The organism is Streptomyces sp. NPDC057099 (assembly GCF_042671245.1).
GTDB lineage: Bacteria > Actinomycetota > Actinomycetes > Streptomycetales > Streptomycetaceae > Streptomyces > Streptomyces purpurascens.
This window is the reverse complement of the sequence record NZ_JBHUTX010000013.1, coordinates 42631-98747: the sequence shown is the minus strand read 5'-3', so window position 1 is coordinate 98747 and position 56117 is coordinate 42631. Positions and strand designations below refer to the sequence as shown.

At 70.0% G+C, this 56117-nt stretch carries 53 protein-coding genes; 31 read left to right on the top strand and 22 right to left on the bottom strand.

The genetic code is table 11. The features are described from left to right. The first annotated feature begins 17 nt into the window (after positions 1–17). From ACFT4A_RS19180 to ACFT4A_RS19165, 4 genes are all read left to right on the top strand, one after another. Entirely contained in the window at positions 18–929 is a 912-nt protein-coding gene (locus ACFT4A_RS19180; protein WP_382831652.1) for an anti-sigma factor RsbA family regulatory protein, read from the top strand. A gap of 73 nt (positions 930–1002) precedes the next feature. Beyond that, positions 1003–1485, top strand: coding sequence for an ATP-binding protein (locus ACFT4A_RS19175; RefSeq protein WP_382831649.1), 483 nt, complete (start codon positions 1003–1005; stop codon positions 1483–1485). Between the two features lie 161 nt (positions 1486–1646). Beyond that, the gene (locus tag ACFT4A_RS19170; protein ID WP_382831647.1) at positions 1647–2963 is read left to right on the top strand and encodes an Nramp family divalent metal transporter; all 1317 of its coding nucleotides are present in this window, start codon (positions 1647–1649) and stop codon (positions 2961–2963) included. Positions 2964–2980: 17 nt separating this feature from the next. After that, positions 2981–3415, top strand: coding sequence for a hypothetical protein (locus ACFT4A_RS19165; RefSeq protein ID WP_382831644.1), 435 nt, complete (start codon positions 2981–2983; stop codon positions 3413–3415). A gap of 6 nt (positions 3416–3421) precedes the next feature. On the opposite strand, the gene ACFT4A_RS19160 is transcribed toward ACFT4A_RS19165, so the two are convergent. Genes ACFT4A_RS19160 through ACFT4A_RS19140 form a run of 5 tightly spaced genes read right to left on the bottom strand, consistent with a single transcriptional unit; the run spans position 3422 to position 8066 of the window. After that, positions 3422–5110 carry a chitinase gene (locus tag ACFT4A_RS19160; RefSeq protein WP_382831641.1) on the bottom strand — a complete coding sequence of 563 codons (1689 nt, stop codon included), beginning with the start codon at positions 5108–5110 and terminating at the stop codon, positions 3422–3424. 31 nt (positions 5111–5141) lie between these two features. Further along, a complete protein-coding gene (locus tag ACFT4A_RS19155; RefSeq protein ID WP_382831638.1) occupies positions 5142–5531 on the bottom strand; it encodes a hypothetical protein in 390 nt (129 codons plus the stop codon). Beyond that, positions 5531–5962, bottom strand: a complete 432-nt coding sequence (locus ACFT4A_RS19150) for a DUF3592 domain-containing protein (protein ID WP_382831636.1) — start codon at positions 5960–5962, stop codon at positions 5531–5533. The genes ACFT4A_RS19155 and ACFT4A_RS19150 overlap by 1 nt, the downstream gene beginning before the upstream one ends. A gap of 2 nt (positions 5963–5964) precedes the next feature. Beyond that, positions 5965–6525 (bottom strand): hypothetical protein, encoded by a 561-nt coding sequence (locus tag ACFT4A_RS19145; RefSeq protein ID WP_382831634.1) that lies wholly within the window; start codon positions 6523–6525, stop codon positions 5965–5967. Between the two features lie 20 nt (positions 6526–6545). Continuing rightward, positions 6546–8066, bottom strand: a complete 1521-nt coding sequence (locus ACFT4A_RS19140; protein WP_382831632.1) for a hypothetical protein — start codon at positions 8064–8066, stop codon at positions 6546–6548. A gap of 377 nt (positions 8067–8443) precedes the next feature. Here ACFT4A_RS19140 and ACFT4A_RS19135 point away from each other — a divergent pair, with 377 nt between their 5' ends. The 14 genes from ACFT4A_RS19135 (at position 8444) to ACFT4A_RS19070 (ending at position 20165) form a co-directional block, all read left to right on the top strand. After that, positions 8444–9310: a hypothetical protein gene (locus ACFT4A_RS19135; protein ID WP_382831629.1), complete on the top strand. Its 867-nt coding sequence runs from the start codon at positions 8444–8446 to the stop codon at positions 9308–9310. Positions 9311–9380: 70 nt separating this feature from the next. Then, positions 9381–10088 carry a Flp pilus assembly protein CpaB gene (gene cpaB, locus ACFT4A_RS19130; protein ID WP_382831626.1) on the top strand — a complete coding sequence of 236 codons (708 nt, stop codon included), beginning with the start codon at positions 9381–9383 and terminating at the stop codon, positions 10086–10088. A 9-nt stretch (positions 10089–10097) separates the two neighbouring features. Further along, positions 10098–11351 carry a CpaE family protein gene (locus ACFT4A_RS19125; RefSeq protein ID WP_382831625.1) on the top strand — a complete coding sequence of 418 codons (1254 nt, stop codon included), beginning with the start codon at positions 10098–10100 and terminating at the stop codon, positions 11349–11351. After that, positions 11348–11734, top strand: a complete 387-nt coding sequence (locus ACFT4A_RS19120; protein WP_382831622.1) for a TadE/TadG family type IV pilus assembly protein — start codon at positions 11348–11350, stop codon at positions 11732–11734. The genes ACFT4A_RS19125 and ACFT4A_RS19120 overlap by 4 nt, the downstream gene beginning before the upstream one ends. A 1-nt stretch (position 11735) precedes the next feature. Continuing rightward, positions 11736–12089: a TadE/TadG family type IV pilus assembly protein gene (locus ACFT4A_RS19115; RefSeq protein WP_382831620.1), complete on the top strand. Its 354-nt coding sequence runs from the start codon at positions 11736–11738 to the stop codon at positions 12087–12089. 16 nt (positions 12090–12105) lie between these two features. Next, positions 12106–13443 carry a CpaF family protein gene (locus ACFT4A_RS19110; RefSeq protein WP_382831617.1) on the top strand — a complete coding sequence of 446 codons (1338 nt, stop codon included), beginning with the start codon at positions 12106–12108 and terminating at the stop codon, positions 13441–13443. 9 nt (positions 13444–13452) lie between these two features. Continuing rightward, the gene (locus ACFT4A_RS19105; RefSeq protein WP_382831615.1) at positions 13453–14397 is read left to right on the top strand and encodes a type II secretion system F family protein; all 945 of its coding nucleotides are present in this window, start codon (positions 13453–13455) and stop codon (positions 14395–14397) included. 23 nt (positions 14398–14420) lie between these two features. Continuing rightward, the gene (locus tag ACFT4A_RS19100; protein WP_382831612.1) at positions 14421–15308 is read left to right on the top strand and encodes a DUF5936 domain-containing protein; all 888 of its coding nucleotides are present in this window, start codon (positions 14421–14423) and stop codon (positions 15306–15308) included. Positions 15309–15727: 419 nt separating this feature from the next. Then, the gene (locus tag ACFT4A_RS19095) at positions 15728–16921 is read left to right on the top strand and encodes a sensor histidine kinase (protein ID WP_382831812.1); all 1194 of its coding nucleotides are present in this window, start codon (positions 15728–15730) and stop codon (positions 16919–16921) included. 25 nt (positions 16922–16946) lie between these two features. Next, positions 16947–17915: a response regulator gene (locus tag ACFT4A_RS19090; protein ID WP_382831610.1), complete on the top strand. Its 969-nt coding sequence runs from the start codon at positions 16947–16949 to the stop codon at positions 17913–17915. 145 nt (positions 17916–18060) lie between these two features. Next, the gene (locus tag ACFT4A_RS19085; protein WP_382831607.1) at positions 18061–18294 is read left to right on the top strand and encodes a hypothetical protein; all 234 of its coding nucleotides are present in this window, start codon (positions 18061–18063) and stop codon (positions 18292–18294) included. Beyond that, complete coding sequence (locus tag ACFT4A_RS19080; protein WP_382831604.1) at positions 18294–18908, top strand: pilus assembly protein TadG-related protein; 615 nt, start codon at positions 18294–18296, stop codon at positions 18906–18908. Before ACFT4A_RS19085 ends, ACFT4A_RS19080 begins: the two co-directional genes overlap by 1 nt. A gap of 16 nt (positions 18909–18924) precedes the next feature. Further along, on the top strand, positions 18925–19509 hold the full coding sequence (locus ACFT4A_RS19075; protein WP_382831601.1) for a hypothetical protein: 585 nt from the start codon (positions 18925–18927) through the stop codon (positions 19507–19509). Positions 19510–19517: 8 nt separating this feature from the next. Then, positions 19518–20165: an OmpA family protein gene (locus tag ACFT4A_RS19070; protein WP_382831599.1), complete on the top strand. Its 648-nt coding sequence runs from the start codon at positions 19518–19520 to the stop codon at positions 20163–20165. Positions 20166–20207: 42 nt separating this feature from the next. On the opposite strand, the gene ACFT4A_RS19065 is transcribed toward ACFT4A_RS19070, so the two are convergent. The 3 genes from ACFT4A_RS19065 to ACFT4A_RS19055 form a co-directional block, all read right to left on the bottom strand. Further along, complete coding sequence (locus tag ACFT4A_RS19065; protein WP_382831597.1) at positions 20208–20936, bottom strand: acyl-CoA thioester hydrolase/BAAT C-terminal domain-containing protein; 729 nt, start codon at positions 20934–20936, stop codon at positions 20208–20210. 423 nt (positions 20937–21359) lie between these two features. Continuing rightward, positions 21360–21551, bottom strand: coding sequence for a hypothetical protein (locus tag ACFT4A_RS19060; protein ID WP_382831594.1), 192 nt, complete (start codon positions 21549–21551; stop codon positions 21360–21362). A gap of 16 nt (positions 21552–21567) precedes the next feature. After that, on the bottom strand, positions 21568–22419 hold the full coding sequence (locus ACFT4A_RS19055) for a helix-turn-helix domain-containing protein (protein WP_382831591.1): 852 nt from the start codon (positions 22417–22419) through the stop codon (positions 21568–21570). A 226-nt stretch (positions 22420–22645) separates the two neighbouring features. Here ACFT4A_RS19055 and ACFT4A_RS19050 point away from each other — a divergent pair, with 226 nt between their 5' ends. The 4 genes from ACFT4A_RS19050 to ACFT4A_RS19035 all read left to right on the top strand — a co-directional run bounded on the left by ACFT4A_RS19050 (position 22646) and on the right by ACFT4A_RS19035 (position 27415). After that, on the top strand, positions 22646–23140 hold the full coding sequence (locus ACFT4A_RS19050) for an ATP-binding protein (protein WP_382831588.1): 495 nt from the start codon (positions 22646–22648) through the stop codon (positions 23138–23140). A 168-nt stretch (positions 23141–23308) separates the two neighbouring features. Next, positions 23309–25675: a hypothetical protein gene (locus tag ACFT4A_RS19045; protein ID WP_382831586.1), complete on the top strand. Its 2367-nt coding sequence runs from the start codon at positions 23309–23311 to the stop codon at positions 25673–25675. Positions 25676–26027: 352 nt separating this feature from the next. Continuing rightward, entirely contained in the window at positions 26028–26435 is a 408-nt protein-coding gene (locus tag ACFT4A_RS19040) for a hypothetical protein (RefSeq protein ID WP_382831583.1), read from the top strand. Positions 26436–26575: 140 nt separating this feature from the next. Then, positions 26576–27415, top strand: coding sequence for a hypothetical protein (locus ACFT4A_RS19035; RefSeq protein ID WP_382831581.1), 840 nt, complete (start codon positions 26576–26578; stop codon positions 27413–27415). Positions 27416–27455: 40 nt separating this feature from the next. Here ACFT4A_RS19035 and ACFT4A_RS19030 read toward each other — a convergent pair whose 3' ends face one another. Next, positions 27456–27833, bottom strand: coding sequence for a DUF192 domain-containing protein (locus ACFT4A_RS19030; protein WP_382831579.1), 378 nt, complete (start codon positions 27831–27833; stop codon positions 27456–27458). 664 nt (positions 27834–28497) lie between these two features. On the opposite strand from ACFT4A_RS19030, the gene ACFT4A_RS19025 reads away from it, so the two are divergent. From ACFT4A_RS19025 to ACFT4A_RS19015, 3 genes are read left to right on the top strand one after another with little or no spacing between them, the layout of a single operon-like run. Then, positions 28498–29376: an LLM class flavin-dependent oxidoreductase gene (locus ACFT4A_RS19025; RefSeq protein WP_382831576.1), complete on the top strand. Its 879-nt coding sequence runs from the start codon at positions 28498–28500 to the stop codon at positions 29374–29376. Between the two features lie 54 nt (positions 29377–29430). Further along, a complete protein-coding gene (locus ACFT4A_RS19020; RefSeq protein ID WP_382831573.1) occupies positions 29431–29892 on the top strand; it encodes a GNAT family N-acetyltransferase in 462 nt (153 codons plus the stop codon). Further along, on the top strand, positions 29889–30692 hold the full coding sequence (locus ACFT4A_RS19015; RefSeq protein WP_382831570.1) for a class I SAM-dependent methyltransferase: 804 nt from the start codon (positions 29889–29891) through the stop codon (positions 30690–30692). The genes ACFT4A_RS19020 and ACFT4A_RS19015 overlap by 4 nt, the downstream gene beginning before the upstream one ends. A 45-nt stretch (positions 30693–30737) precedes the next feature. Here the strand turns inward: ACFT4A_RS19015 and ACFT4A_RS19010 are convergent, their stop codons facing one another. After that, positions 30738–31889 (bottom strand): winged helix DNA-binding domain-containing protein, encoded by a 1152-nt coding sequence (locus tag ACFT4A_RS19010; RefSeq protein ID WP_382831567.1) that lies wholly within the window; start codon positions 31887–31889, stop codon positions 30738–30740. Positions 31890–32646: 757 nt separating this feature from the next. Here ACFT4A_RS19010 and ACFT4A_RS19005 point away from each other — a divergent pair. The 4 genes from ACFT4A_RS19005 to ACFT4A_RS18990 all read left to right on the top strand — a co-directional run bounded on the left by ACFT4A_RS19005 (position 32647) and on the right by ACFT4A_RS18990 (position 37658). After that, on the top strand, positions 32647–33420 hold the full coding sequence (locus tag ACFT4A_RS19005; protein WP_382831566.1) for an isoprenyl transferase: 774 nt from the start codon (positions 32647–32649) through the stop codon (positions 33418–33420). A 388-nt stretch (positions 33421–33808) separates the two neighbouring features. Next, positions 33809–35134 carry a PhoH family protein gene (locus tag ACFT4A_RS19000; RefSeq protein ID WP_189722994.1) on the top strand — a complete coding sequence of 442 codons (1326 nt, stop codon included), beginning with the start codon at positions 33809–33811 and terminating at the stop codon, positions 35132–35134. 400 nt (positions 35135–35534) lie between these two features. Further along, positions 35535–36242 (top strand): transglycosylase SLT domain-containing protein, encoded by a 708-nt coding sequence (locus ACFT4A_RS18995; protein WP_382831563.1) that lies wholly within the window; start codon positions 35535–35537, stop codon positions 36240–36242. An 87-nt stretch (positions 36243–36329) separates the two neighbouring features. Then, positions 36330–37658, top strand: coding sequence for an AI-2E family transporter (locus ACFT4A_RS18990; protein WP_382831560.1), 1329 nt, complete (start codon positions 36330–36332; stop codon positions 37656–37658). Positions 37659–37764: 106 nt separating this feature from the next. On the opposite strand, the gene ACFT4A_RS18985 is transcribed toward ACFT4A_RS18990, so the two are convergent. Next, entirely contained in the window at positions 37765–38298 is a 534-nt protein-coding gene (locus ACFT4A_RS18985) for an alkyl hydroperoxide reductase (RefSeq protein ID WP_215118847.1), read from the bottom strand. A gap of 6 nt (positions 38299–38304) precedes the next feature. After that, positions 38305–38859, bottom strand: a complete 555-nt coding sequence (locus ACFT4A_RS18980; protein ID WP_189722998.1) for a peroxiredoxin — start codon at positions 38857–38859, stop codon at positions 38305–38307. A gap of 133 nt (positions 38860–38992) precedes the next feature. Between ACFT4A_RS18980 and ACFT4A_RS18975 the strand changes: the two genes are divergently transcribed. Continuing rightward, the gene (locus ACFT4A_RS18975) at positions 38993–39943 is read left to right on the top strand and encodes a LysR substrate-binding domain-containing protein (protein WP_382831557.1); all 951 of its coding nucleotides are present in this window, start codon (positions 38993–38995) and stop codon (positions 39941–39943) included. Between the two features lie 144 nt (positions 39944–40087). On the opposite strand, the gene ACFT4A_RS18970 is transcribed toward ACFT4A_RS18975, so the two are convergent. From ACFT4A_RS18970 to ACFT4A_RS18950, 5 genes are all read right to left on the bottom strand, one after another. After that, on the bottom strand, positions 40088–42427 hold the full coding sequence (locus tag ACFT4A_RS18970; protein ID WP_382831554.1) for an ABC transporter permease: 2340 nt from the start codon (positions 42425–42427) through the stop codon (positions 40088–40090). Next, a complete protein-coding gene (locus ACFT4A_RS18965) occupies positions 42424–43113 on the bottom strand; it encodes an ABC transporter ATP-binding protein (RefSeq protein WP_382831552.1) in 690 nt (229 codons plus the stop codon). The genes ACFT4A_RS18970 and ACFT4A_RS18965 overlap by 4 nt, the downstream gene beginning before the upstream one ends. Beyond that, positions 43110–43634 (bottom strand): PadR family transcriptional regulator, encoded by a 525-nt coding sequence (locus ACFT4A_RS18960; RefSeq protein WP_382831549.1) that lies wholly within the window; start codon positions 43632–43634, stop codon positions 43110–43112. The genes ACFT4A_RS18965 and ACFT4A_RS18960 overlap by 4 nt, the downstream gene beginning before the upstream one ends. A 139-nt stretch (positions 43635–43773) precedes the next feature. Next, positions 43774–44034, bottom strand: a complete 261-nt coding sequence (locus tag ACFT4A_RS18955) for a hypothetical protein (RefSeq protein ID WP_382831547.1) — start codon at positions 44032–44034, stop codon at positions 43774–43776. Then, entirely contained in the window at positions 44031–44966 is a 936-nt protein-coding gene (locus ACFT4A_RS18950) for an SPFH domain-containing protein (protein ID WP_382831545.1), read from the bottom strand. Before ACFT4A_RS18950 ends, ACFT4A_RS18955 begins: the two co-directional genes overlap by 4 nt. Positions 44967–45227: 261 nt before the next feature. Between ACFT4A_RS18950 and ACFT4A_RS18945 the strand changes: the two genes are divergently transcribed. Next, positions 45228–47513 (top strand): transglycosylase domain-containing protein, encoded by a 2286-nt coding sequence (locus tag ACFT4A_RS18945; protein ID WP_382831542.1) that lies wholly within the window; start codon positions 45228–45230, stop codon positions 47511–47513. Between the two features lie 79 nt (positions 47514–47592). Here ACFT4A_RS18945 and ACFT4A_RS18940 read toward each other — a convergent pair whose 3' ends face one another. The 5 genes from ACFT4A_RS18940 to ACFT4A_RS18920 form a co-directional block, all read right to left on the bottom strand. Next, positions 47593–49737 carry a SpoIIE family protein phosphatase gene (locus ACFT4A_RS18940; protein WP_382831540.1) on the bottom strand — a complete coding sequence of 715 codons (2145 nt, stop codon included), beginning with the start codon at positions 49735–49737 and terminating at the stop codon, positions 47593–47595. Positions 49738–50059: 322 nt separating this feature from the next. Next, positions 50060–50752 carry a DUF402 domain-containing protein gene (locus ACFT4A_RS18935; RefSeq protein WP_382831537.1) on the bottom strand — a complete coding sequence of 231 codons (693 nt, stop codon included), beginning with the start codon at positions 50750–50752 and terminating at the stop codon, positions 50060–50062. Positions 50753–50835: 83 nt separating this feature from the next. After that, positions 50836–52233, bottom strand: a complete 1398-nt coding sequence (locus tag ACFT4A_RS18930) for a class II fumarate hydratase (RefSeq protein WP_382831534.1) — start codon at positions 52231–52233, stop codon at positions 50836–50838. Between the two features lie 69 nt (positions 52234–52302). After that, positions 52303–55299, bottom strand: a complete 2997-nt coding sequence (locus ACFT4A_RS18925; protein ID WP_382831531.1) for an NACHT domain-containing protein — start codon at positions 55297–55299, stop codon at positions 52303–52305. 151 nt (positions 55300–55450) lie between these two features. Beyond that, positions 55451–55828, bottom strand: coding sequence for a hypothetical protein (locus ACFT4A_RS18920; RefSeq protein ID WP_382831528.1), 378 nt, complete (start codon positions 55826–55828; stop codon positions 55451–55453). Between the last annotated feature and the right edge of the window lie 289 nt (positions 55829–56117).

The following is a 56117-nucleotide window of genomic DNA, read 5'->3' as shown; positions in this document are numbered from 1 at the left end:
TCTCCCTAGGGGAACACATGACCGTCCAACAGCCCTCCACGCCCGCCCCGTTCGACCACCGCATGGCCGTCTTCGACTCCGACGAGGACTTCGTGTCCGCCGCCCTGCCCTTCCTCGGCGAGGGCCTCGCCGCCCCCGGCGAACCACCGCCCGTGGCCATCGCCGACCCCCGCAACCTTGACCTGCTGCGGGACGCCCTCGGCGGCGACGCCAAGGACATCACCTGCATCCCGCACACCGAGTGGTACACCGGCTCCGCCGCCAACGCCGTCGCCCGCGCCGCCTCCTACCTCGCCGCCCACGCCGGCCCGGGCGGCCGGATCCACCTCCTCATGGAGCCCGTGTGGAGCGGCCGCGCCGGCCGTTCGACCCGCGAGACCACCGAGTGGATCCGCTACGAGGCCCTCGCCAACCCCCTCTTCGCCCCCATGGCGACCACCGCCCTGTGCGCGTACGACACCCGCACCGCCGGCCCCGCCGTCGTCGCCGCGGCCCGCCGCACCCACCCCGACACGGAGGTCTACGAGGACCCGGTACGGCTCGCCGCCGAACTCGACGCCGTGCCGCTGCCGCTGCCCCCGGTCGGCGCGCGGCGCCTCGCACAGCCGCACGCCGGGGCCGTCCAGTCCTGGGCGCAGGACCGCGGACTGCCCGCCGCGGACGCCGAGCTGTTCGCCACGGCCGTCGCGGAGACGGCGGAGGCCCTGGCCCCCCTCGACGGCACCGCCCTGCTGTGGGGCGAGGCACCCGCCTGCGTCTGCGAACTCCGCTCCGCCCGCCGTATCGACGACCCGCTCGCCGGCTTCGTCCCGCCACCGGCCTCCGGCCCGGAACCCGGACCGGGCCTGTGGTACGCGCGCCAGGTGTGCGCGTACGTCGACATCCGCGACGACAGCGGGGGAGCCACCGTGCGGCTCCAGTACGCGTGACCTGCACAAGCAGGTAGGGGATCGGGTAGTCCTCCCCCTGCGCCGGACCACCCCCGTGGATCACCCTGGACCCATGCTGCAACTCTCCGGGCGCCACCTCCCGGACCCCGAGGCACGGTACGGTCCGTTCCCCCAGCCACCCCTGGGAGCGGGCCACCTGAGCGTCGAGTACGCGCCCCGGCCCTCCGCCGTCCGCGAGGCACGCGCGGAGGTTCGCAGGCAGTTGGAGGGCTGGGGGCTCGCGGAGCACGGTGAGGTGGCGGACGTGGCCGAACTGCTCGTCGGTGAACTGGCCACCAACGCCCTGGTGCACGCCGAGAGCCGCTTCCGGCTGACCCTCTTCGCCGCACACGGCGTCCTGCGCTGCGAGGTCGCCGATGAGGCGCGCCGGGTGCCGCGGGTGCTGGACGCGGACACCGGGGAGAGCGGCCGTGGGATATTCCTGGTGGACGCGCTCGCCCAGCGCTGGGGCTGCCACCGGGACGGGCCGGGCAAGACCGTGTGGTTCGAGCTCGGTACGTGTGGGGCGGACGGCTGTGGTCGGCGACAGCCGTGACGCTCCGCTGGGTGGGCCATGGCGGTTTGTCATTGCCGCCTTGGCCTGTTCCCGGGCCGCGGGTTCGTTGTGGTTGTTCGCGCAGTTCCCCGCGCCCCTTGAGGGGCGACTGCCTTCACGCCCTCTTGTCGGCCTGGCCTCTTTGATGTTTCTTGACCTGCATGGCGGATAGCACGGGAAACACCACGGAGAACGAAGCCCAGCAGCCTCCTCGGCCCCGTAAGGCGAGTTGGAAGTACATCGGTCCGGGCATCGTCGTCGCGGCGACCGGTGTCGGCGCCGGTGACCTGGTCGCCACGCTGATCGCGGGCAGCAACTTCGGCTACACCCTCCTGTGGGCCGCGATCATCGGCTGCCTCGTGAAGATCTCCCTCGCCGAGGCGGCGGGCCGCTGGCATCTGTCCACGGGGCGCACCCTGTTCGACGGCTGGGCGAGCCTCGGCCGCTGGACCACGTGGTTCTTCGCCGTGTACGTCGTCGTCTGGGGCTTCGTCTACGGCGCGGCGGCGATGTCGTCGAGCGCGCTGCCGCTGCAGGCGCTGTTCCCGGACGTGATGGACCTGAAGTGGTGGGCCATCGCCTGCGGTCTGGTCGGTCTGGTCTTCGTCTGGTTCAACAAGTACGCGGTGTTCGAGAAGGTCATGACGGTCCTGGTGGGCGTCATGTTCGTGGTGACGGTGTATCTGGCGATCCGGGTCACGCCGAACCTCCTCGACGCCTTCGCCGGTCTCCTCCCGGTGCTGCCCGACGAGAAGGACTCGATCCTCAACACCCTGGGCCTGATCGGCGGCGTCGGCGGCACGATCACGCTCGCGGCATACGGCTACTGGGTCAACGCCAAGGGCTGGACCGACACCGGCTGGATGAAGGTCATGCGCCTGGACAACCGCGTCGCCTACGCCACGACCGGCATCTTCGTGATCGCCATGCTCTTCGTCGGCGCGGAGATGCTCCACTCGGCGAACGTCGCGATCGCGAGCGGCGACAAGGGCCTGATCCAGCTCGGCGACATCCTGGAGGCGGAGTACGGCGCGGCGACGGCGAAGTTCTTCCTGATCGGCTTCTTCGCCACGTCGTTCACCTCGCTGATCGGCGTCTGGCACGGCGTGAGCCTGATGTTCGCCGACTTCGTGGCACGGCTCGCGGGCAAGGAGGCCGTCAAGGGCGAGGAGATCGCCTCCGGCAAGCGCGAACGCTCCTGGCCCTTCCGCGCCTATTTGCTCTGGCTCACCTTCCCGCCGATGGTGCTCCTCTTCGAGGACGAGCCCTTCCGCCTGGTCATCATCTACGGCGTCCTCGGCGCGGCCTTCCTGCCCTTCCTCGCCGGCACCCTGCTCTGGCTGCTGAACTCCAGCCGTACGCCCAGGGAGTGGCGCAACGGCCCGGTGAGCAACGCGATGCTCGTCATCGCGGGGCTGCTGTTCCTGGTCCTGTGCGTGAAGCAGATCTGGGACCAGCCGTGGGGGGAGTTCTTCTAGACAGGGAGAATCGACGGATGAGCGAGCAGCCACCTCCACCGCCCGGCCCCGGCTTCGGCCCGCCCCCGCCGCAGTACGCGCCCGCGCAGCCCGCCTACGCGCCGCCGCCCTCCCCGTACCCGCCCGCGCCACCCCCGTACGCCCAGACGCCGCCCCAGCAACCGGCCCCGGCCGGTCCGGATTTTCTCGCCGTCGACAAGCGCAACGCGGTCGTCGTCGACGCGAGCGGCGTGGCCTTCGAGTCGTCCGGCCAGACGATCGAGTTCCGCTGGCCGGAGATCCGCGGTGTCCACTACCGGGCGAGCCCCGACGGCAAGGCCCTGATGGTCTCCGTGGTCCACATGGACGGCCGGTTCTACGAGTGCGTGGTGGAGGCCAAGCCCAGGACACGGCTCCAGGAGTGGTTCCCGCAGCTGGCCTGGGTCCTTGGCCACTACCGTCCGATGGGCTAGGGGCGGCTACGGCAGCCCGTGCACATGCGGACCCACCGCGTCGGACCACGCGTTGCCCGCCGTCGCGTCCCAGTTGGTCGACCAGGTCATCGCGCCCCGCAGGTCGGGATACGTCCGCGAGGGCTTGAAGGACCCGCACCCCGTGCCCTTGGCCAGGCAGTCCAGGGCGTTGTTCACGACGGACGGCGACACATAGCCGCTCCCCGCGCCCCGGGTCGAGGCGGGCAGGCCGAGCCCGACCTGGGACGGGGCCAGGCCGCCCTCCAGCTGGATGCAGGCCAGGGCCGTCAGGAAGTCCACCGAGCCCTGGCTGTAGACCTTGCCGTCGCAGCCCAGCATCGAACCGCTGTTGTAGTACTGCATGTTGACGACGGTGAGGATGTCCTTGATGTTCAGTGCGGTCTGGAAGTAGGAGTTCGACGTCGACTGCATGTCGATGGTCTGCGGCGCCATCGTGATGATCAGCGACGAGCCCGCCTTCGCCGAGAGCGAGCGCAGGGCCTGGGTCATATAGGTCGCGTTGAGGCCGTTCTCCAGGTCGATGTCGACGCCGTCGAAGCCGTACGTCTGCATCAGGGAGTGCACCGAGTTCGCGAAGTTCGCCGACGAGGCCGCGTCGTTCACCGCCACCGTGCCGCGCTCACCGCCGACCGAGATGATGACCTTCTTCCCGGCCGCCTGCTTGGCCCTGACGTCGGCCTTGAACTGGTCGACGGTGTAGCCGCCGAGACTGGCCGAGTCCAGGGCGAAGGTCACCGCGCCCGGCGTCGAGGTCGCGTCCGCGAAGGCGACGGCGATGATGTCGTACTGCGACTGGACGTCCGCGAGCTTCTGGACCGCGGCCCCGTTGTCGAAGTTCTGCCAGTAGCCGGTCACCGCGTGCCTGGGCAGGGCGGGACCGGGGCCGGTCGGCGCGTTCGTCCGGCCCGTCACCGCCGCCGACCTAGGCGACTCGCCCGCCGCGTTGGTCGCCGCGACCTGGAAGGAGTACGACGTCGAGGCCGCGAGCCCGGTCACGGTCGCCGAGGTGCCGGAGACGGCCGTCACCTTCGTGCCGTCGCGGTAGACGGTGTACCCCGTCGCCCCGGAGACGGTGTTCCACGCCAGTGACACCGACGAGGACGACGTCCCGGAGACGTTCAGACCGCCGGGCGTGGCCGGGACCGTGGGGCCGGGGTCGGTGCCGCCGCCCCCGTCGGGCCCGAACACCGAGACGTCGTCCGCGTAGTACGCGGCCTGCCCGTACCAGCCGTGCGTGTACACCGTCACCGAGGTCGTCGAGGAGCCCGTCGTGAAGGTCGTCGACAGCTGCTTCCAGGACGACGAGTCCGGGGTCCAGGTGGACACGTCGGTCGTGCCCGTGCCCGTCACGCCGAGGTAGGCGTAGCCGCCCCGGACCCAGGCGCCCAGGGTGTACGTCGAGCCGGGCTTCACCCGCACCGTCTGGGCGCACCGGGCGTTGTCCTGCCCCGCCGGGGTCCCCTTCAGCGCGGCCGTGCCGGAGTGCACCGGGGAGGAGACGGCCGTACCGCTGCCCGCGGAGCAGGTCCAGTCGCTCAGGCCCGACTCGAAGCCGGCGTTCCTGGCGTTGTTGACGTCGGCGGCGGATGCCTGGCCGACGGTCGTGACAGTGAGGGCCAGGGCAGCCGTGACGGCACCCGACCACAGCCGCATGGATCGTCTGTGTCTGGACATGACAAGAAAATGGTCCAGACCAGAAACACTGTCAAGAGGTCCAGACCAACCGGTCGAGCAGCAGTCCCACCGCACAGCCTGCCAGCAGCACCCCGGCGGACATCCAGAACGCGAGGCCCGCCGGATCCAGCACCTCCGGCCGCAGTGCCAGCAGCAGGACCTGGGCCGCCGCCGGCGCCGCGCACGCCGCCGCCAGATGCCGCACCGGCAGCTCCCGCCACGGCTCCGGGTGCACCCGCGCCGCCGCCCAGGTGGCGAGCGCGACACACACCAGGTTCGGCAGATGCACCAGCGCCAGTGCCGCACCGAACGAGCCGACACCCCGCGGGCCGACCAGAGGGCCGTACACCAGCGTCATCTGGACGTACTCGCTGACGACGAGGACGACGATGCCTACGGCCCAGCAGCGGACGAGAGCCATCAGCCGCTCCCCGCGATCTCGACGTACAGAAGGGTCGCGAAGCCCAGCGCGGCCATGCCGCAGCCCGCGACCAGGGCCAGCGACTGGAGCACCGGGGACCAGCTGCCCCGGCCCGCCACCGTCGCCGTGCCCCGCGGATCAAGGGGGTCGTAGGTGACGGTGACCGAGGCGCCCTCCGTCGTCGACCGGCCCGCCAGGTCCTCGAACTCGACCCGGGTGCCGTCGGCCGTACGGAAGGCGAAGAAGTGCCGCCGGGCATCGGAGCGGTTGTACGGCTCCGTCTCCACCCGGACGCACTCGCCCTCCGCCCGGACACCGGCACGCAGCACCCGCGTCACCGTCACCAGCCGGCGCGCGTACCTCCACGCCAGCGCGCCGAACAGCGCCACCAGCAGCGTGAGTACGACGTATCCGGCGCCCGGCACCTCCACGGCTAGTGCACCTCGACCGAGTCGACGATCCGGTCCAGGTCCTTCTCCGGCAGGGAGCCCTCCTGGGCGTCGATCCGGATCGCGAAGGTGCCGTCCTTCGAGTCCAGCCCGGTCAGGATCACGCCCTGGACCGGGGTGCCCTTGGCCGGGCCGCCGTCCTCGCCGGTCGCCTTGAAGGTGAAGTCGATCCGCTTGGCCTCGTCCGTGCCGGCCAGCTCCACGTCCTTCTGGCCCTTGACGTCCGCGCCCAGTTGGATGCCCGCCTCGGCGGCGATCGCGGCCTGCTCGGCGGAGTTCGCCTCGGTGAAGCCGAGCTGCACGGTGACGACCGAGGCCTTCTTCCCGTCCTCGGTGCGGGTCGCGGCGGCCGCGTTGTGCTTGCCCCGCTCGGCGGCGCTCTGCTCCTCGTACCCCTTCGGATACGACACGTCGACGCCCTTCGTCTTCAGCGTCCCCCAGCCGTCGGGCACGGAGGACCCGCCGGAGCCGGAGCCCCCGCAGCCGGTGAGGGCCATGGCGGTCAGCAGAGCGGCGGCGGCCAGGCAGGCACGGCGGGTCTTCATCGGATCGGGCTCCCGTCTCGTCAGTTCGCACAGTAGCTGTAGGGAAGGTAGGAGCGGCCGTCCCCGCGGGGTGCCCCCAGGAACTGGGCGTCGGTCAGCGTCTCCGACTTCTTCTCCGTGCTGATCGTCATGCCCAGACTGAGCCCGAGATTCAACTCGAAGCCGTACTCGGCCGCGTTCACCTCGCCCGTGTACGTCATCCGGCTCGACTTGCCCTGGTCGAACATCAGCTGCCCGAAGGGGTCGTCGGCGCCCGGCCGGGCCGTGGGCGCGTGGTCGTCGAACATGTACTGGAAGGGCGTGGCGACCTGCTCGTTGCTGCTGTCCAGCCAGCGCTCGGCGACCGCCCGCCCTTGGTCGCCGGCCGGGCCGGGGTCGAAGGTGACGGTGTTGGTGACGATCTCGATGCCGGTCCCCGAGTCGGTGCCCTTCACCCCGGCGTTCCCGCCCCGCTTGTCGCCGTCCTTCTCGCCGTTGTCGCCGCCGGCTTTCGCCCCGTCCTTCTGGCCGCCCTCCTCGACGGTCCGGGTCATGTCGATCCGCACCAGCTTGTCGGTCTTCTTGTCGTAGGTGACCGTGATGGTGCCGGTCCGCGTCGTGTTCGCCGCGTACTCGCCGCTGAGCGGGCCCGCCTCGTAGCCCACCTTGGAGCCGTACTCGACGGACGAGGAGTACGTGTACGACTTGGTGTCCTTGTAGGCGTTGTCGGTCCAGGTCACCTCGGGGGAGTACTTGAAGGTGCCGCCGAGCGCGGCGCTCAGCTTCTTCTCGTCGCCCGCCGAGATCTTCAGGCCCGCCGACGCCGAGGCCTCCAGGCCCACCTTGCCGTAGGTGATCTTCCGGTTGTCGCCGAGATGCTCCTTGATCCGGTTCTGGGTGTCCTCCTCGTCCTTCAGCGGCCCGGTGCCGAAGAGGTAGGCGATGCTGTCGCCGAGGCTCGCCTCCGCGCCGCCGGGCATGGTGCGCCGCATCTCGTACATCTGGAGCTTCTCCACGTCGTCCCGGAACCGCTGGGCCTCCTCCGGGCTCTGGAACACCCAGGTGTCGCCGTTGGTCACCTTGATGCCGAGCCCCAGCTCCACCTTGTCGGCGCCGAACCGGCCCACCTTCATGCCGGGTTTGAAGTCCTTCTTCGCGGCGACGGACGCGGCGTCGGTGAAGGTCAGATAGACCAGCTGGTCCTTGTCGTCGACCGTGCCGTCGCCGTTGACGTCCGTCTTCGCCTTCAGATGCTGCTCCTGGAAGCCGTACTCCTTGCCGATCTCCCAGAAGAAGATCTTCGCCTTGGAGCCCGCCTTGTCGGTGACGGAGGAGACCTGGCACAGCGCCGGCTCGAAGTCGGCGTCGGTGAGCGGCTTGCCCGGCCCGGGCCCGGCCGCCCCGCAGTCGCCGCCGCCGGCGACCCTGCAGACCTGCGCGGCGATCCTGTCGTAGATCAACTGCCCGACGCCGGTGGCCGACACCGCGAGCACGATCGCCGCGCTGACGACGACCGTCCCGAGATACTCGGTACCGGTCGCGCCGCGGTCGTCGAAGACCACTCTGTCCCTGTACGTCCGTATGCCGCCCCCGCCAGCCACACGGCACCCCTCCTCACCCGAACCACGGATCCGTGGACGGCGAGCGTAGGGAGGCGCCCCCGCGCCGGGCGTGGGCCTCAGGACCCAAACGGAGACCCACCGTCAACGCTGGGCCCTCTGGGCCCGTCCCCTGGGTCCTGGCTGCGACCGGCAAGATGCTCAACCTGCCCCGTTTTGACGCAACTTGTGCAACGACAGTTGCTCCCCAGCTACACAAACGCTGTTCTCCGGTCACAGAGCCGTGGATACAGTGCTGAGGTAGTCACGCAGTGAAGTCACCGACGTGTGCCGGAGTCACACCGGCGCGCCGACGGGCATGGGGAAACGGGGAGCTGCGCATGCCAACTGCCATTGCCGTGACAAGCGCCGACATGGCGCTGCCGCCACAGGACGAACGCACCCTGCCCGCCGTCGTGCTGCGGGACATCGACCGGCGCCCCCTGGAACAGGCGCTCGCCGAGATGCAGGCCCTGGTCGAGCACCACGGACACGTGATCGTCGTCTGCTCCCAGGCCGCACCCACCGCCGTACAGCGCCGGCTGCACACCCTGCGCTCCCTCATGGAGAGCGACCGCATCGCCCTCTTCCGCCCGGACCTGCCCCCGCTCGGACTGGCGGTCCTGGCCCGTCAGTTACGGCAGCTGGCGTCCTGCGACATCAGCCCCGGCGTGCTCGCATCGGCAGGCCGGCTGCTCGTCCACTACATCCACGCCGGGGCGCTGCTCAACTCCGTCACCCGGCTCGACCGCGTCCCCGTCGGCCTGAAGTCGCACGCCAAGTCCTGGGTCCCGGGCAGCCAGTTCGGCGTCCTCGCCCACCCCGAGCCACAGCTCGTCAGAATCACCCCCGAAGCCGCCCTCCCCGGCCCCGAGTTCGGCACCTGGATGCTGGTCGCCAAGGGGCAGCTCCAGTCCGACTGGGTCACCGCCACCCTCGCCCCCTCCTGGAAGGTGCAGGGCCTGCGCGAGATCCCGCTGCCGTCCGAGTCGCCCGGCTGGTGGGGCACCGGCAAGCTGATCGAGTTCTGCAGCTACCTGCCCGACCTGTCGGTCCTCTACCAGCTGGTCACCTCCGTACGGCGCTCCAGCTGCCACTGGTGCGGCATCGACGTCATCGGCGACCGCTGCGTCTTCTGCTCGGCCACGCCACCCGTCTACGACAGCCCGCCCCTCAAACAGCTCGAGAACCGAACGGCCGTCGGGTGAGCCCTGACACCGCTCGCCGGCACCGCTCCGATCCCGACCGACCGCTATCCCCAACGAGGTTGCACGGTTCATGAATTCCCGTCAGCGCCGCGGCGTGCTTCTCCTGCTCCTGTCGGTCGTCTGCGCCCTGGGCGCCTTCACCGGCGTGCTCTCCGTCATAGGCGACGTGAAGTCCAAGGTCGGCCCCGAGGTCACCGCCTACCGGCTGAAATCGGACGTGCCGCCCTACACCACGCTCACCACGGGCCAGTTCGAGAAGATCAAGATGCCCGAACGGTGGCTGTCCGACAACGCCGTCACCGACCTGCGGGAGATCCAGGGCAAGATCGCCGTGACGACGCTGCGTTCGGGCTCCCTGCTCCAGTCCGACATGATCGTCCGCCAGCCCGCCCTCCAGCCGGGCCAGCAGGAGGTCGCCATCATGATCGACGCGGCGACCGGCGTGGCCGGCAAGATCACCCCCGGCTCCTCGGTCAACGTGTACGCCACCTTCGAGGGCAAGCGCGAGGGCGACCCCGACCAGTCGAAGATCATCGTGACGAACGCCAAGGTCATCGACGTGGGCGATCTGACCGCGCTGAAGCCGGACGAGAACAACCGCACCCAGCAGCCCACCGACGCCGTCCCGATCACCTTCGCGCTGTCCGCCCTCGACGCCCAGCGCATCACCTACGCCGAGTCGTTCGCCCAGCGGGTCCGGCTCGCCCTCGTCGCGCCCGGCAGCGACACCACGGTCCCGGAGCAGGACCGGACGTACGAACTCGCGAAGGACAAGTGAGAGGCCCGCATGCCCACGAGGATCCTCCCGGCAGTCGGTGAAGCGGACGCCGTCCGGTCCATCACGACGCTGCTCAGCCAGCTCCCGGACGCCGAGCCGGTGGCCCCGGTGGGCGACTCCACCCAGCTCATCGACACCCTCGCGCGGCTCGCCGCCGAGTCAGTCGACGAACTGCCCGAGGTCGTGGTCGTGCACGAGCGGATCGGCCCGGTCCCCGCGCTGGAGCTGATCCGTGAAGTGGCCCTGCGCTTCCCGGCCGTCGGCGTCATCCTCGTCACCTCGGACGCCAGCCCCGGCCTCTTCCAGGCCGCCATGGACTACGGCGCCCGCGGCCTCGTCGCCCTGCCCCTGAGCTACGAGGAACTGGCCAGCCGCGTCCAGGCGGTCGCCCAGTGGTCCGTCGGCGTACGGCGGCACCTGGGCGCCGGCGGCGACGTCTTCACCGGCGTCGGAGGCACCGTCGTCACCGTCAGCGGCGCCAAGGGCGGTACCGGAGCCACCCTGACCGCCATCCAGCTGGCCCTGGCCGCCCAGGCCTCCGGCCGCAGCACGGCCCTGGTCGACATGGACCTCCAGACCGGCGACATCGCCTCCTACCTCGACGTCCAGTTCCGCCGCTCCGTCGTCGACCTGGCCGCCATCACGGACATCTCCCCGCGCGTCCTGGCCGACGCGGTCTTCCGCCACGACACCGGCCTCGCCCTGCTGCTCGCCCCGGCCGAGGGGGAACGCGGCGAGGACGTCACCGACCGCGCCGCCCGCCAGATCGTCAGCGCCCTGCGCTCCCGCTACGAGATCGTCGTCATCGACTGCGGCGCCCAGCTGAGCGGCGCGGGAGCGGCGGCCGTGGAGATGGCGGACCGGGCCCTGCTCGTCACCACGCCGGACGTGGTCGCCGTACGGGGCGCCAAACGGGCGGTACGGATGTGGGACCGGCTGCAGATCCGCAAGGCCGAGGAGACGACCGTCGTCGTCAACCGGCACAGCCGCGGTACGGAGATCCAGCCGCCCCTGATCCAGAAGATCACCGGCACGGCGGTCGCCGCCACCGTCGTCCCCGCCAACTTCAAGGAACTGCAGAGCGTCGTGGACGCGGGCCGCATCCACGAGCTGGAGAACAAGAGCGCGGTGAAACAGGCCCTGTGGGGCCTCGCGGGAGAACTGGGCCTGGTCAAGGTCCCCGACGGCGCGCAGAAGGCGGGCCGGGGGTTCCGGGGCGGCGACCGGGGGTCGGTGAGCTTTCGACGGCGGAAGGAGGGATGAGCGTGCCTTGGAGAGAGCGGGAGCGGGACCGGGGCCAGGTCACCATCGAGTTCCTCGGCATGACACCGACGATCATCGTGACGCTGATCGCGCTGTGGCAGATCGTCCTCGTCGGCTACACCTACACCCTCGCGGGGAACGCGGCGGACGAGGCGGTGCGGGCGGCGACGGCGACGGAGCGCGGCGCGCGCGACGGTGCCTGCCGGGCCGCCGGGCTCAAGCACCTCTCGGAGGCGTGGAGCTCCGGCGCCGAGGTGACCTGCGGCGGCACCGGCTATGTCACGGCCGACGTCACGCTCGAAGTCCCCATCCTCTTCCCGGGCACGCTCTCCGTCCCGTTCCCGGTCCGGGGGCACGCCGGTGCGGTCGAGGAGGCGGACTGAGATGGCGCGTTCCGGCAAGGGCGGCGACCGGGGCCAGGTCGCGATCGAGTACATCGGCTTCCTGCCGATCCTGCTGCTCGTCGGCCTGGCGGCCGTACAGCTCGGCCTGATCGCCTACACGGCACAGCAGGCGGGAACTGCGGCCCGGACGGGGGCGCGCAGTGCGTCGCTGGAGGGGCCGTACGACGCGGACTGCCGGGCGGCGGTGAGCAGCTGGCTCGAGGTGACCGGCTGTCCGGCGTCATACGGCGCGGACGAGGTCACCGTCACGGCCACCGTGCAGATCCCGTCCCTCGTGCCCGGCTGGGAGTTCGACCCGGCGGTCAAGACCGCCACGATGCCGCTCGACCACTGAACGGAGCACCGCACCCATGAGCCTGCGAGCACGCATCAACTCCCCCGAGGAGAACGGGAACCGGGGCGAGGACGGCCATATGGTCGCCTCCTACCGGGCCAAGCTCCTGGAGGAGATCGACCTCGCGGAGATGAGTTCGCTGGCCGCCGCCGAGCGCAGGGCGCGGCTGGAGCGGGTGCTCGGGCACATCATCAGCCGCGAGGGCCCGGTCCTGTCGACCGTGGAGCGCTCGCAGCTGATCCGCAGGGTGGTCGACGAGGCGCTGGGCCTCGGCATCCTGGAGCCGCTCCTGGAGGACGCCTCCATCACGGAGATCATGGTGAACGGCCCGGACTCGATCTTCGTGGAGCGCGGCGGCCGGGTGGAGCAACTGCCCCTGCGCTTCGCCTCGAACGACCAGCTCATGCAGACGATCGAGCGGATCGTCTCGACGGTCAACCGCCGTGTCGACGAGTCGAACCCGATGGTCGACGCCCGTCTCCCGTCCGGCGAGCGCGTCAACGTCATCATCCCGCCCCTGTCCCTGACGGGCGCCACCCTCACGATCCGCCGCTTCCCGCGCTCCTTCACGCTCCAGGAGCTGATCGGCCTCGGCTCGCTCGACGAGCACATGCTGTACCTGCTGGCGGGCCTGGTGCAGGCGAAATTCAATGTCATCGTCTCGGGCGCGACGGGCACGGGAAAGACGACCCTGCTGAACGCGCTCTCCGGGCTGATCCCCGGGGGCGAGCGCATCATCACCATCGAGGACTCGGCCGAACTCCAGCTCCAGCAGGCCCATGTGATCCGCCTGGAGTCACGCCCGCCGAACGTCGAGGGCAAGGGCCAGGTGTCGATCCGCGACCTGGTCCGCAACTCCCTGCGCATGCGCCCCGACCGCATCGTGGTCGGTGAGGTCCGAGGCGGCGAGTCCCTGGACATGCTTCAGGCGATGTCGACGGGCCACGACGGCTCGCTGGCCACCGTCCACGCCAACAGCGCCGAGGACGCGCTGATGCGGCTGCAGACCCTCGCCTCCATGTCGGACGTGGAGATCCCCTTCGTGGCGCTGCACGACCAGATCAACAGCGCGGTGGACGTCATCGTGCAGCTGACCCGGTTCGCGGACGGCGCCCGCCGCATCACCGAGATCGCCCTGATGGACAGCCACGGCAGCGACCCGTACCGGCTGGTCACGGTCGCCCGCTTCAACGCGCGGCCCATGAGCTCCGACGGCCGTATCCACGGCGACTTCGAGTATTTCCCCGTCCCACGCCGCACCGCCGACCGCCTGTACATGGCGAGCCAGCCCCTTCCGCAAGCTTTCGGCATCGCCCGGTCCGCGGACCAGCTAGCCACCCGAGAAGCCAGGTAGGACCGACCGATGGATCTGCAATCGCTCATCACGCTCACCACGGGCATCACCCTGCTGACGTGCGTCCTCGCGGTCGTCGGCCTGCACTCCTGGGCCACGGGCAAGGCACAGCGCCAGGCGCTCGTCGACCGCCTCTCCGCCACCGGCCAGATCCCGCTCGGCGGCCGTCGCCGGCACTTCCGGAACCTGGACCGCCGGCTGCGGCGCACCGGGCTGGGCAAGAAGCTGGAACTCCGCCTGGCGGCGACGGGCCTGGACATCACCCCGGGTGAGTTCTTCGTCTACATGCTCGCCACGGTCGCCGGCCTGTGGCTCATCGGCCAGGCGGCCCTCGCCCCGTTCTTCGGCCCGCTGGCGGGCCTGCTCGGCATCGGGGTCGCCGTGCAGTTCCTCAACTGGCAACGCCAGAAACGCATCGAGAAGTTCATCAACCAGCTCCCCGAGATGGCCCGGATCCTCGCCAACGCGACCCAGGCCGGACTGGCTCTGCGCACGGCGATCGGCATGGCGGCGGAGGAGATGGAGGCCCCGGCGGGCGAAGAACTGGGCAAGGTCTCCGCGCAGCTGGCGGTGGGCGCGTCGCTGGACGAGGCACTCGACGAGATGGCGGACCGCCTCCCGTCCCGCGAACTGGTCGTCCTCGTCACCACCCTCGTCCTGTCCAACCGGGCGGGCGGCCAGGTCGTGAGCGCCCTGCGGAACCTGACGGAGACCCTGGAGGAACGCAAGGAGACCCGACGCGAGGTCCGCACCCAGCTGTCCCAGGTCAGCATGACGTCGTACGCCGTGCCGGTCCTGGGCGTGGGCTCGCTCTTCCTGATGAACGGGGTGAAGGACGGCGCCCTGGACCGCATGACCGGCTCCGCCTTCGGCCAGGGGGCGGTCATCATCGCCTTCGCGCTCTACGCCGTCGGTTTCGTCCTCATCCGCCGCCTGTCCCGCATCGACGTCTGAGAAGCCAGGAGGGAACGGAATCCATGGGACTTCTCCTCGCCCTGCTGATGGGCCTCAGCATCTGGGGCATCTTCGCCGGCATCCGCATGTACCGCGCCGAGGCGAAGCTGCCGGGGGACCTCGCGTTGGCCCTGGAGGTCGGCTCCACGCGCACCGGAGCGGTCGACTCGCTCATCGACCGCATGGGCATGCGCTACGCCCCCGCGGTGCTGCGCCTGATGGGCCCCAAGCAGGTGGCCAAGTACCGCCGCAAGATCGATCTGGCGGGCAACCCGGGCGGCCTGACGATCGACCGCTACGCGGCCCGCCGGGCGGTCTACGGGGCCCTGGGCGGGGTCGGCTTCCTGGTCTTCCTGATGCGGGGCCAGCTCCTGGTCGCCCTCCTCCTGCTCGCCTTCGGCGCGTTCTGGACGGAGGTCGGCATCTGGTCGGCCATCCGCATCCGCAAGGACGTCATCGAACGGACCCTGCCGGACTTCCTGGACGTCCTGGCGGTCGTGGTGAGCGCCGGCCTCGGCTTCCGCCAGGCCCTGGACCGGGTCGCGTCCAAGTACGAGGGCCCCTGGGCGGACGAACTGCGCATCACCCTCCGCCAGATGGACCTCGGCATGAGCCGCCGCCAGGCCTTCGCGGAACTGCGGCGCAGGAACGACTCCGAGCAGGTCGCCATGTTCGTCACGGCGCTGCAGCAGGGCGAGGAACTGGGCGCGCCGATCGTCGACACGCTGGTGGCCCTCGCCAAGGACATGCGGCGCACGGACGCGCAGAACGCCCGCCGCAAGGCGGCCCGGGCCGTTCCCAAGGCCACGATGATGATCACGACCTTCATGGTCCCGGCCACGATGCTCCTCCTCGGCGCCGGCCTGATCCTCGGCTCGGGCACGGACTTCGGCTCGGTCACGGGCAAGTAGGGGAGGCGAGCGACAGCATGTCGATGACAGGGGAACGCGCCGGGCTGCTGCGCCGCCGCCCCAAGACCCCGGAGATCACCACACCACCGGCGGGCACGGTCCTCCCGTCCCACGTCCGCACGGGCGCGCCGGACATCCCGGTGACGTCGGCGACACCGGCGTTGCCGCCGGGGTGGGAGCGGGTGGAGGGCGTGGGAGTCATCCCTGCGCAGGTCCCGACACCTGGGGCGGCGACCGGCGAGCCGGAACCGCACACGAGCGGTCGGTCAGCCGCCGATGGCGCTCAGCCTCAGCTGGGGCCACCCGCACCCGACAACGAAAGCCGCACGGGCGGTGCGGGTGGGAACCCCATCCCGGCCGAAGGCCGGCACACCCCCCCAAGCCCCGCGATCGACATCCAGGTCAACGCCCTACAGGCACTGTCCCGACAGGTCTTCGGCTTCCGCCTGGCCATGATCGCCCTGGCCACCCCCACCGCCCTCGTCAACGCCAACGAGGGCCTCCCCACCCGCCTGGTAGGCGCAGCCGTAGTCGTCACCTTCATGACCTCCTACGTCCTCTTCAGGGACTGGGAACGCTTCGGCCCTCTCCTCCTCCGCCACCCCACCCTCCTCGCCGCGGACACCCTCTTCGGCGCCCTCCTCCTCATCTCCGCAGGCCCCGACAGCACCCTCGCCTACGTCAGCGTCTGCACCCCCCTCCTGGCCGGCCTCGTCTACGGCTGGCGAGGAGCGGCCGTCTTCGCCAGCCTCCAGGCCCTCCTGCTCCTCCTCATCCACGCGGCACAGGAGAACCCGGCCCCCGGCCTCGCCGAGTCGACCCTCCTGCCCGGCCTCTGCGTCATCGCCGGCGCCGTCGGCTCCAGCCTCCGCAACCTCATGCTCCGCTTCGGCGCGGCCACCCAGGCCCTCACCACCGTCCAGGCCCGGCTCGCCGTAACGGAAGCGGTGAGCGCCGAACGCGCCCGCTTGGCCCGCGAGATGCACGACTCAGTCGCGAAAACCCTGCACGGCGTAGCGCTGGCCGCAGACGGCCTGGCAGGCTCCACAGCCACCGACCGGATGAACCCCACCCTGATCAGACAGCAGGCGGCCCTCGTCGCCCGCTCAGCCCGCCGGGCAGCCGCCGAATCCCGCGAACTCCTGGCGGACCTGCGCCGCGAATCCGACCCGGCCCAGGCCACGGACGTCCTGGTCGAACTAGCCGCCCGTACGCGCGACTTCAGCACTCGCACCGGACTCCCCGCCGTCTACCGCCCCACCGGCGAGCACTCCGTACCCCCCGTCCCGCCCGCGGTGGCCCGCCAGCTCCTCACCATCGCCGCGGAAGCGATGGAGAACGCCCACCGCCACGCACACCCCACCCGCGTCGATGTCAGCGCGGGCGTCCACGGCGACCTGCTCCGCATCAGCGTCTACGACGACGGAAGGGGCCTTCCCCCCGGCACGACCCTCGAACAACTCCGCCGGGCGGGCCACTTCGGCCTGGTCGGCATGGTCGAACGCGCCGCCTCGGTGGGTGCCCGCATCCGCATCGGCCGCGGCGGCCACCCCCAGGGCACGGAAGTCCGCCTGGAACTCCCCCTGGCCGCCCTGACCACCCCCACCGCGTAACCCACGACACGAGAGGAGGCCCCCGATGCCGGACCAGCCGCTCCCACCCCCACCCCCCGGTGCACCGCAGCCGCCGCAGAACCCGTTCGCCGACCTCCCGGGGCCCGCACAGCCGAGCCGCACCCTCCGGGTCGTCGTGGCCGACGACAACCCCGTGGTCCGCGCGGGCCTCACCGCGCTCCTCTCCGGCCGCGCGGACATCACGGTCGTGGCGGAGGCCGCCGACGGCCGCCAGGCCTACGAGGCAGCCCACCTGCACCGTCCGGACGTAGTCCTCCTGGACGTCCGCATGCCCGGCGTGGACGGCATCTCGGCCCTCCCGTACCTGGTGGGGATCGCCCCGGTCGTGATGCTGACGTACAGCAGGGAGTCGGAGATCGTCCAGGAGGCCCTGCGCCGAGGGGCGGGCGGCTACCTGGTCCACGGCGAGTTCACGGCCGACCAGCTGGTCGAAGCCGTACGGGACATCAAGCAGGGCAAGGCCCACTTCACCCCCACGGCGGCGGGCGCCCTGCTGGCCCAACTCCGCCAGGACCTGCCGCCGACACCACCCCTCCCCGAGGGCCTGGGCCAGTCATCAAATGCGACTGCATACGGAATTTCCCCCTCCGCAAACCCGCATACTCAATCTCAACCCCCCGCTCCACCAGCTCATTTGCATGCGCCCCACCTCCCACCCCCACCCATTTCTCCAGAAAACCTTTCGCAAGTGCAACCGCATGTGGGACAGTCATCGTCTGAATGGACGACGAGTGGCCGTCCGGCCGCTCCGGACAGGTCGCGGTACCAACTGAGCACGAGGGAGGCGGAGATCATGGACCTCATCGCATCCGGCATGAACAACCAGCAGATCGCCGCCACGTGCTTCATCAGCGAGAAGACCGTCAAGAACCACATCAACCGCATCTTCGCCAAACTCCACAGCACCAGCCGCTCCGAGGCCGCCGCCAAATGGATCGGCACGGCCCCGGACTCACACCGAGGACTGGGGTGACCTCCGGTGACGGTCTGGGGAAAGACCCGGTCGGGCCCGCGCGATTGGGCCCGGAATTGGGCCCTGGGGCCCTCTGACGGACGGCATGTCCCGCCGTACGTTCCTCCTGTCGAAAGCGACACAGCCGAAACCGGAGGGGAACACCATGAGCGACCTGATGCTGAAGACCGCCGTCGCGACCAAGGTCCGCGTGAACGGCTGGAAGAACACCACGGCCGAGGCGATGCGCCGCCGCGCCGGCGACAAGGGTCAGACGGCGGTCGAGTACCTGGGCATCATCGCGGTGGTGGTGGCGATCGTGCTGGCGATCACGGGTACGAACATCGGTCAGACGATCCTCAACAAGATCCAGGCGCAGATCGCCAAGGTCGCTCCTTGATGCGACCTCGCCGGTACGGCGACGCAGGGCAGGCCTTCCCCATCTACATCACGGTGGTGGGGGGCCTGCTCTTTCTCGCGTTCGCCTACTTCGCGGTCGGCCAGGCCGCGGCGAACAGGAACGGTGCCCAGACGGCCGCCGACGCGGCGGCGCTCGCGGCGGCTCAGGACAGGCGGGACCAACTCGCGGACGCGTGGGTGAAGGACGTACTCGACCCGAACAAATGGCAGGCCATCTTCGAGGGCAATGCCGAGGGTCTCACCCTGTCGTGTTGGCGCGCTTATCAGCTCGCCGAGCAGAACGACGCCGTAGTGGACTTCTGCGGGGATCCGGGGCCTCTGCGCTTTTCGGTCGAAGTTCAGACGAACAGGCCCATGGGAGACTCCATCGTCCCCGGCGAAGCGGGCCGGAAAGCGCATGCTTCCGCTGACGCCGTGATCGAGTCCCGCTGCGAATTCGATCCCCCGGCCGCGGGCGCCGGTCCCGACGTGCTGCCGGCGCTCTTGTGCAAGGGCGTGACCTGGGAGCTGGACCCGGACGATCTCGATGTTCTGCCGAAACCCGAGGACCTCTTCGACGTCCACCTGGCCGAACCACAAGCGAACGACGAGTGATGAAGGAAGCAGAGAGATGAGCATTCGGTTCACTGCGAAGGCCCGCAGGGGGATGGTCGCGCTGACTGCTGTGGCCGGACTGGCCCTCGGCGTGGCCGGTTGCGGCGGTGGTGGAGACGGCGAAGACAAGAAGCCGAACTCTTCGGCGCCCGCTTCAAAGGAAGGCGGATCCCAGCCGAGTGCTCAGGAGGGACAATCCGAGACGCCCCTGGTCGAGGTCAAGGGCACCGAGGGACTTCTCCTTCAAATCACCTCTGCGACGAGGGACGCGGGTGGGTTCGTCACGGTAAGCGGGAACTTGAAGAACGACGGCGCGAAGTCGGCAGTCATCCCATCTCAGATGAGCGGCGACGAAACCGAAGTCATCAAGCACGGTCCCTCGATGGGGGGCGCGACCCTCGTGGATCCCAAGGGCAAGAAGCGCTATTACGTACTCCGCGACACGGATGGGCGGCCGCTGACCACGACCGGCTTCGGAACCCTCGAAGCGGGCCAGACGCTTCCGGTGTTCATGCAGTTCCCTGCCCCACCCGCAAGCACGACCGATGTGACCCTGCAACTGCCGACATTCTCCAGCGGCACCGTCAAGATCTCCGGGTGAGGCCCGCCATGACCCCTACGCGCACCCGAACGGCGACTCCACGCCTCGCCCTGGTCCTCACCGCCGCCACCCTCATGGTCGCCACGAACATCTACGGCGCCGTCTCGGCCCACGCCGACGAGACCCCCGGCGTCCCCCCTGGCACCGAGGCCTCCCCCTCCGCCCCCGTCGAGGTCGACCCCAACGACCCCGACCTCAAACTCCCCGAAGGCGCCACCCTCGCCTCCGCCAAGGTCCTCGACATCAAACAGGTCGTAGAAGACCAAAGCGGCGACGAACGCCGAGAAGACACCAACGCCGACGTCAAGTTCGCCCTCCAGGCCGAGGTCCTCTTCGGCAAGGACAGCGCGAAACTCGGCGCGGAGGCGAAGTCCCGTATCTCCGCGATCGCCGAGGAGATCAAGACACAGAACGCGACGAAGATCCGTGTCTTCGGCTTCACGGACAACCTCGGTTCCTCCGCCCACGGCGACGTCCTGTCCAGGCAACGCGCAGACGCCGTACAGAACGTCCTGGACCAGCAACTGACCGACTCCAACGTCACCTACGAGGTACGCGGCTACGGCGAGCAGTACCCGATCGCGGACAACTCCTCGGAACCAGGCCGCAAGAAGAACCGCCGGGTCGAGGTCTCCTTCCCCCGCTCGGAGAACTGACCACAGCGAACGTCGCCCGTCAGGGGATCAACCGGAGGGAGGTCAGCCCCTGCTGCGGAGCACGTCGAGGACGTGGGGCCAGGCAGCCGTCCCCAAGAGCGCGTCGGCTTCGGGCGTGCCCCCGTACTGGAAGCGCGGGGATGCCGACGCTGGTCTCTCGCAGGGGAAACGCGGTCGGTGACCGGCATCGCGGTGGGTGATGAGGCGCACCGTGGCCCCGACCGAGCGCCGGCGCTGTGCCAGTTGTTCGGCGAAGGGAAGAGAGGGCCACATGGCATCGTCGCCGCCTGCGACCAGCAGCAGATCGGCCCTCGCTCTGTCCACGGGGATCTCTGCTGGAGGCAGCAGACCAGCGAACGTCCGCTCGCTCAGTTCGTACCACCCGCGGATGGCGACCGGCCCACCGTCCGTCTCCGCGGGAGTCCAGGAATCGTCCAGCGGAACGAAAGGCACCGCTCGCTCCCGCCAGGTCCAGGACGATCGGTAGGGGCGGACGGCTCCATCGCGCCCCGGCCCGACGTTGCACCAGACCCGGGACGTGGGCGACATCGCGACGACAACGTCCACGCGCGGATCGTGCACCGCCGTGAGCAGCGCCGCCTCAGCCCCTTTGGAGGTGCCCAGAATGCCGATGCGCCGTGCCCCGTTCAACCGGAGCAGGTCGACGGCGGCGGTGAACGTCTCCAGAGGGATCTCACAGATCCCCGGGGACTGCCCCGGCCCGCCGAACCAGCGGATCGACATGGCCGTCATGCCCTGCTGGGCAAGCATGCGGGCCCTCTCCCGTTCGACGCGCCCGCTCGACCCCGCCAGGACCAGGACACCGATTCCCCTGTCGCGGGCGGGAGCGACCAGCACGCCTTCACACGGATCGGTCAGCTCACGCTCAGTGACATCCACCTGGTCCCCTCCCGTCGGTCCGCCTCAACCCGTCAGCGCAGCCAGATCGGCGTTGCCCTCCTCCTGGGAACGACCGTCCCCGTCCCGCATGGCCACCGGCCGTCTCCATCCTGTGGTCCCAAGTGGACTCGCCCTCCGGAGTCTCCTGAGGGCATCCGCCGAGGTCACCACACCGTCGCGTGTCATGTATCGCGGATCCTGCAGCGACGGCGACGAGAGGGACGTCGACACACGGGTGACGGCGACCAAGGCGTCGCGGACGTACGCATCCTGGCCGGCCTCCCTCGCACGCCCCTACAACAGGTGATCGGCCTTCCCCGCCTTGATCTCGAGGATGAGAGCACGGAGAGCCTCCCGACTGTCGGTGACGTGGTGCTCCTCCTGCCCGGCGACGGCGATGTAGGCGTTGCCTTCGGGGTCGGTGCCTATGCGGAAGCAGTTGTTGCCCTCGCCGCAGTACGGGTCTTCCCAGTCGATGCCGGTCACGGTGGCTTCCTTAGGGTCAGAGTTCACGGGCGACGCGGCGGATGAGGTCACGTGAGGCCACCGTTGGCAGCGCCGCGTCGTCCATCCAGTCCAGGTGAGCACGGTACTTGGTGAGCTGGGCCTCCGCGCCGGTGAATTCCGGCCCGTGCGCGGAGTCCAGCTGCACGGTGTCGAGTTGGGGCACTGCCCCGTCCGCGTACAGCAGGGCATGCCCTGCCCCGGGGAAGCCGCCCACGCTCGTCGGGACGATCCGTACGTCGATGGTGTCGTGCCCGGACCGCTCGGCCAGGAGCTCCAGCTGCTGCCGGGTCACCTCGATACCGCCGTAGGGCATGCGAAGCGCGGCTTCGTGTACGTACGCGACGTACGGCAGCGCCCCGGGCCGGTCGAAGACCTGCTGCCGTTCCATGCGATGGGCCACGCGCAGCTCCACCTCCAGCCGGCTCAGCGCCGGGAGCACGGCGGCGAAGACGGCGCGGGCGTACTCCTCGGTCTGAAGCAGTCCCGGGACGTGCATGACCTGAGCGGTCCGCACCCGCGTCGCGTGCCACTCCAACTCGGCGATGTCCAGCAGCCCGGCGGGCAGAGTCCCCCGGTGGCTCTCCCACCAGCCCCGCTCCTTGCTCTCGGCCATCGAGGCCAGTGCATCGACATAACACCCATCAGAGCAGGCGTAGTTGCAAGCCAGAGTGCGCACCCGCTCGGCCGAGAAGGGACGGATTCCCGACTCCATGTTGGACAACCGGGTCCGGTCGATTCCAAGCAGGCCTGCGGCGTACTCCGTGCTTGCCCCCGCCGTCAGCCGCATCTTCCGCAACTCGGCGCCCAGGCGCTTCTGTCGCTCCGTCGGCGTACTTCTCGTGGCCATGCCGCCCCTTCTCCGCAGTGGTGCCCTCAGTCTGCCGTGCACGACAGCGAGGCACGGTAGGGGTAATTATCTCCAAGTTGATGGACACTGTGACTCCGCAGCCCATACAGTCCGTGACAGATCGACTACAAAACTTCCGCCGAGAACGGAAGCGCATCACGCGAGCCCGCCCGCGCGACGAGCCACCCGGCGGAGTCCAACGCTCCTCCCCGACCACGGAGTTGCCATGGCCGCACTTGTCACGACCTGCGCGTCCCCATCCACCGTCACGGCCACCACACCCCCGCCTCCCCAAACCCTCGCCTACAGCCTCACGCTCCCGGCCGCACTCCAGAGCCCGGCCATCGCGCGCACGGCGACCCGGACGATCCTGCGAGCCCACGGCCTCGGGGACGTGACCGACGCGGCGGTACAGGTGGTGAGCGAACTGACGTCCTGTGCCTGCCGTTTCACACCCGCCGCCGAGGTCTACGTATCACTGCGCTACCGGGATTCCGCCCTGCGCGTCATCCTCTTCGACGGCCACCCGCGTCACACGAACCCCCGTCTGGCGGCCGCCTGCGACACCCGCCGCCGGGCGGCACTCCGGGTGCTCGCCTGCGTCGTCAGGGCGTGCGGCGGCGACTGGGGTTTCGGTGACGCGCGAGAACCGGGCGGCGGCACGCGCATGTGGGCGGTACTGCCGCACCAGGGCGCCCGCGCCTACCTGCGAAACCGCTAACCCGGCCATTTGGGCCCTCATTTGGGGCCATGGACCCATCCCGCCCCGAAGGCCCCTCCCTACTCTCAGGCCCGTGTCGTAGACCGAAGGGGGCGAGGCATGGCCTGGATCGGGGCAGCTCCGGAGCCCGGCGGGGTATGGCCGTCAGGACGTGGCGGACGCCGGCCCATGCCCGGCTCGCTCGCGACAGCACTCGTCCTCGTCCACGCCCTCTTCGCGATCACGGTCGTCGGGGGCCTCGGCCTGCTGCTCACGGCGGCCTCGTACGACGCGGTCGATGGCGGCGTCCTCGCCTTGACCGCGTACGGTGCCGCCCCTGGGGCCCTCGGCTGGTGGCTGGCCCGGCGTACGTGGCTGGGCGGGGTGAGGATCTGGGTCGGCCTGATCGCCGTGCAGGCATGGCTGATCGCCGGCGCGATCACCAATATCGCCGACGGATCACAGCGTGGTTTCACCCAGCTCTTTGTCCCCACCTTCGTCCTCTACTTCCTGACCCGCAAGGACACCCGAAACTGGTACCGCCTCCCCGACGATGCCCGAGCCGAACGCCGCCCCTTCTCCCTGCCCCGGATGATCCGCTGGCGCCGGGACGAGGGCCAGACGGCGGTGGAGTACGCGGGACTCATCGCGGTCGTGGCCGCGATCATCACCGCCCTCGTCGTCAGCGGCCTGGGCGCGCAGATCTACGGGGGCCTTCAGTCGGCGATCTGCAAGGTCACGGGAACGGCCTGTGCTGCGGCCCCGGCGTCCGGTGAGGGCACGGGCCTACGGGCCGGAGAAGGACCGCGGCGGCCCGACGACGCCAATGCTTCCGACAATCCGGGCGAGAACGAGTACGGAGAGAAGGACGACGAAGAGAAGGACGACGACGGCTGCTTCTCCGGATTCGGCGCCTTCTTCGGCTGCACGGGCGACCAGCTCAAGCAAGTCGGCGAAGGCCTCTTCGTGGACGGCATCGGCGGCGAACTCAAGGGCATCTGGGACACCGTCACCAATCCGCTCGACACCCTGGACGGCCTCAAGGACTACGGCGGCCTCATCGCCGACCAGTGGTCGCAGGACGCCAAGGACGCCGGCGACAAATGGGCGAAGGGCGACTACTTCGACGCCCTCACCGACTGGGGCGGCGCGACCCTGAACTCGGGCGGAAAGATCCTCGACGACATGTTCATCGGGGAGGAGGTCCGCGACCAGTGGAACAACGGCAACAAGACCCGCGCCGTCACCACGGTCGTATGGAACGTCGGCTCCCTCTTCATCCCCGGCTACGGCGAGGCCAAGCTCTTCGGGAAACTCGGCAAGCTGGGCAAACTCGGAAAACTCGGCGACCTGGGCAAACTTACCGAGAAGGCGGCAGACGCAGCTGAGGACGCCAGGAAGGCGGCCAAGGCCGGCGACGTCAAGGGTGCTGAGGGCGCTGCGAAGCAGGCCGACGAGGCGGCGGACGAAGCCGAGAAGAAGGCCCGCGAATCCGGCTGCACCATCGCTGCCCCGGTCGGCAGGATGCCGTACGGCTCTATCCCGCATGAACCGGCGCCCATCACCGGCTCCTCCGGCACGGGTACCACGGTCTTGGCCGCCGGCCGCTCGGCCGCCTACGTCGTAGGAGCCGAGGACACGCCGTATGTCGTGCTCGCGGAGGACGGCTGCGACGAGGAGGCCAACCAGCAGGCCGGGGAGGCCCGGAAGGAAGCGGACGAGGCGGAACAGCAGGCGCTCGAGGCCCGGGCCGAGGCGGCCAAGGCCGCTCTGCGGGAGCAGGGCTCCTCCGTGCCCGACGACCAGATCGACGGGCTCGTCGACCGGGCCAAGGACAACCCGGACCCGAGCAAGGCTGAGATCAGCAAGAAGGACGTGGCCGACGCCCTCGACGAGATCGCCGACCTGGCTCGCCGCGAGAACGTCAACGGTGACGCCGCCGCGGCGCTGGAGGGCAAGGTCGCGAACGCTTCCGATGCCAACCAGTTGGCGGAGGCCCGTGCGGAGGTGAACGCCGTGCGACGCGCCGCCGACGACGCGGCACCTGGCACTCAGGTGGACGCTGGTGTCGGCGGCAAGATGAACCGGAAGGAGGCTGACCTGGGCAACGGGGAGAAGGCGAATCTCGACGAGATCCCTGACGCCGACGTCGTCTACAAGGGCAGGAGCGGCACCATCCACGTCAAGGAGGTCAAGAACGCCGGGTCGGCCACGCGCAAGGCGGATTTCGCCAACCAGGTCGAGCGGCTCAGGAAATGGGCGAGTAAGGAGCCTGGCCGCAAGGCCACCGTGGAGATCGAGACGACGGATCGTTGGACGTCGATCTTCAGCGAGTTCAAGCCCGCCCGGAACGGCAAGCCGGCGAAGGACACCCGGACGGCGGCCGGTGAGATGGCAAAGAATGACGTGGACGTGAAGGTGGCGGGCCAGGGCCTGTCCGCCGACCAGCTCGGCAGAATGCAGCGTGCCGTCGACGAACGGACGGCGAACGGCACGATGGACTGGTCGAAGATGAAGGACCCGGAGGGTGCCAAGGTGTACCTGGGCATCGACTGAGCTGGCGACGGAGACGAGACGTTGGTGGGAAGCAGGAATGAGTGAGTCGGGCGCAGAGCCGAATGCCGAGGAGATGTGGGATCCGCAGGTCATGCGGTGGCACGATCCGGAGGGCGACTACGTCCTGCCCCGCGCTCTGCGGTCCCTGCCACAGCCCTGGGACGAGTGCGACTGGAGTCGGATCGCGGAACTGCCCCGTACCGACGAGCGGTTGGCGGAAGCTCGAAGCGTGTTGACTGTACTCGTGGATGACCCGGAACTGGCTCCGCGTGTGCCTCAGCCCCCGTCGCCCGGTCTGTTGCGGCACGTATGGGAGGAGTTTCATCACGCCGTCGGGACGAGCATGCCCCGCATGAGCCAGGTGACATGGGCCGGAGTGGACGAGCTTGTCCGCGCGTGGCGAGATCGGCCGCAGCTGTATCCGCTGCAGCGGCACGTCGTCCGGCATGTCGAAGCGGCGATGCTGGCCATGATCCCGTCGCTGCGGGACGACATCGCCGACTCGGCGTTCCGCTGGCTGGCTCTCGACCCCGATCCGGGCCGCTTCGCCGACTGGGCGATGGGACTGGCCGAGCGTTGCGTAACTGAGGACATCGGTGCCGACCCTGCCATCGAACTGCTGGGCGCGATGGGCAGCCCAGAGGCCAGGGCGGCACTTGAGCGCCTGTCGGTGAAGCCGGGCGGCCCGGCGAGTTGGGCGAACGCGGAAGCGGCACAGAGCACGCTCTTCGATTTGGGAAACGACGGAACGAGCCTCTGACTCGGAACCGGAGATCGTGGGCATGGACCGCAACGAGCACGCCGTAGCCCAGGAGATCGCCAGGGCGAACGGCGACGTGAAGTCCCCGGCGGCCGTGGCGTGGCCCCAAGGCCGAGACAGCGCACGAATGGGACCCGGCGATGATTCATGACCTGCTACTGGTTGGCGCCCCGGTCTCGCCCGCGTCGCTCACCGAGGCCCTGGCAGAGGCGGTACAGACGGACGGCACCGACGTGGACGTGGCCGACCGGGACGGCGACGAGAGCCAACGCGACTGGACCGCACCTGTCCTGTGCGGCTACATCAGACTGCGCGGCGACCTGTCGTTGGCCCTGGACATCTACGTAGAGGACGTCCTGGTCAATGAGGCACCGCCCGAGCCCGAACTCGCACGACGCCTGGCGGCAGCGCTGGGTGTTCCCGTCCTGTACCCAGCCGAGGAGGACCTTCCGCCGTCGGCATACTGGCTGGCCACCTCTTCGGGACGGTCCGTCCGCGCCCGTCTGCTGTCCTCGGACGACGAACCACCCGTGCACGTGATCGACGCGATCGAAGAGCCGGTCCCCGACCTGCCCCGGGCAACCATCGAGATCCTCCCGGAGATCCTCGACAGAGAGCCCATCCCCACCCCCGTCTCCGACACCGTCCTCGCCACCCTCCCCCCAGGCACGGCAGCGACCGCCGAAGGCCAGGTACACCACCACCTCCGCGTGTGGGAAAGACTGACCCGCCGACTCCTGTCCGACTGGGCCCCTTCGGGCCACTACCGAGCGGACCTCTTCCACCGCGACCTGGAAGCCAGGGACGCCCTGGAACGGCTCATCCCGAAGCTGGGCAAGACACACACGGACGCCCTACGGGACGCGGTCACCCGCCTCGACCGAACATTCAGCGAGCACACCGCCCCCAAGCCCACACCAGACGACGGGGGAGCGCCCCCCTGGTGGCGGAACCGCGTCCCTCGCCACGCCCCTTGGTAGTAGGTCCACGCCGCTACACAGCTTCAACAGGACGGCACGCTTAACCCCCACTCACGACGACCTCCACCCCGGCACCCTCCCGCACCCCCCACTCACTCATCACTCCAGCCTCCGTCTCCACCACATGCCGAGCCCGCAGCCGAGGCATCCCCAGCCGCCCCGGCCGCATGGTGCGCACGGCGATGACACGAAGGTGTCGATCGAGATAGGCGACATCGATCGGCATGCGCATACGAAAGGTGTGCACGCTATTGGCGGGGGAGAGCAGAATCGCCCCCTCGACGGAATCCCGCCCCAACAGCCCTTTCGTACGGGCCCGGTACGAGGTGGCGATCTCCAACGGAACACGGGCGGACGGCTCCCCACCACCCCCGCGCACGACCAACTCCCCACGCCCGTCCCGCCAGCGCCGCCTCATACCGGCCCACCTCCGACCGTGCCACCTGTCGCCTATCACCTGCTGTCCGAACCCGAACGTATCCGCAGGCGAGTAGGCCCCACATAGGCCCACGGGCCCAACCTCTTTGCCGGACCCTTTGCTGGTTCGTGACTGAAACGCCCCGCACAGCCCCCCCCAATGGGCCGACAAATCACTGCGTTATGCAACCGTTACGGCTCATGGCGGTCGGCGAATCGGACGGCGTCATCCGTCAGCAGTTCATCGACCGCTTGGCATCGGGCCAGCAACTCCTTCGTGCACTGCGTGAGGTGGGCACGGTCCCTTGCTCCCTGGGCGCGCACCGCGACGACGTGGAGGCAGGCAGCGGAGCAATCCTCCACTCCCTCTTCACAGTGTCCTGGCGAGACATCGCGTGGTCCCCACGGGCCGTGAGCGCGGCGCGGGCAGTGGCCGCAGCGGAGCTGCACTCCCACATCGAGTACTCGTACCTGCCCGGTGGTCCCGCTTCAATGGGCGAGACGGTGCGCACGCCGGCTCCCGAATCCGGTCTTCTGCCGACCCCATTGCTCCGTAGGACACCTGGACCAGGTGGGCCTGCCCAACATGATGGTTGGTTCGTAGGGAACGTGCAGGGCACGAAATGTCCTGTCCTTCGCCGCTCGGCCCGGGTAGGAAGAGCATCATGACCGAACTCGGAGCCGTCTTCCGCCCCCAACTCGCCCCCGAACGCCTGCGTTCAGTCTCCGAAGCAGCGGAGGCGGCAGGCCTAGAACAACTCTGGCTCTGGGAAGACTGCTTCCGAGAGGGAGGTATCTCCACCGCCGCCGCAGCCCTCGCATGGACCGAGCGGGTGCGGGTCGGGGTCGGGCTGTTGCCCGTGCCGTTGCGGAACGTGGCCGTCACGGCCATGGAGGCGGCCTCGCTGCACCGGATGTTCCCGGGGCGGGTGATCGTCGGTGTGGGGCATGGTGTGCAGGACTGGATGGGGCAGGTGGGGGCGCGGGTCGAGTCGCCGGTGACGTTGTTGCGGGAGCATCTCCTCGCGCTTCGGGCCCTGTTGGGTGGGGAGCGGGTGACCACCGAGGGGCGGTACGTGAAGCTGGACGACGTCGCGCTCGACTGGCCGCCGGAGGGTGGGGGAGTCGGCGTGCTGGCCGGGGCCACCGGGCCGCGGTCGCTGCGGCTCACCGGGGAGGCCGCCGACGGGACGATCCTCACCGCCGCCACCAACGCCGAGGGCGTGCGCAAGGCGCGGCAGCTCGTCGACGCAGGGCGGGAGGCCGCCGGGCGAGGAGCCGGACCGCATCCCGTCGTCGTGTATCTGCTCACCGCGACCGGGGCCGGCGCCGCCGACCGGCTCCGTGCCGAGCTGGCCGACGAGGGGCTCGAGTCCGTTCCCGATCTCGGGGTCGCCGGGGACGCCGGTGCCGTCGCCGAGGCCGTCGAGCGGCTGGCCGAGGCCGGGGCCGACACCGTGGTGCTGCAACCGACCGGTGACGAGCCCGACCCGGAGGGGTTCGTGCGGTTCGTCGCGGAAGAAGTGCGTCCGCTCGTTCCCTGAGGCCGGATGGTTTCCCCGAGGGCCGTTGTCAGTGGCGGCTGCCACACTCCCGACATGAGTGATGACGACGTCGACGTACGGCTGCGGGCCATGGTGGAAGCCGATCTGGAGTTCTTCCTGGCGTACGAGCATGATCCGGAAGCCGTCCGGCGGTCCAGGTTCACGCCCCGGCCCCGCGACGCGTTCATGAGGCACTGGAAAGCCAAGGTCCTCGGGGACGACACCGTCTTCGTGCGGACCGTGACCGTGGACGGAGACGTCGCCGGCAGCGTCGTCGCCTGGTGGGACGGGGACCGCCGCTTCCTCGGGTACTGGCTCGGACGCCCGTACTGGGGACGCGGCATCGGCAGCCGGGCCCTGGCCCTCTTCCTGGAGCGGGAGCGGAACCGGCCGCTGTACGCCGACCCCTTCAGCGGGAACGCCGGCTCCGTACGTCTCCTGGAGAAGCAGGGCTTCCGGCATGACGGCGTCGTCCGGCACGGAGACGACGAGCATGTCGTGCTGGTCCTGTCATGAGACCGCACCGCGCCTTCGAGGACCTCGTCGCCGAAGGGGCCTCCGTGCCCACGGAAGGCTGGGACTTCTCCTGGTTCGAGGGGCGGGCCACCGAGGCGCGGCCGTCCTGGGGGTATGCGACGTCGATGGCCGCGCGGCTGGGGCGGGCGGATGCCGTGCTCGACATCCAGACCGGGGGAGGGGAAGTCCTGGACTTCGCCCTTGCCCGTACGGCCCCCGCACAACCCCGGCTCGCCGTCGCCACCGAGGGCTGGCCGCCCAACGTCGCCAAGGCGACCGCCCTGCTCCGGCCGCGCGGAGTCGCGGTCGTCGCCGCTCCCGAGGACGCCCCGCTGCCTTTCGCCGACGGTGCCTTCGACCTGGTCGTGAGCCGGCATCCCGTCCGCCCGCACTGGGGCGAGATCGCCCGGGTCCTCCAGCCCGGAGGCACCTATTTCGCCCAGCACGTCGGGCCGGCCAGCGTCTTCGAACTCGTCGAGCACTTCCTCGGGCCCCAGCCGGACGAGGTGCGCGGCGGGCGCAGTCCCGACCGTGAGCGTGCCGACGCCGAGGCCGCCGGGCTCGACGTCGTCGATCTGCGGGCGGAGCGGCTGCGGATGGAGTTCCACGACATCGCCGCGGTCGTGCACTTCCTGCGCAAGGTCGTCTGGATGGTGCCCGGCTTCACCGTCGCGGCGTACGAGCCGCAGCTCCGCGCGCTGCACGAGCGGATCCGGGCCGAGGGGCCCTTCGTCGCCCACAGCACCCGGCACCTCTTCGACGCCCGCAAGCCGGACCCACCCGCCCTTCGCCGCCCCTGATCACGCGTACGGGCCCCACCGTCCCCCTCTCCCCGCCACCCCTGATCACGCGTGCGGCCCCACCGTCACCCTCCCCACCACCAGCTCGGCCGTCGCCTCCAGCACCTCGCCCACCCGCTCCGCCTGCTCGCCCAGCTCCCGTTCCTGCCGTGCCGTCAGCCGGACGAGCGGCTCGACCGTGACGGTCGTACGACGGCCCCGGCGCCGCTGGTGCCACACGCCCGCCGCCACACCGTCGACGAGCAGCACCGGATAGTTGCCCGCCTGGCCGCCCGCGAGGGCCCGCCGGTACGCCTCCCCGGGGAACAGCCGCTCGCGGGGCTGTCCGGCGATGACGTACGCGTCGAAGTAGGGGAGCAGCCGCACACCCCGTGCGGGCCCGTCCGGGAAGTCGGTGTCACCCGCCGCCACCCACGCCGGTGTCCCCTCGAAGTCGACCTCCTCGATACGGCCCGCAGCGGCCAGCTCGCCGAACAGGGTGGTGGCCCAGCCGGGCGGGGCCGCCAGCCATTTCGCGAAGTGCCGCGGGGTGGCCGGTCCGTAGGCGTGCAGATAGCGGCGTACGAAGGTGCCCAGCGCGTCGGGCACGGACTCCGCGCGCGGCGGGCGCGTGTACGTCGCCTTGCGACCGCGGTTCGGGCCGAAGCACAGCGTGCCCGCCCAGCCCGCCCGGTGCATCACCTGCCGCCAGCGCGGCCACAGGTCCTGGAACGCCGGCATCACCCGGTCACCGGCCCACGGGCCCGTGCGGGCCACGATCTCCTCGGTCAGCTCGTCGAGTGTCAGATACCTCCCGTCGAGCGCGTCACCGATCGCCGTCACGATCTGGCCGGCCTGCTCCTCGGTGAGCCGTACGTCGGGCGGGAACGGACTCGGTCCGGTCGGAACCGCCGTCAAGGCGGCCGACCAGAGGGGGAGTTCACGCGCCGGGAGCAGATGTACCGTGCCGCGCGGACCGTACGTCTTGATCAGGGACCGGTCGTCCCAGAGTGCCGTCCGTACGTCCGCCCGCGTCAGCCCGGCCGTCCGCACCCCGACCGAGACCTCGGCCGCGGACAGCACCTGCGCGTGCGCGCCCGCCATCGCGCCGACCACCTCGGCGACCGGTGTGCCGCTCCCGGCCGGCCTGGCCAGGAACTGCCGCTCCGCCCGCCGTGCGCTCGCGGCGTCCCATGTGATTCTCGCGGTCCTCGTCATGGAGCGACGTTAGGCGCGAATGAGGACAGATGCTGTCCTCATGGGCCCTCGCATGTGGGTCACTCCTTTCACTCACTCCACTTGCGCAACTTCCGTCGATGTTTTTCACATCGTTATCGCCCGCGGCTCGCCTTCGGTGCCGCCGCTCACGTAAGTTCAGACCAAGGTAATTCGCGCCAGCAAAGCTGCGCGGGCGGTACCGCGCAGTGGAGGGGGCTGCGCGGTGCCAGGGCCTCCCTGTTGGGGTGGCGGCGAGGTCGCGCCGGGGTCAAGCCGGCGTTCGCAGCCGGGTCACCCGTCGGAGGGACGCCGGGGACAAGTCGCCGAGCGGACCCCAAGGTGTGGCAAATCCCCCGGATCTTGCCTGGGGGTGCCCGATTTCGCTGCGTATCGGCCGTGTTTCTGTCGAGAACCAGCCATGAACGAGGGCTTCCGCGAGCACCGCCCCGTCGTCGGGTGGCTCCGGAGAGTAGTTGTGGCACGCCGATGCACGCAGCATCACTTACGAAGGGTTATGGTGGAAACCCCCCCTCGGGCCGGTCCGTCTCCCCCCCACGGACCGGCCCGATTTCTTTCTGTGCGGGGGCAGGCCTGAACACCGGCCGGAATTCTTCGTTCCGCACCCATGGGCGGCTCGCGGACGCGGCAGGGGTAGGCTTCGCCTCCGGGGACTGCCGCACGGGCAGGGACCGCCCGCGGCCACGACCGGGCCGCACATCGCGGCCTGTCCGATCCTTACGGAGGGGCTGACAATCACGTGAACCTGCGCGACAAGCTGCGTGGCCTGCTGGTCAGGCTGTACGCACGCCGGGTGGAAGGTCACCTGGACCACGCTCAGGTGCCCAAGCACATCGGCGTCATCATGGACGGCAACCGGCGCTGGGCGAAGGCCGCCGGTTCCAGCACCGTCGACGGTCACCGGGCCGGTGCCGGAAAGATCGAGGAGTTCCTCGGCTGGTGCAGTGAGACCGACGTCGAGGTCGTGACCCTCTGGCTCCTGTCGACGGACAACTTCGACCGGCCGCAGGACGAGCTCGGCCCGCTGCTCGGCATCATCGAGGACGTCGTGCGCACCCTGGCCACCGACGGCCGCTGGCGCGTGCACCACGTGGGCACCCCCGACCTGCTGCCCTCCGGGATGCAGACGGTCCTGAAGGAAGCCGAGGAGACCACCGCGCACGTCGACGGGATACTGGTCAACGTCGCCATCGGCTACGGCGGCCGCCAGGAGATCGCCTACGCCGTGCGCTCCATGCTGCTCGACGCCCAGGAGAAGGGCACCTCGATGGAGGAGCTCGCCGAGGCCGTCGACACCGACATGATCGGGCGTCACCTCTACACGAGCGACCAGCCCGACCCGGACCTGGTGATCCGCACCAGCGGCGAGCAGCGGCTGTCCGGATTCATGCTCTGGCAGACCGCGCACTCCGAGTACTACTTCTGCGACGTCTTCTGGCCGGCCTTCCGCAAGGTCGACTTCCTCCGCGCCATGCGCGACTACGCCGCCCGCCACCGGCGCTTCGGCGGCTGAGCCGTACAACGCTGAACATTTCCGAGGTGCCGTACGCCGTCCGGCGGATACCCGGGCACCGCGGTCACCGCACGTCGCAACCCGTCCCGGTACCCCTCCGAAGACGCACGTAACACGGAGTTCACCGGCTCGCCGTCATATGCCGTGGCATGGCGGCGCTCGTTCGAGGGCATAAGTCAGACAGGTCGACGCCCGAATCACGGGTGTCGTATCTCAGCGGACGGCACGGGGCCGTCCGCCCGGGAGGCCCTTTGCACCAGCCCGATCGTGCGGTCACAGCACGGACGAAGAGGCGGAGGGCCGGTTCTCGGCCCGCGCAGGGCGGCCGACGACCGGTCCAGCTCCACTCCGTCGCTCCCCGACCTCATCCGAGGGGGTACGTCCTTCCGTGGTGACCAGCACAAAGCGCCACAAGCCAGACCGGCGCACCTATGTCCTCGACACCAGCGTTCTGCTGGCCGACCCCAACGCCCTGAGCCGCTTCGACGAGCACGAGGTAGTGCTCCCCATCGTCGTGGTGACGGAACTGGAGGCCAAGAGGCACCATCCCGAACTCGGCTACTTCGCCCGGCAGGCCCTGCGTCTGCTCGACGACTACCGGATTCGTCATGGCCGTCTGGATTCCCCGATTCCGACCGGGGATCTCGGCGGGACCGTCCGTGTCGAGCTCAACCACTCGGACCCCAGCGTGTTGCCCAGCGGCTACCGCCTGGGGGACAACGACTCCCGCATCCTCGCGGTCGCCCGCAATCTGCAGGCCGAGGGGTTCGACGTCACCGTCGTGTCCAAGGATCTCCCGCTCAGGATCAAGGCGTCGTCCGTGGGCCTCCTCGCCGAGGAGTACCGCGCGGAACTCGCCATCACGGATTCCTCCGGCTGGACCGGAATGTCCGAACTGACCCTGCCCGGCGAACAGGTGGACATCCTCTTCGAGGAGGGGCACGTCTACGTCCCCGAGGCCGCCGAACTCCCGGTGCACACGGGCCTGACCATCCAGTCCGAGCGCGGCAAGGCGCTCGGCCGGGTCACACCCGAGGGCAACATCCGTGTCGTACGCGGGGACCGGGAGGCGTTCGGCATCAAGGGCCGCAGCGCCGAGCAGCGCATCGCGCTCGATCTGCTGCTCGATCCGGACGTCGGGATCGTGTCCATGGGCGGCCGGGCCGGCACCGGAAAGTCGGCGCTGGCGCTGTGCGCGGGTCTGGAGGCGGTGCTGGAGCGCCGTCAGCATCAGAAGGTGATGGTCTTCCGTCCGCTGTACGCGGTGGGCGGGCAGGAGCTCGGCTATCTGCCCGGCTCCGAGGCGGAGAAGATGAGCCCCTGGGCGCAGGCCGTCTTCGACACGCTGTCGGCGGTCACCAGCCGGGAGGTCATCGAGGAGGTCACCGCGCGCGGGATGCTGGAGGTCCTGCCGCTCACTCATATCCGCGGCCGCTCGCTGCACGACGCGTTCGTGATCGTGGACGAGGCACAGTCACTGGAAAGGAATGTGCTTCTCACCGTTCTGTCCCGGATCGGGGCCAATTCACGGGTGGTTCTCACCCATGACGTGGCCCAGCGGGACAACCTCAGGGTCGGCCGGTACGACGGTGTCGTCGCCGTCGTCGAGAAGCTGAAGGGGCATCCGCTCTTCGCTCACGTGACCCTGAACCGGTCCGAGAGGTCCCAGATCGCAGCCCTTGTGACCGAAATGCTCGAAGACGGGCAGATCTGACCACCCTGCCCCAATCGGTGGTGGTTACGCAGTAGTTGGCGCCGTTCGGAAAGGCGAAGAGCCTAGCCGGGCGGCGCCTTCGCGCGTGACGGTTTCCGTGAATCTCCTGGGTCAAACGGGATGTGAGCTTTCACACCCAACACAGAATTGCCTTGCCCCGTCGCGTTACGGCAGAGTCTCACTCCTGTCAGGCCCCGCATACGACACACCTGTACCCCCAGCGGTACGGCACCACAAAGCAACAGCATCAACTGCATAGCGATGTCGTATGCCGCCCGCGCACCACGCGGCACTCCCTCCCGAGGGAGTTGCCCACCGGGCCCGTGCCTCCCGTGACCCGTAGTTGGGGAGGCCAGTGTCAGGGGCACGATTGCGTCCGCGAGGGTCACCGAAGCGGGCGATGCTGGAAGGAAACCGTGTGAGCCGGATCTCGGTCCGGGGATTCGCAGTGGCTTCGGCCACGGCGGTCACCGCTGTCGGAAGCGTCGTCGGCGTTGCCTCGGGCAGCACCGCGCAGAACAACGACGCCGAAGCGACGGCAAACGGCACCACGTTGCTCGCGGACATCCCCTCGGGTCAGCAGGCCCAGGTGCAGACCGCGTCCCTGACGCAGCAGGCCGACGTACAGGCCATCGCCGCCGACGTGAGCGCGAAGAAGGACGCCGAGGAGGCCGCCCGCAAGGCCGCCGCCGAGTCGGCCATCGCGAAGAAGGAGGCCGCCGAGAAGGCGGCGAAGGAGGCCAAGGAGCGCACGGAGGCCAAGGAGGCCGCCAGCCGTTCCAAGGACATCTCCGACATCCCCGTCGCGAGCTCCTACTCGATCGCGCAGATCCAGGCGATGGCACGGCAGATCGTGCCCTCCGGTCAGTTCCAGTGCTTCAGCAACATCGTGGACCACGAGTCCGACTGGAACTACAAGGCCGTCAACCCCTCCTCCGGGGCCTACGGCATGTTCCAGGCACTGCCCGGCACCAAGATGTCGTCCGCCGGCGCCGACTGGCGGACCAACCCGGCCACCCAGATCAAGTGGGGCCTCGGCTACATGAACGACCGCTACGGCAGCCCGTGTGACGCCTGGTCGTTCTGGCAGGCCAACAACTGGTACTGAGCCACCCGGCCTTCGGGCCGCTGTCATCCTCCGCGTGAGCCCCACACCGTCGTCCGGTGTGGGGCTCACGCCATGTACGGTCGGACCATGTCGCGAGTGCCAGGGTGGCTCGGCCGGCTCGGCGCCGGACTGACCGAGATGAGCGAGCAGTGGAACGAGCGCCGCGCCGAGGCCGAACGGGAGCGCGGCGAAGCCGAGTCCCGGGCGGCGGCCGACGAGTACGTGCCGCCGCCCCCGGACTACGCGCCCGACGTTCCCGCGCGGCCCGATCCCGCGCTGGCCGTGCCGTGGGGGGTGCGGGTCGCGGCGGAGGCCGCCTGGCGGCTGCTCATCCTCGCGGGCACCCTGTGGGTGCTGATGCGGGTCATCAGCGCCGTCCAGCTGGTGGTGCTGGCGTTCGTGAGCGCCCTGCTGATCACCGCACTGCTCCATCCGACCGTGGGCAGGCTGCGGCGGCTCGGAGTGCCGCGCGGGCCGGCGACCGCGCTGACCGCGGTCCTCGGCTTCGTCATCATGGGCCTGATCGGCTGGTTCGTGACCTGGCAGGTCATGGAGAACATCGACGACCTCTCGGGCCAGATCCAGGACGGCATCGACGAGTTGCGGAACTGGCTGCTGAACAGCCCCTTCCACGTCACGGACAAGCAGATCAACGAGATCGCCAAGAACCTGCGTGAGGCGGTCGGCGCGAACACCGACCAGATCACCTCGGCGGGCCTGGAGGGCGTGACGGTCGTCGTCGAGGCGCTGACCGGGATCCTGCTGGCGGTCTTCTCCACCCTGTTCCTGCTCTACGACGGCAAGCGGATCTGGGAGTGGACGCTCAAGCTGGTCCCGGCGGCGGCGCGGCCGGGAGTGGCCGGAGCCGGGCCGGCGGCGTGGCGGACGCTGACGGCGTATGTGCGGGGCACGGTGATCGTCGCGCTGATCGACGCGATCTTCATCGGCCTGGGGATCTACTTCCTCGATGTGCCGATGGCCGTGCCGCTGGCGGTGTTCATCTTCCTGTTCGCGTTCATCCCGCTGGTGGGCGCTGTGGTGTCCGGGGCGCTGGCCGTGGTGGTCGCGCTGGTCACCCAGGGGGTGTTCACGGCGGTCATGACGCTGGCGGTGGTGCTCGCGGTGCAGCAGATCGAGGGCCACATCCTGCAGCCGTTCATCCTGGGACGGGCGGTGCGGGTGCATCCGCTCGCGGTGGTGCTGTCCGTCGCGTGCGGAGGGATGGTGGCCGGGATCGGCGGTGCGGTGGTCGCCGTGCCGCTGGTCGCGGTGACGAACACGGTGGCCGGGTATCTGCGCGCGCATTCACGGGAGTCGGCGCTACGGCATTCGGTACGGCCGCGGGGCGCCACGGCGGTGAGCGCCGAGCCGCCTGCCCCTGCCCCTGCCCCTGCCCCGGACCCGCCGTCGGCGTAGTCCGGGGACAGGAGCCGGGCATGCAACAGGGCCCCGTCCACCATGCCCAGGGGACGGGGCCCTGCAGTTCGTCGCCCGCGGTTCATCGCCCGCGGCCGGGAGTTGCCTACTCCGCCAGGACCGCCTCGGCGTCCAGCGTCACGCCGACCGCCTGGATCACGGACGCGATCTTGAAGGACTCCTGGATGACGTCGCGGTCGATGCCGGCCTTGCGCAGGACCTGCTCGTGGGAGTCGAGGCACATGCCGCAGCCGTTGATGGCGGAGACCGCGAAGGACCAGAGCTCGAAGTCGACCTTGTCGACGCCCGGGTTGCCGATGACGTTCATCCGCAGGCCCGCGCGCAGGGTGCCGTACTCGTGGTCCGAGAGCAGGTGGCGCGTGCGGTAGAAGACGTTGTTCATCGCCATCACCGCGGCAGCGGCCTTCGCCGCCGTGTAGGCCTCCGGCGACAGGTTGGCCTTCGCCTCCGGCTCCAGCTCGCGCAGCACGATCGGGGAGCGCGAGGCGATGGCCGTGGCCAGCACCGTGCCCCACAGCTGCTGGGCCGGCAGGTCGGAGTTGCCGATGACCGAGCCCAGGTTGAGCTTCAGGTCCTTGGCGTAGTCCGGTATCGCGGACTTCAGGTTGTCGAGGGACATCTCAGATCACTCCCCGGACAGCAGCGCGACGGGGTCGAGCGTCTCGTCGCCCTTGCTCCAGTTGCAGGGGCAGAGCTCGTCGGTCTGCAGGGCGTCGAGGACCCGCAGGACCTCCTTGGGGTTACGGCCGACCGAACCCGCGGTCACCATCGAGAACTGGATCTCGTTGTTCTGGTCCACGATGAACACCGCGCGCTTGGCGAAGCCGTCCTCGCCCTCGATGCCGAGGTCCCGCATGAGCTCGTGCTTGGAGTCGGCCATCATCGGGAAGGGCAGGTCACGCAGGTCGTCGTGGTCCTTGCGCCAGGCGTGGTGGACGAACTCGGAGTCGCCGGAGAAGCCGAGGACCTGCGCGTCGCGGTCGGCGAACTCCTCGTTCAGCTTGCCGAAGGCGGCGATCTCGGTCGGGCACACGAAGGTGAAGTCCTTGGGCCAGGCGAAGACGACCTTCCACTGACCCTCGTAGGTCTTGTGGTTGATCTGCTCGAACTCCGCGCCCTTCTCCAGCGAGACACAGGCGGTCAGGTCGAACTCGGGGAACTTGTCACCGACGGTGAGCACACACTCTCCTTGCAGCGAAGAAACACCCGGATTGCGGGTGTTTCCCATGGGTTGGACTGTGTTGATGTTGGCACAGCCTCGATTGATTACGGAAATAGCTACACTCGGTCGGGTTGATCGGAGGTAGTTATTAGTGACTGTGGGTAATAAGCGCAGGCAGCCCAGCCTTGCCCAGCTGCGTGCCTTCGCGGCCGTGGCCGAGCATCTGCACTTCCGGGACGCCGCCGGGGCGATCGGCATGAGCCAGCCCGCCCTCTCGGGTGCCGTCTCCGCGCTGGAGGAGACACTCGGAGTGACGCTCCTGGAGCGTACGACGCGCAAGGTGCTGCTCTCACCCGAGGGCGAGCGGATCGCCGTACGGGCCAAGGCGGTGCTGGGTGAAGTGGGTGCCCTCATGGAGGAGGCCGAGGCGGCTCGGGCCCCGTTCACCGGGGTGCTGCGGCTCGGGGTGATTCCGACGGTGGCGCCCTATCTGCTGCCGACGGTCCTCAGGCTCGTCCACGAACGGTATCCGCACCTCGACCTCCAGGTGCACGAGGAGCAGACCACCAGCCTGCTCGACGGTCTCACCAGCGGGCGCCTCGACCTGCTGCTGCTCGCGGTGCCGCTCGGCGTCCCGGGCGTGAGCGAACTCCCTCTCTTCGACGAGGACTTCGTGCTCGTCACCCCGCTCGACCACCGGCTCGGCGGGCGTGAGGGCATTCCGCGGGAGGCGCTGCGCGAGCTGAACCTGCTGCTGCTGGACGAGGGGCACTGCCTGCGCGACCAGGCCCTCGACATCTGCCGGGAGGCCGGCCGCGACGATGTGCCGGTCACGACGACCGCCGCCGGGCTGTCCACGCTGGTGCAGCTCGTCGCCGGCGGGCTCGGTGTCACACTGCTGCCGCGCACCGCCCTCACGGTCGAGACCTCCCGCAGCAACCAGCTCCTCACCGGGTACTTCGCCGACCCGGCCCCCACCCGCCGGATCGCCCTGGCGATGCGGACGGGGGCGGCGCGCGGCGCCGAGTACGAGGAACTGGCGGCGGCCCTGCGCCAGGCACTGCGGCCGCTGTCCGTACGGGTCGTCGGCGAGGACGCCTGACGATCCGTACGGGCAGCGGCCCGTGGGGCGCCACCTTGATCCCGCCAGATGGCGGCCCGTAGGGGGACTCCCTTGCCCGGTCCGCCGGGCAGGGGCCCGCAGGGAGTCCTACCAGGCCCGCCCGGCAGCGGCCGTACGACAGATCTACTCGGTCCGCAGACCGTCCGGCCGCATCAGCCTCCACAGCGGAGGCAGGCTCAGCAGGGTCACCACCAGGACGACCCCGGCGCCGATGCCGGTCATCGACAGCACGCTCGGCCAGTCCACGCGGATGGAGGTGTCCGTCATCCGCAGCAGGACCGCGCCCAGGGCCATGCCCACCGTCGCGGCGAGCAGCAGGCCGAGACCGATCGGGATCGCCGTCTGCCACAGCACCGACAGGCTGAGGGTGCGGCGCCGGGTGCCGAAGGCGATCAGCGACGACAGCAGCTTGCGGCGTTCGCGCAACTGCTCCAGCTGCGAGACCAGCAGACTCGCCCCGATCAGCGCCAGCACACACGCGGCGCCGACGGACAGGCCGGTGCGGATGGTGGCGTAGCGCTCGTTGCTCTCGATGCTGTTCCACGTCATCGGTTCGACCGCCGGGCCCAGTCGCGCGGCCGTGTTGCGCACGTAGTCGTACGCGTCCGGCACCGAGGGGTCCAGGCTCAGGAAGAGCTGCGCGGAGGTGGCCGCCCCGAGCTTCTCGGGCAGCGCGCCGGGCGTGATCAGGATGCCGCCGCGCTCGAACCCGGTGGGGTCTTCGCGGGACTGGGCCTGCCTGATGTCCTTCGGCACGGTCCAGGAGACCCAGCCGTCGCCGGAGCGGCGGGTGTCGCCAGGGTCGGCCCACAACGTCGTGCCGGGCTTGGACAGGTGGTCGCTGCCGCTGTCGTACTCCGAGCCCTTGACGGCGAAGACGTCACCGTCGCGGCAGGAAGGGAGTGTGGCCACCTCGCGCAGCGACGCGCAGTCGGCCACGGTGACTTGGGCGATGGACTCCGCCTCGCCGCGCCGGTCGCCGAGATAGACATCGGACAGTGTGGTGACCTTGCGCACGCCCTCGGTGTCGCGGTACTTCCCGGCGATGGCCGAGGTGACGGCGCCCTCCGGCACGTCCACGCTCATCTGGGCCCGGGAGACGTCGTACTGGGATGCCCTGGTGTACTGGCCCTCCACTCCGGCGAACAGCATCTGAAGGGCGATCGCCCCGGCCACCGCCACCGCGATGCCGTTGACCATCCGTGCCGCCGTGCCGCTGCTCAGCTGAAGCCTGCGCACGGCCAGTTGCCAGGCGACCCCGCCGGAGCCGAGCCGCGCCACGACCGTCTCCACCACCCAGGGGAGCAGCGCCGTGACGCCGACCAGCAGGAGCATCACGCCGCCGACGACGAGGTACTGGTTGAAGTTCTCGCCGTCGTCGCCCTGCCCGACCATCGGGTAGAGCAGCGCGAGGCCGCCCAGCGGCAGCAGCAGCCGCCACCACAGGCGGCGCCGCGCCGGCTTGGCCGTGCGCACCACGCCGAGCGGCTCGATGACCACCCCGCGCAGGGCGAGGATCGTCACCAGGACCGCCGCCGTCGGCACCGCCAGCGCGACCAGGACGGCCAGCACGGGAGAGGGGTTCAGATAGCTCGGGAACACGCTGACGCGGAACACCTCGGCAGATGCTGCCAGTTCGCGTCCGAGCAGGAAGAACCCGGTGCCGAGGACGAGTCCCAGCACGGATCCTGCCAGCGCCTCGCCGGCGGCGATCCGCCGCGTCATCCGGCTGTCGGAGCCGACCAGCCGCAGTGCCGCGAGCCTGCGGTCGCGCCGCTCGCCGCCGAACCGTACGGCCGCGGCGATGAACACGGCGACCGGCATCAGCAGCACCACGAAGACGACCAGGACCAGCAGGAGCAGCACCGGGTCCCAGGGATCGGACGACCCCAGATCGTCGTTGCCGAAGCTGTCGATCCGGGCCCCGCTGGCGACACCCTCCAGCTGCTTCTCGAGCCCCTTGCCGCCCGCGAAGTAGGCGAGTTCCTGGGAGCCGACGAGCCCCTGCTCGCCGACGGTACCCGTGATCCGGTAGTCCAGCCGTTCCCGCAGCAGCTTCCCCTCGCCGGATGTGAGCAGCTCCTTCAGCGCGGGGGAGACGACCATCTCGCCCGGCGCGGGGAACTCCGAAACGCCCGGCGGCAGCGGGGCCTTCGGACCCTCCGGCTCCAGCAGCCGCCCGCGGACGTCCAGGTCGCGGAAGGTGGTGTCCGCGTCCACGACGACCAGGGTGTTGTCGGCCTTCGGTATCTTCTGCTGGCTGAAGGTGTGGTCGCTGCGCGCCTCCTCGCGCCGGTCCCGCTCCGCCAGCGCGTTCGGGATGGCGGTGGTGAGCAGCAGCAGCGCCACGCCGAGCCCGACGCCGACGGCCGTGAGCAGCGCCCGGGTCCAGCCCTCGCGTCCGCCGGCGAAGGCGTACCGGGTGCCCATCGCCAGGTCGCGGCCCCACTGCCGTGCGCTCATACGACGCGCTCCATGTCCCGGGACTTCCCGTCCCGTACGACGATCTCGCGGTCGGAGTAGGCGGCGACCCGGGCCTCGTGCGTGACGAGCACCACGGCCGCGTTGGTGGACCGGGCGGCTTCGGTGAGCAGTTCCATCACGCGCTCGCCGTTGAGCGAGTCGAGTGCGCCGGTCGGCTCGTCGGCGAAGATCACGCGCGGATTCGTCACCAGCGAGCGGGCGACGGCGACGCGCTGCCCCTGACCGCCGGACACCTCGCCGGGCCGCTTCTTGCGCAGCTCGTCGACCTCGAGACGCTCCATCCACGCCAGCGCGGTCCGCTCGGCCTCCTTGCGGGACGACCCGTTCAGACGCAGCGGGAGCGCGACGTTCTCCACACAGGTGAGTTCCGGCACGAGCTGGCCGAACTGGAAGACGAACCCGAACTCGGAGCGCCGGAGCGCACTGCGCTCGGCGTCGCTCATCGAGGTCACCTCGCGCCCGTTGTAGGTGATCGTGCCCGAGTCGGGCATGACGATCCCGGCGAGGCAGTGCAGCAGGGTCGACTTGCCTGAGCCGGACGGCCCCATCACGGCGACGACCTCGCCCGGGTGGATGGAGAACTCGGCGCCGTCGAGGGCGGTGGTCGGGCCGTACGCCTTGCGCAGGTCCTGCGCGGTGAGCAGTGAGCCGGCGGGATGGGTCATCGGGCCACCGCCTCACGGAGCTTGTCCAGACGCGCGGCGGTCAGTTCCAGCCAGCGCAGGTCGGCCTCCAGGTGGAACAGGGCGTGGTCGCAGATGAGCTGGTCGGCCAGGTCGCCCTTGCGCTTGCGGTCGGTGAGGATCCGCATGCTGCGCAGGTGCTCGGAGCGCTGGGTGTCGAGGATGTCGGCGGCGTCTCGGTGGGTGAGCAGCGCGAGGACGACCTTGGTGTAGAGGGTCGACTGGAGGTACGGCTCCGGCTTCTCCGGCGTGGCGAGCCAGCGCTCGACGTCGGTGATGCCGGCCTCGGTGATCGCGTACCGCTTGCGCTCGGGCCCGTCGCCCGCCTCGATGCCGTCGACCTCGACGAGGCCGTTCTTCAGCAGCCGGGACATCGTCGAGTAGACCTGGCCGTAGTGCAGCGGCCGGTCGTGACCGAACTTCTCGTCGAAGGCCCGCTTCAGGTCGTAACCGTGGCGCGGGCCGGACTCCAGGAGTCCCAGGAGAGTGTGACCGATGGACATGCCGAGGACTCTACACACCGTGTATACGTCGCATGTATACGCCGGGTGTGCAGAGGGTGGCCGGTGGTACGGGTGCGCAGGTCGGGCCGGGTTGTCACAGTTCTGCAACTCCCGGCCCGACCGGCGATCGGGAGGCCGTTCAGGTCGACGGGGGTTCAGGGCTGGAGCCCCCGGGCGGCCGCCCGCGCCGGGGGATGGGCCGGGTCTCCCGTGGCAGGCGCCCCGCGTCGGCGAGCGCCTTCCGCAGCAGGAACTCGATCTGGGCGTTCGCCGACCGCAGCTCGTCCCCGGCCCAGCGCGCCAGCGCCTCGTACACCGCCGGGTCCAGCCGCAGCAGCACCTGCTTGCGCTGCTGCTGCGGCCGGCGCTGAGGGCCCGGACCCTCGGGCGGCACGGTCACTGGTAGAGGGACCCGGTGTTGAGGACCGGCTGCGCGGCGCGGTCCCCGCACAGCACCACCATGAGGTTGGAGACCATCGCCGCCTTCCGCTCGGAGTCCAGCTCCACGATGTCCCGCTCGGTGATCCGGGCGATCGCGGCCTCGACCATGCCCACCGCCCCGTCCACGATCTGCCGCCGGGCCGCGACGACCGCGCCGGCCTGCTGCCGCTGGAGCATCGCCGAGGCGATCTCGGGGGCGTACGCGAGGTGCGTGAAGCGCGACTCGATGATCTGCACTCCGGCGGCCTCCACGCGCGCGTGCAGTTCGACGGCGAGCTTCTCGGTGATCTCCTCGGCGTTGCCGCGCAGCGAGAGGCCGTTCTCGTCGTGCGCGTCGTAGGGGTACTCGATGGCGATGTGCCGCACGGCCGCCTCGGTCTGGGTGGAGACGAACTCGATGTAGTCGTCCACCTCGAAGGTGGCCTGGGCGGTGTCCTCGACCCGCCACACCACGACCGCGGCGAGCTCGATCGGGTTGCCGTAGGCGTCGTTGACCTTCAGGACGGCGGTCTCGTGGTTGCGGACCCGCGTCGAGATCTTGGTGCGGGAGGTGAGCGGGTTCACCCAGCGCAGGCCGTCCTCCCGGATCGTCCCCCGGTAGCGGCCGAAGAGCTGGACGACACGGGCCTCGCCGGGCGCCACCATGTTCAGCCCGCACATGGCCAGGAACGCCGCGAGCGCGACCAGGATGCCGCCGATGATCAGGCCGGCCTTCGCGCCGCTCCCGTCCACCGCCGTGGCGGCCGCGATCAGCCCGGCACCGGCCAGCAGTCCGAGCAGGCCGAGGAGCAGGGCGAGTCCGCCGCCGATGCTGTGGGCGGTGAACTCCCGTACGCGTGGGGCCGGCATCTCGGGTACATCGGCGGTGACCTGCGCGTCGTGTGTGGACATGGGTGGATCCCCCGTTCTCTCCGCGGAGCCATCCTGCATAGCGTCCGTCTATCTAAGTGATATCACTTTATCGCGTTCTGGCAACCCTTCGGGTGTCTTGAACGTCGGTTCCGTTGGGATGGGTGCTGATTGTCACGTCCGCAAAGGGCCGGATCGGCAGCCCTATCTCTTATCTCCCGGTGTTAGCTTTCTGAGCTGACCTGAGCGGCGAACCTGTGTGACGCGTGAGCACACATGAACGAAGCGGAGCGGATCGGACTCATGGGACGAGCGGAAGAGAGACGCGCCCGACAGCGCGGTGGGCGCCGGGCGGCACCCAAGAGCCACCGTTCGTCGGCCGCGGCCGGGAAGGGCGGCATACGCAGGCTCTTCACCTGGAAGAAGATCCTCGGCACCTTCTTCGGCCTGTGCCTGCTCGGCATGGGGGCCTTCATCGTGCTGTACATGGTGATCGACATCCCCGAGGGGAACGCCGACGCCAAGCGCCAGAGCAACATCTACAAGTACAGCGACGGCTCGATCATGGCCCGCGACGGCAAGGTCAACCGCGAGGTCGTCGACCTGTCCAGGGTGCCCAAGGAGGTCCGGCAGACCTTCGTCGCGGCCGAGAACAAGACCTTCTACAAGGACGCCGGCGTCGACCTCAAGGGCACCGCACGCGGCGTGGTCAACACGCTCTCCGGCCGCGGCGCGCAGGGCGGTTCGACGATCACCCAGCAGTACGTCAAGAACTACTACCTGACGCAGGAACAGACCGTCTCGCGCAAGCTGAAGGAACTGGTCATCTCGCTGAAGCTGGACCGGGAGAAGTCCAAGGACTACATCCTGGCCGGCTACATCAACACCAGTTACTACGGCCGCAACGCCTACGGCATCCAGGCCGCCGCCCAGGCCTACTACCACAAGGACGCCGAGGACCTCACGGTCGCGCAGGGCGCCTACCTCGCCGCGCTGCTCCAGGCACCGAGCCAGTACGACTGGGCGGTCGCCTCCGAGGGCGGTAAGAAAATGGCCAAGGCCCGCTGGAACTACGTCCTGAAGAACATGGTCGAGGAAGGCTGGCTGAGCCAGTCCGAGCGTGACGGCATGAAGTTCCCGGTGCCCAAGGAGCCCAAGCCCGCCCCCGGCATGGAGGGCCAGAAGGGCTATCTGGTCAACTCGGCCAACGCGACCCTGGAGAAGCAGCTCGTCGCCGAGGGCATCGCGAGCAGCCGCAAGGAAGCCGAGGCGCTGGTCAACGCCGGCGGCTGGACCCTCACGCTGAACATCGACAAGAAGAAGCAGGCCGCGCTGGAGAAGTCCGTCCGGCAGCAGCTGATCAGCAAGCTCGACCCCGACAAGCGCGAGGTCGACGCGGCCGTCCAGGCCGGTGCCGCGTCCGTGAACCCCAAGACGGGCGCCGTGGTCGCGATGTACGGCGGCACGGACTACTTCAAGCACTACATGAACAACGCCACCCGCGCCGACTACCAGCCCGCCTCCACCTTCAAGCCGGTCATCCTGGCCGCGGCCCTGGAGGAGCAGGCGAAGACGCAGGACGGCGACCCGATCGCCGCGAACACGGTCTACGACGGCACGAGCAAGCGCCCGGTCGTGGAGAACGGCAGCAAGGTCGGCTTCGCCCCCGAGAACGAGGACGACCGGAACTACGGGCCCATCAGCGTCCAGACGGCGATGAACAAGTCCGTCAACTCCGTCTTCGCGCAGATGGGCGTCGACGTCGGCATGTCCAAGGTGGTCGACGTCGCCGGCAAGCTCGGCATGGACACCGAGAACATGGAGGCCGTGCCCGCGCAGACCCTGGGCAGCATGGGCGCGAGCCCCCTGCAGATGGCCGGGGTCTACGCGACCCTCGACAACCACGGCAAGAAGGTCACCCCGTCCCTCGTGAAGTCGGCGGAGCACCTGAACCAGAAGGTCACCATGCCCGACCCGATCGGCGAGCAGGTCATCAGCTCCGAGGCGGCCGACTCGGTGACCTCCGTGCTGACCGGCGTGGTCGACGACGGCACCGCGCAGGGGTCCGTACGCAACAATCCGGCCCGCGACGGCCAGCAGGTGGCGGGTAAGACGGGTACGTCCGACAACAACAAGTCGGCCTGGTTCACCGGCTACACGCCGAACCTGGTCACCTCGGTGGGCCTGTTCGGCGAGGACGCCAAGACCCACGCGCAGGTCGCGATGTACAAGGCGGCCGGCGAGCCCCGCATCGACGGCGGTGCCTTCCCGGCACGGATCTGGGCGGCGTACACCTTCGGCGTCATGGGCGACGTCACCAAGTTCAACCTGGACACCCAGCAGGGCGCGGCCGTCCAGCCGACCTGGACGCCGACGCCCACGCAGTCGGAGACCGAAGAGCCCACCGAGGAGCCGACGACCGAGGAACCGTCGTCGTCCCCGCCGCCGACGACGGAGGAGCCGAGCACTTCGCCTCCGCCGACCCCGTCGACCTCACCGCCGACCTTCACCCCGCCGACGACCCCGGGAACGACCCCGCCGACCGACGGCGACCCGTTCGACCCGGTCAAGCCGGGCGACGAGGAGTAGGAGAAGCGAAGGGGCGCCCGGCATCGTGCCGGGCGCCCCTTCGCCGTGTTCCCTGTTCCGTGCTCCGTGTGTCAGGTGCTCAGGTGCGGTTGAGCTCGAACCAGACGACCTTGCCCGTGCTGAGCCGTGTCGCACCCCACCGCCGGGCCAGCCGGTTCACCAGGTACAGACCGCGTCCGCCCTCGTCGGTGGCGCGGGCCTGGCGCAGGCGGGGCAACTGGGGGACGTCGTCCCCCACTTCGCAGCGCAGGACATCGGTGCGCAGCAGGCGTACGGTGACCGGCCGGGTCGCGTACCGCACGGCGTTGGTGACGACCTCGCTGACCAGCAGCTCGACGGAGTCGCTGAGTTCTTCGAGGCCCCAGCGCTGCAGGGCGCGCCGGGCCAGCCGGCGGGCCCGGCCGGGGGCGGCGTCCTCCGGCTCCAGGAACCAGTACGCCACATCGCTGGGCGCGATCCCGTCGAAGCGGGCGGCGAGCAGCGCGATGTCGTCGTCCCGGTCGCCCGGGCCGAGCATGTCGAGCACCTCGTCGCAGAGCGCCTCGAGCGGCGGCGGATGGTCGGGGCCGGTGAGCTGCGCGGTCGCGGCGAGCTTCTCGCGCAGCTGCTCGATGCCGGTCCAGACGTCCCGGAGGCGCGACTCGACCAGGCCGTCGGTGTACAGCAGCAGGGTCGCGCCGGCGGGCGCGTCCAGCTCCACCGCCTCGAAGTCGACACCGCCGACCCCGATGGGGGCACCGGCCGGCACGCGCAGCACCTCGGCCCGGCCGCCCAGGTGGAGCAGGACGGGCGGCGGGTGACCGGCGTTGGCGATGGTGATGCGGTGCGATACCGGGTCGTAGACGGCGTACAGGCAGGTCGCCATGCGGTCCACGCCGAGGCGCTGGGCCTGTTCGTCGAGGTGGTGCAGCACCTCCTGCGGCGGCAGGTCGAGGCCCGCGAGGGTCTGGGCGGTGGTGCGCAGCTGGCCCATGATGGCGGCCGAGGTCATGGAATGGCCCATGACGTCACCGACGACCAGGGCGACCCGGCTGCCGGGCAGCGGGATCGCGTCGTACCAGTCGCCGCCGACCCGGGCGGTCTCCGCCGCCGGCAGATAGCGGGAGGCGAGCCGCACACCGGTGGGGCGGGGCAGCGTCTCGGGCAGCATGGTGCGCTGCAGCTCGTCCGCGATGTACGCCTCGCGCCCGTACAGCACGGCCTTGTCGATGCCCAGCGCGCTGTGCGTGGCCAGCTGGGCGGCCACCAGCAGGTCGTCCGGCTCGAAGGCGACGCGTTCCGGGCGGCGCAGGAACAGGGCGGCGCCGATGACCCGGCGCCGGCCGCGCAGCGGGGCGAGGATCGCCCGCTGTCCGTCCGGTACGGCGAATTCGCCGCCCTCGCCGAGCAGCTCGGGCAGCGCGGCACGGGCCGCGGGAGCGTCGGTGAAAACCGGGCGCACGCCCCGCAGCACCTCGGCGAGCGCGCTGCCGGGCCGCACCTCGCACAGCTCGGCGCCGACCGCGTCCAGCTCGTCCGGTTCGGGCTGCGCGGCCGGCTGGAAGCCGTTCTCGGTGTCGCGCTCCGCCGGTATCCGGTCGGTGCGGCGCAGCCGCAGCACCAGCGGGCCGGTGGGGCGCTCGTCGCCCACGGGCAGCGGGTCGCGCAGATAGACCAGGATCGCGTCGGAGAAGGTGGGCACGGTGGCCCGGCACAGCCCCATCACGATCTCGTCGAGGTCGATGCCGCGGGCGATCCGCCGGGTGGCGGCGCCGACGAACCGGAGCCGGTCGCCGTCCCGCCGCATCGGCGTGGGCTTGCCCGGCGGCAGGCTCTGGCCGCTGCGGCGCTCGGGCCCCTCGGGGCTCGGCGCCGGCCGGTCCGGCTCGTCGGCCGGCTGGACCGGAATGCCCTCCGGGGAGGGGCGCGGCCGCGGGGTCTCGCGCTCGGCTGTCTGCTCGGCACCCGGCTGGGAGTGCTCGGAGGCGGGGTCGCTCACGGTGTCCTTGCCCTTGCCGAACGGCGTGGAGGTGGCCGGCTCCGAGGTGCCCGGCGTGGTGTGCGCCGTCGTGACCGGAACGGTGACGTCGCCGCCTGAGCGGCCCTGTACCGGTAAGGCGCCCGAGCCGGGCGTGCGCGCCGGTGTCGAGGTATGCGCGAGCGCCCCGCGGGGATCCGCGGGGTCGATGCCCGTCTGCGGGCGTTCGAAGGAGGTCGGCTGCTCCGTCACGCGTGTCGAATCCATCCGTCCGGGGCTGCACGCCAGAGGTGCAGGTGGTCCCGCCGAAACTCCGATACCCGGAATACGTGCCCCAGGAACGGAATCCCCGCGTGGTCAGAGGTTGTTTCTGTGCCACCGGCGGACCGTCTGCGGCCCTCAGGGGCCCGCTGATGGCCCCCAGGGCCCGTGGAGCAGGCCCTGCCGGTGTTGCCCTCGTACCCCTCGCTCACGTCCTGCCGCCCCTCGGTGACGATCGGTCAAGCCCAGCGCGTGCTCCGGTAGTTGCCGCCGCGCGCCCTTGCGGAGGACGATCCTACGTTTCTTGCCCGGGGGCGCATCAAGGGTCTCATGAGGACACATGCGCGGGCGTACGATCCCAGTCCTCCGGCAGTGACGGTACCGCCCAGGACGGATCCGGGCGCCATTGCTGCCAGCCTTCCGAGAACGGCGGCCCCCACGCGCGGATCACCTCCACCGCGGCCTGCCCCGCCGCTCGTACCTTTTCCGCCTGTTGGTCGTCCATCAACCCGTCCCGCCGGGCCTGGGCGAACTCGTCCTCGTCCCGCCAGTGCCAACTGCGGTCCGGATGGACGGAAATGTCCAGGAAGTGGTCCACGGAGTCGACGCCGCCCGCCCAACGGGCCAGCGGCTCCTCCAGGTTCACGTACCAGTTCTTGAACTGCCAGCCCGGATCCCAGAACAGCCACACCGACCAGGGCTCGCCGGGCCGGGCCAGCTTCAGGACACCCGTACCGAACCACCGGTCCCGCTGCACGGTGCGCGGCTTGGTGTAGCGCGACTCCAGCGGCTCCAGGTGCACGGGCGTGCCGTCGGCGAGCACGGGCTTCACACACTCGGTGCCTGGCGCCAGCCACACGGCGAGCAGATCCGCGTCGTCCCGTACGACGGTGACGGGACGCACGATGTGCAGATGCGCGCCGCCGTTGTCCCGGTACCGCCACAGGATCCGGCTCCCGGGCGCCCAGAAGCCTGCCGCACCACCCGTTTCCACGCGTCTCACCGCTCCACCCTCTGCCATGCACAGATATTAGGTGCCATAGGCATACGACGCTGCGGCGCGTGTCATGGTTCACGCGCCGGGCGTACTCGCTCCACGCATCGTCACGGGTGCGTCATCCGCAGGACATCCAGCGCCTCGTCGAGCTGCTCCCGGGTCAGGTCGCCGCGCTCCACGTACCCGCCGTCCAGGACGACCTGACGGATGGTCTTCCGCTCGGCCAGCGCCTTCTTGGCGACCTTCGCGGCCTCCTCGTACCCGATGTACTTGTTGAGCGGGGTGACGACGGAGGGGGAGGACTCGGCGTACTCCCGCGCCCGCTCGCGGTCGGCGGTGACGCCGTCGACGGTCCGGTCGGCGAGCAGCCGCGAGACGTTGGCGAGCAGCCGGATCGACTCCAGCACGTTCTTCGCGATGACCGGCAGCATGACGTTGAGCTCGAAGTTGCCGGCGGCGCCCGCCGTGGCCACGGTCGCGTCGTTCCCGACGACCTGGGCCGCCACCATCAGCACGGCCTCGGGAATGACCGGATTCACCTTGCCCGGCATGATCGAGGAGCCGGGCTGGAGGTCGGGCAGGGCGATCTCGGCGAGGCCGGTGCGCGGGCCCGAGGACATCCACCGCAGATCGTTGGCGATCTTCGTCAGCCCGACCGCGATGGTCCGCAGCTGCCCGCTGGTCTCGACGATGCCGTCCCGGGCGCCCTGTGCCTCGAAGTGGTCCCGGGCCTCGGTCAGGGGCAGCCCGGTCGTGCGGGCGACCTCCTCGATCACGGCGGCGGAGAAACCGGGCGGGGTGTTGATGCCGGTGCCGACGGCCGTGCCGCCGAGGGGCAGTTCGGCGAGCCGGGGGAGGGAGGCCTCGAGCCGCTCGATGCCGTACCGCACCTGGGCGGCGTACCCGCCGAACTCCTGCCCCAGCGTCACGGGCGTGGCGTCCATCAGATGGGTCCGCCCCGACTTCACGACGTCGGCGAACTCCTCGGCCTTGCGCCCGAGGGCGGCCGAAAGGTGCTCCAGGGCCGGGACGAGGTCGCGGATGACGGCGGCGGCGGCGGCGATGTGGATCGACGAGGGGAAGACGTCGTTCGACGACTGGGAGGCGTTGACGTGATCATTGGGATGCACGCTCCGGCCCAGCCGCTCGCTCGCCAGGGTCGCGAGGACCTCGTTGGTGTTCATGTTGGACGAGGTCCCGGACCCGGTCTGGAACACATCGACCGGGAAGTGCTCGTCCCACTTCCCCTCGGCCACCTCGGCGGCGGCCGCCTGGATCGCCTCGGCGATCTCCTTGTCCAGGACCCCCAGCTCGGCATTGACCTTGGCCGCCGCCCCCTTGATCCGCGCCAGCGCCTCGATGTGCGCCCGCTCGATCCGCTGCCCGGAGACGGGAAAGTTCTCCACGGCCCGCTGCGTCTGGGCCCGCCACTTGGCGTGAGCGGGGACGCGCACCTCGCCCATGGAGTCGTGCTCGATCCGGTACTTCTGTTCCTCGTCGGCCACAGCCGATCACCTCCACCTCGGACAGCACCCTCGGGCTGCGTACTGTTCCCGAAGCTCGTACCCGTCCGCCTACCGCGCGCGGAGCTGTTCGTCCAGGCGGCCCAACTCGTCGATCAGCCCGCCATGCCCGCGCCAGGCCCCCAGCGCCCGCAGGGCGTCCTCCCGCAGCAGGTCCGGCACGCCGGCGTCGCTCCCCTCCGGGGCCGGACGGCCCTGAAGGCGGGCGATGCAGATACGGACGGTCTGCCGCTCCACCGTGCCCAGATCCAGACCGGGCGTGCCACGGATCAGCCGTACGTACTCGGCCGCCTCGTAGCCGTCGCGGAGCGAGAACATGTTGTCGAAGAAGGCGAGGCTGCCCCGGGAGCCCCGGCGCGCGGCCTCCTGGACGCGGCGCGTGGACCGTATCGCCCGCACCACATTCACCACCACGACCAGGGGGAAGTAGGCCGTGATCAGGCCGACCAGCGCCCAGGCGACGAGGCGTCCGGTGCGGCCCCCCAGGTGGTACAGCAGCAGGTAGCCGCCCCACAACGGTGACGTGATGACGATGAGCTTGGCCAGATGCCAGGTACTGCCCACCACGAAACCGATCCAGTGCCACACGGACAGGCCGTGCACCGGATGTCCCTCGAGGCGCATCGCGTCGGGTACGGCCAGGACCAGCCTCGGCGTACGCAGCGCCCGTGCGCTCCGGCCGCAGCGCACGGCGTAGAGCACGCTGGGCCCCCACAGCAGCGCGTACACGCTCAGCGAGGCGTACACCGTGGCCTGGATCAGTCCCCTGAGCGGTTCCCCGCGCAGCATGTCGGCGATTCCGAAGCCGAACTGCAGCGCCGCCTGCAGCCCGGCGAGCAGGACCAGCGTCCGCAGCAGCACGATGGTGTCCAGGGTGTCCATCTGCCAGCCCACCGTGCGTTTGAGGACCCGTTCCAGGAAGACGCGGGCGCGGCTCTTGCCCGTTCCGTAGGACAGGGGCTGGGTGGACTGGAACCACCAGAAGAAGAAGAACGGGACGGCGTTCCACCACAGCAGTTGGTCCCGTACGACCCACCAGGTGCCGTTCGGGTAGATGAACACACCGACCAGGGCATGCAGGACGCACACGAGCGCGACACCGGCAGGGGCCCTGCTCACGACTCTGCGGACCTTGACGAGGTCGTCGTCGGTCTGCAGCCGCCGCAGGTCGACGTCGACGGCGTGGGACTCCGCCGCCAGCGACCGCTCGCTCAGCATGGTGATCAGCAGGCGTCGGATCGACAGCCGGATGGCGTCGGTGAGTGCGGGCAGGGTGACGCAGTCGCGCAGCGCGGTCGTACGGATCCAGTAGCTGCCGCCCGCGAACGCCCGGTCGATGTACTGCTCCCGCGCCTCCTCGGGCAGCAGCGGCAGGCAGTCGATCGCGAACTTGCGGTCACTGATGCTGCCGTGGCACCACGCCGCGTGCACCAGGGCTTCCACCAGCGGCTGGATCCGCTCGTGTGGCCACCGCGCGCGGCCCTGATACGCGGTGGTCAGCAGCTCCAGGCAGTGCACACCGGCCGACGACCACGCGAACGGGGTGTGGGCCGGAGGCGCCTTCGATCTCTCCTCGCCCACCAGGGATCCGTACGACGACCAGCTCAGCTCAGTGACCACGGGCACGTGGGGACGTTCCGCGGCTGCCTGGGCCGTCTGGTACCGGACCAGCTCCCTCTCCAGGATCCCGGCGAGTTCCGCGAGGAGCGGAGCGACGACCTCCGGCAGGCCGTCCTGGAGCACGGTCACGGCCGTCTCGCGCCAGCGGCCGTGGACGGCGAGGTCCTGGGCCGACAGGGCGGACGGATGCTCGGCGACATAGCGGCTCGCGAAGTACTCCTTGACGAGCCGATGGCAGAAGAAGACCCGGCGCTTTCCGTACCCCTCACCCGAGGACGCCAGGAGCCTCGACCTGGACAAGGCGCCCGTCAGCGCCTCGGCCAGGGCCGGGTCGCCCCCCGCGTGCTCGGCGATGGCCTCCCGGTACCTTCCCTCCGTCACCGACAGACCGCGGCTGGTAGACGTCAGCTGAAAGGCGAACCGCTCGAGGAAGCTCTCGGTCAGCCGCAGCTCGGCCGCAGAACCGCCGTCGGCGTCGCCCGCCGGGTCGGCCTCCGCCCACGCCGCGCCCAACCGCTCGGTGACGTGCTCCTTGAACAGATCGCCAGGACGATCCGGGAGCGTTCTCCGGGTCCGTACATAGGCGGCGAGCAGCTTGACGTTCAGTGGATTCTGCAGTTCCGTCACGAAGCCGTGCCGGGGGTCGGTCAGCAGCGGCTGGACGAGTGCGACGCCCTGCCGGTCGAGACCCAGTCGGCGCAGGAAGGTCTCCTGCAGGAGCGGTGACAGGCCGAGGATCTGCAGCCTGGTCCAGCCGGCCGCGGAGGGGCCCTTGTACACCCGGGATGCGAGCACACAGCGGCCGCCTCCGCCGACGAGCTCGATGACCGTCTGCACGTAGGGGTTGACCGCCTCCTGGATGGTCGCGCTGCCGAGGACCGACGGGATCTCGTCGAAGGAGTCCAGCAGCAGGATCACCCGGCGCTCGCGGAGGTCCTCGCCGAAGTGGTGGGCGAAGTACGCCGTGACCTCGGGGCTGCCCTTGGGGCCGGTCTGCTGCTCGATGTACCGGCGCAGCACCGTCACGTTGATCTCGTTGGGCCGTGCCCGCAGCTCGCGCAGGTTGACGTAGATCGGCAGCGGCGCGTCCGGGGTCTTCCCGGCGGCGATCTGTTCCAGCGCGAGCCGGGCCTGCCGCCGCAAGGCCACGCTCTTGCCCGCTCCCGGCGCGCCTTGGAGCAGGACAAGATCCGACTGCGGACGGGCGAGGACCTCGGTGAGGGGCCGGGTGGCCTGCCGGCCGTACCGGCGCCGGAGCCCCCGACGGCCGGTGTTCTGGTACTGGTCCACGTCCTCGACGATGACGGACAGGTCGATCAGCCTGTGGTCGAGCCAGTGGATCTCGTCCATTGTCGATGTCAGCTTGCGCAGCAGGAGCGTGGCCAGATTTCTGCGGAACGCGCGGTCGTTCGCCGGCGCGGGCGGCACCGGCGAAGCCGCGAGGTCGGCGGCGGACCGGAGTGGTGCTCCGTCGACGTTGATCAGGTTGTTGATGACGTTCTTGACATTCCAGCCCGCCTGGTCGAACCCCGGCTCCGGCTGTCTCGCAGGTGAGCCCCACGTCTCGGCGCGGGGCGGATCAAAAGTGAGTACCGGCCCACTGCGCCAACTGGTCCAAGGAGTTGCCCGCCTCGGCGACCGCGTTGGCCGACCCACCCAGCGCCCGCAGCCGGTCGGCGATCCGGGTGAGACGCCCGGCTACGACGTCCCCGTCCCCGTCCTCGTCCGCGTCGCCGTCCCCGTCTCCAGCGGCATCGACCACCTGGGCCAACTCGGTGTCCACCTGGGCGAGTTCCTCGGTCGGGACGCCCTCCAGCTCCCGGATTCTCGACCGGAGTTCACCGAGCACCTCGGTGAACTCCTGCGGCCCGCTGGCTTCCGTCAGATGCAGGTCGCCCGCGATGGTGTAGATCCGGGCATTGCCGTGGAACTGCCACCCAGGCTGATTGATGGTCACCGACATTCCCCCTGATACGTCCCCCGACATGATCTGCCGTCAGAATAGGGTCGACAAACACCCGTTGTCAGTAAATCGGACAGGACGGCTGTCAGTGGGAAGAATGTGACGGATGGCATCAGGTGCCCAGGGCAATCGAATCGGGTGCATCCGGGCGTATCGGCTCCAGGGTGAAGCGGACGGGGGGGGGGGTGGGGGGTAGCCACCACACCCCCCCCAACAACAAAACAACCCCCGGCCCCCCGCCCCCCAGTTCATGTAAAGAGGCCGCCCGGCCCCGGCCCCGCGC

Coding starts and splice junctions, on each gene's coding strand:
- ACFT4A_RS19050 (WP_382831588.1), top strand. CDS start 22,646: ATGGCCGCACTTGTCACGACCTGCGCGTCCCCATCCACCGTCACGGCC.
- ACFT4A_RS19070 (WP_382831599.1), top strand. CDS start 19,518: ATGACCCCTACGCGCACCCGAACGGCGACTCCACGCCTCGCCCTGGTC.
- ACFT4A_RS18970 (WP_382831554.1), bottom strand. CDS start 42,427: ATGAGCGCACGGCAGTGGGGCCGCGACCTGGCGATGGGCACCCGGTAC.
- ACFT4A_RS18965 (WP_382831552.1), bottom strand. CDS start 43,113: ATGACCCATCCCGCCGGCTCACTGCTCACCGCGCAGGACCTGCGCAAG.
- ACFT4A_RS19115 (WP_382831620.1), top strand. CDS start 11,736: ATGGCGCGTTCCGGCAAGGGCGGCGACCGGGGCCAGGTCGCGATCGAG.
- ACFT4A_RS18985 (WP_215118847.1), bottom strand. CDS start 38,298: ATGTCCCTCGACAACCTGAAGTCCGCGATACCGGACTACGCCAAGGAC.
- ACFT4A_RS18950 (WP_382831545.1), bottom strand. CDS start 44,966: ATGTCCACACACGACGCGCAGGTCACCGCCGATGTACCCGAGATGCCG.
- ACFT4A_RS19020 (WP_382831573.1), top strand. CDS start 29,431: ATGAGTGATGACGACGTCGACGTACGGCTGCGGGCCATGGTGGAAGCC.
- ACFT4A_RS18940 (WP_382831540.1), bottom strand. CDS start 49,737: ATGGATTCGACACGCGTGACGGAGCAGCCGACCTCCTTCGAACGCCCG.
- ACFT4A_RS19040 (WP_382831583.1), top strand. CDS start 26,028: ATGAGCCAGGTGACATGGGCCGGAGTGGACGAGCTTGTCCGCGCGTGG.
- ACFT4A_RS19170 (WP_382831647.1), top strand. CDS start 1,647: ATGGCGGATAGCACGGGAAACACCACGGAGAACGAAGCCCAGCAGCCT.
- ACFT4A_RS19135 (WP_382831629.1), top strand. CDS start 8,444: ATGCCAACTGCCATTGCCGTGACAAGCGCCGACATGGCGCTGCCGCCA.
- ACFT4A_RS19105 (WP_382831615.1), top strand. CDS start 13,453: ATGGATCTGCAATCGCTCATCACGCTCACCACGGGCATCACCCTGCTG.
- ACFT4A_RS19155 (WP_382831638.1), bottom strand. CDS start 5,531: ATGGCTCTCGTCCGCTGCTGGGCCGTAGGCATCGTCGTCCTCGTCGTC.
- ACFT4A_RS19175 (WP_382831649.1), top strand. CDS start 1,003: ATGCTGCAACTCTCCGGGCGCCACCTCCCGGACCCCGAGGCACGGTAC.
- ACFT4A_RS18990 (WP_382831560.1), top strand. CDS start 36,330: ATGTCGCGAGTGCCAGGGTGGCTCGGCCGGCTCGGCGCCGGACTGACC.
- ACFT4A_RS19015 (WP_382831570.1), top strand. CDS start 29,889: ATGAGACCGCACCGCGCCTTCGAGGACCTCGTCGCCGAAGGGGCCTCC.
- ACFT4A_RS19160 (WP_382831641.1), bottom strand. CDS start 5,110: ATGTCCAGACACAGACGATCCATGCGGCTGTGGTCGGGTGCCGTCACG.
- ACFT4A_RS19100 (WP_382831612.1), top strand. CDS start 14,421: ATGGGACTTCTCCTCGCCCTGCTGATGGGCCTCAGCATCTGGGGCATC.
- ACFT4A_RS19030 (WP_382831579.1), bottom strand. CDS start 27,833: ATGAGGCGGCGCTGGCGGGACGGGCGTGGGGAGTTGGTCGTGCGCGGG.
- cpaB (WP_382831626.1), top strand. CDS start 9,381: ATGAATTCCCGTCAGCGCCGCGGCGTGCTTCTCCTGCTCCTGTCGGTC.
- ACFT4A_RS19055 (WP_382831591.1), bottom strand. CDS start 22,419: ATGGCCACGAGAAGTACGCCGACGGAGCGACAGAAGCGCCTGGGCGCC.
- ACFT4A_RS18960 (WP_382831549.1), bottom strand. CDS start 43,634: ATGTCCATCGGTCACACTCTCCTGGGACTCCTGGAGTCCGGCCCGCGC.
- ACFT4A_RS19045 (WP_382831586.1), top strand. CDS start 23,309: ATGCCCGGCTCGCTCGCGACAGCACTCGTCCTCGTCCACGCCCTCTTC.
- ACFT4A_RS19035 (WP_382831581.1), top strand. CDS start 26,576: ATGATTCATGACCTGCTACTGGTTGGCGCCCCGGTCTCGCCCGCGTCG.
- ACFT4A_RS19090 (WP_382831610.1), top strand. CDS start 16,947: ATGCCGGACCAGCCGCTCCCACCCCCACCCCCCGGTGCACCGCAGCCG.
- ACFT4A_RS18945 (WP_382831542.1), top strand. CDS start 45,228: ATGGGACGAGCGGAAGAGAGACGCGCCCGACAGCGCGGTGGGCGCCGG.
- ACFT4A_RS19075 (WP_382831601.1), top strand. CDS start 18,925: ATGAGCATTCGGTTCACTGCGAAGGCCCGCAGGGGGATGGTCGCGCTG.
- ACFT4A_RS19080 (WP_382831604.1), top strand. CDS start 18,294: ATGCGACCTCGCCGGTACGGCGACGCAGGGCAGGCCTTCCCCATCTAC.
- ACFT4A_RS19010 (WP_382831567.1), bottom strand. CDS start 31,889: ATGACGAGGACCGCGAGAATCACATGGGACGCCGCGAGCGCACGGCGG.
- ACFT4A_RS18935 (WP_382831537.1), bottom strand. CDS start 50,752: ATGGCAGAGGGTGGAGCGGTGAGACGCGTGGAAACGGGTGGTGCGGCA.
- ACFT4A_RS19125 (WP_382831625.1), top strand. CDS start 10,098: ATGCCCACGAGGATCCTCCCGGCAGTCGGTGAAGCGGACGCCGTCCGG.
- ACFT4A_RS19065 (WP_382831597.1), bottom strand. CDS start 20,936: ATGCTTGCCCAGCAGGGCATGACGGCCATGTCGATCCGCTGGTTCGGC.
- ACFT4A_RS19085 (WP_382831607.1), top strand. CDS start 18,061: ATGAGCGACCTGATGCTGAAGACCGCCGTCGCGACCAAGGTCCGCGTG.
- ACFT4A_RS18995 (WP_382831563.1), top strand. CDS start 35,535: ATGCTGGAAGGAAACCGTGTGAGCCGGATCTCGGTCCGGGGATTCGCA.
- ACFT4A_RS19110 (WP_382831617.1), top strand. CDS start 12,106: ATGAGCCTGCGAGCACGCATCAACTCCCCCGAGGAGAACGGGAACCGG.
- ACFT4A_RS19025 (WP_382831576.1), top strand. CDS start 28,498: ATGACCGAACTCGGAGCCGTCTTCCGCCCCCAACTCGCCCCCGAACGC.
- ACFT4A_RS19145 (WP_382831634.1), bottom strand. CDS start 6,525: ATGAAGACCCGCCGTGCCTGCCTGGCCGCCGCCGCTCTGCTGACCGCC.
- ACFT4A_RS19180 (WP_382831652.1), top strand. CDS start 18: ATGACCGTCCAACAGCCCTCCACGCCCGCCCCGTTCGACCACCGCATG.
- ACFT4A_RS19165 (WP_382831644.1), top strand. CDS start 2,981: ATGAGCGAGCAGCCACCTCCACCGCCCGGCCCCGGCTTCGGCCCGCCC.
- ACFT4A_RS19120 (WP_382831622.1), top strand. CDS start 11,348: ATGAGCGTGCCTTGGAGAGAGCGGGAGCGGGACCGGGGCCAGGTCACC.